Below are 57671 nucleotides of genomic sequence, written 5' to 3'. Positions count from 1 at the left end.
TCGCCTTTCTGAGCCGCCTGCATCGCATTTGCGAGTGACGCCTCGCCGGACGATGGCGTCGATCGGGCGGGCATGGACGCGATGCTTCCGGGGGCTTCGGACCGAGCCGGTAGGACGGGGAAGCGGCTCGAATATGCCGCCTGCGCCAGGCTCATCGCCAAGACTCTAAGTCGCTGCCGGAGACTTGGCCACACGTCCTCCGCCATCGAAATCGTGGCAACGGCATTCCGCCGCGATGGCTGGGGCGAAGACAAGCGTGCTCATGTGGAACGGTCCCCTTATCGCAACTCAGGTTCGACGGCGGCTCTGAGACGGATTTCGGCGATCACGCGCTCCCGGTTACGTCAGGGGCAGCAATAGTCGCGGGCCGGGGACACACAGGCTCGCTCCGTGACGACGCGACCCCCGTTGGAACGCGGGACTTTCCGCCTCTTGCCTCCGCGTGCCCACACCAAAAACTCTCCAGCGATGAGTGAATAGGGCGCGTTGTTCCTCGGTTTCTTTTTAGGTCGAATCTTTATTTGTAAATTGATTTGTCTCGATGTTCAGAGCGTAACTTCTCAAGGTAAAGAACGGGTCCTGTTTCATCAGATAATGAATATTTAAGTTCGCCAATCGTCATCATGAATGGGCGCAACGAAATCAAGAGGGCTGAGTTCAGCGAGATATACCAGTGTTTCGACGCTTTACCCTGGAACTGCTTACGCATGCATCTGTTGAAGGCGGGGCTGTGGCCCGGATCGGGGAGCGGTGGGAGCGACGGTGACACTTGGCGTCGACAGGTACGAACTCCGGCAGATCATCGCCGGCCTCAGCGAGGGGGTGATCCTGGTCGAGCCGGACCAGACCATCGCCTATGCCAACGAGGCTGCCCTGGCGATGCATGGCGTGGAATCCATGGATGTACTCGGGGAAACGGTCGATGCCTATCGCGAGCGTTTCGCCCTGCGCTACCGCAACAATCGCACCCCCAATCAATATCCGATCGAGCGCGTCGTATCCGGCGAGACGTTCCACGACGTGATCGTCGAGGTGACCCGGACCGACAAGCCGGACGTGACCTTCGTCCATTCCCTCCGCAGTCTCGTGGCCACGGATCGGGAGGGCAATCCGAGTTGCCTCGCCCTCATCCTGAAGGACGTCTCGGACCAGTTCGAGGCCGAGGATCGCTTCGAGAAGACCTTCAACGCGAATCCGGCCCCTGCCGTGATCTGCCGGCTCTCCGACCTGCGCCACGTGAAGGTCAATCTCGGGTTCCTCGAGATGACGGGCTACACCCGGGATGCCGTCATCGGCCGCAGCGTCTACGAGGTCGATGTGCTGGCGGGCGCCCGCAACCGGGACCTGGCCATCTCGCGCCTGAACGAGGGTGGCACCATCCCGCAGATGGAGGCCTGTCTCGATCTGCCCGACGGGGGTGAGCGTCACGTCATCGTCGCCGGCCAGCCCATGGAACTCGGCGAAGAAGCCTGCATGCTCTTCACCTTCGCCGACCTCGAATTGCGCCGGAAGGCCGAGATGGCTTTGCGCCAGAGCGAGGAGCGTTTCGCCAAGGCATTCCGCCTGACCCCCGTGCCAACCGTGCTGGCACGGGCGGACGGTTTCACGATCACGGGGGTGAACGAGGCCTTCAGCCGGGTCTTCGGCCATGCCAGCGATACGGTCGCCGGGCGTTCGCCCGCGGAACTCGGGCTCTGGGTTCACGAGGCGGCCCGCGAGAAATTCGAGAGCGCGGTGGCTCTGACCGGCTACGTCATCGGCCTTGAAGTCTGCCTCTGCCACCAGGACGGAACCAGCCTCGATTGCCTCGTCTCGGCCGAACGGGTCGAGATCGCGGACGATGTCTACGCACTGCTCGTCCTGCAGGACATCACGGCGCGCAAGCGCGGTGAGCGCGACCTGTTCGAGGCCATCGAGACCGTCATGGCCGATACGTCCTGGTTCAGTCGCGGGCTCATCGACAAACTCGCCAACCTGCGCGGGCCGGGAGGCGATCACATGGATGCGATCGCACCGAACATGACGGTGCGCGAGCGGCAGATCCTCGATCTCATCTGCTCCGGGCTCGGTGACGATGCTATCGCCAAGCGCCTGACCCTGTCCCGAAACACCGTACGCAACCACGCCGCCGCCCTCTACCGCAAGCTCGGCGTGCACAAGCGTTCCGAAGCCATCGTCTGGGGTCGCAACAATGGGTTTCCGGCCGGATCAACCGGTTAAATAAAATCCCTCTACCAGTACAAATGAACCATTGATTGGTGGGTGATGCGTGCCAGTTAAGATGTCGAACTGCAAGGCATGCAGGTGCGCGCGCCAAGAACATCCAATGGATATCTGAACGAGACTAAATCTGCAGCAGATGCGCATACTACAAAGGCATCGATCAAATACGTCGTCATCGAAATGTTCGGTGACGTAAAGATCGCCGACTAATGAAAATCAGCGGAAACTTCTCTGAACTGGACGGTTGTCCGAAGCAAAATCGTCGGTCTGGCGTATTCTGGGTAATACCAGCGCGATCCTATCGAATGAGTACGTAAACAGGGGGAATACCATGGTCGATACCAATCGGATCACTGGAGCCGCCGAGGAACTCGGTGGGAAGATCCAGGGGGCTGTCGGCGATCTGACCGGTTCGAACCGAAATTCCGTCGAGGGCCGTGCACGCGAAGTCCAAGGCGAGGCCGAGAACCTTTACGGCCAAGCCAAAGACGCGATCGTCGAGGATGCCAGTACCACCCGCAACGCCATCGACGACGTTGCCGGTCAAGACGGGCGTGAGATCAAGGCCCGTGTGCGTGAGGCTCAGGACGCCGCCGGCGAAACCTATGAGCGTGCCGAACGCTCCGTGCGCAATGCCGCACGCGAGGCCTACGATGACGCCGAAGATGCCTACCACAACCTTGGCAACAACCTGCGCCGGGGTGGTCGGGAGATGACCCATCAGGTTGCCGAACATCCCGTCGCCGCCCTGCTGGCCGCCGGCCTCCTCGGCTACGGAATCGGCCTCCTCGTCCACGGGCGCAACTAAGTTCCCGCCATCCCTAGACTTTCCCCTTTGTCCTTCCCCGCTCGGACGACCGAATCCTTCGGTTTGCCGACGACCTTGGAGCCTTGTCACGTGTCTTCTTCCTCCAACATTCCGGCATCGCCGATGGCCGCCGCCGACACCCGCACCGTCCTGCTGAACCAGGTGTCGTGGGGCGCGATCTTCGCCGGCGCTGTCACCGCCCTGGTGACCCAGGTCATCCTCAACATGGTCGGCGTCGGCATCGGCCTGTCCAGCGTCGGACCGGTGGCCGCCGACAACCCGGCCGCCTCGACCCTGTCTCTCAGCGCCGGCATCTGGTTCATCGTCTCGGGCATCGTGGCCGCCCTGGCGGGCGGCTTCATCGCCGGGCGTCTATCGGGCAAGCCCGTCACGGGCGCCGCCGGCCTGCACGGCCTCGTCTCCTGGGCGGTAACCACCCTCGTGGTGCTCTACCTCCTCACGTCGGCGGCCGGTGGCCTCATCGGCGGGGCCTTCTCCGGCGTGACCAGCACGCTGGGCGGAGCCGGCTCGCTGGTCGGCGGCACCGTGCAGACCGCGGCCCAGGCCGCTGCTCCGTCGCTGTCGAAGATCACCAACCCGCTCGACGGCATCGAGCAGAGCGTCCGCAACCAGGCCGCCGGCCAGGACCCGCAGGCCGCCAAGGACGCCGCCGTCGCCGCGATCCGCGCCCTGTTCACGGGTGATCCGAGCCAGAAGGCCCAGGCCGAGAACCGTGCCGCCGACGCGCTGGCCAAGGCCCAGGGCATCCCGGTCGACCAGGCCAAGACGCAGATCCAGGACTACCGCAAGCAGTACGAAGAGACCGTCGCCACCGCCAAGCAGAAGGCCGAGGCTGCCGCCGTCGCCACCAAGTCCGCCGCCACCCAGGGCGCCTTCTACGGCGCGCTCGCCCTGATCCTCGGCGCGCTCGCCGGCTTCTTCGGCGGCCGCCTCGGCGCCCCGAAGCTCCACACCCTCGCCGACAGCTACGGCGCCCGCCGCGCCTGAGCCGATCCCCGGCCGGTCACCCGCGACCGGCCGGACCTCCCCCTGCGATCTCATTCTCGAACCGAAGGAGCATCCCCATGAGCAGCACCACGGACAAGCTGAAGGGCCTCGCCAACGAAGCCGCCGGCAACGTCAAGCAGGCCGCCGGCAAGGTCACGGGCAACGACACGCTGGTCGCCGAGGGCAAGGCCCAGGAACTCAAGGGCGAGGCCCAGCGCACCGTCGGCGAGGCCAAGGACGGCGTCGCCTCGGTGGTCGACACGGTTACCGGCAAGCGCTGAACCGGCAAGCGAGGCAGAGCACCGCTCTGCCTCCACGCGCATGCGGATATTTCGGCGGAGCCGATTGGGTTCGCGCCGCCCGCCGCACTGTCAAAGAACGTGTCTCGTCGGTCCTCCGTGCAGGCAGCGGTCACCAGCCCCTCGGTCTCACACCAGGCTTGATGCCGGCCTCGAGCGCCGATCCCCCTCATTCCGGAAAGTCTCGATGCTCCGTAAACTCCTGACCGTTTTCGTGCTTCCGAAGATCATCGCCTATATCACCCGCCGTCTCAGCGGCCGGGCCACCACACAGCCGCGTCGGCCCCGCTGACATCGCTCCACCTCGGTCTCGTGTGATCGCGCCGGCACGATCCCCGCGCCCTGCCCTCCGGCGTAGCATGATGAAGCGTGCCGTCCGGCAAAGCGGCGAGCGGAGTGCCGAGACATGAAATTCGCCGGCCGCATCATTCGCCGTGAATTCGTCTTCCTCCTCCTGGCCGTGCTGCTCGGCCTGGGAGCCGCCACGGCCTACTGGATCTCTCGGGCGACCGTCCTCACCATCGCGGTCGCGCCGAAGGACGGGACCGAGCCGGCGCTGATCCAGGCTTATGCCGATGCTCTTGCCCGGCGGCACAAGGAGATCCGCCTCAAGGTCATCGCCCTCGACGACGTCAGGGACAGTGCCGCCGCCCTACAGGAGGGGCGCGCCGACCTCGCCGTGGTCCGCCCCGATGTCGACTTGCCGGATAATGCTCTGACCCTGGCGATCCTCCGCGATCAGGCCATGATTATCGCGTCTCCCGAGCCATCCGGATTGACGAGTTTCCCCGAACTCGACCGGAAGCGTCTCGCGATCCTCGCGCATCGCGACGCCGACCAAGCACTGATCAAGGCGATGGTGGGGCATTACGGCCTGACGCTGCTCGACAAGGACCCGGACGGACCGCTGCCGCCGCGCCACGTTGCCCTCGTGGAGATGACCGAAGCCGAGCTTCCGGCGGCATTCGCCAAAAAGCGGGTCGATGCCGTGGTTTCGGTCATTTCCCCGACCGCGCCCACGGCACAGCGGATCGTCGGCATCGTTCAGGCGGCCAGCAAGACGCGAAAGGTCGCTTTCGTGACCGTCGAGAACGCCGACGCCATCGTCGCGCGGATGCCGCGTCTGCAATCGGTCACCATGCCGGCCGAGACGTTCGGCGGCAGCCCCAAAGTTCCGGACGAGGATGTCCACACGGTGGGAGCGTCCTATCGCCTGATGGCGCGGGCCGGCCTGTCCCGCCCTGTCGCGGCAGACGTGACCCAGCATTTGTTCGAGCTGCGCAGCGGCATGGCCAACGTCACCGCCGCCGCCGACTACATGCAGGCGCCGAGCTACGACAGCACGGCCGGCGCGACGAGCGCGCGGCTACCGATCCACCCGGGTGCCGTCGATTTCTACGAGCGCGAACAGCAAGGCTTCATCGAACGCTACGAGACCTGGATCTATCTCGTCGCCTTCCTCGGTGGCGGTATCGGCTCGGCATTGGCCTGGATCGGACAGCGTCTGTCGCGGTTGCGCCGGGAACGGATCGAGGAGGCCACCGACCGCCTCCTGCAGATCCGCCAGGAGGCGCAAGGTATCGCCGACCCGACGGGCCTCGAAGGCCTCGCCCGTGAGATCGACGATCTCGCCGGGGATATCGCCAAGCACGCCCTGGAGCGTCCGACGGAGGCGAAGACCCTCTCGGCCGCCGCCATCGCCATCGATGCCGCGCGGTCCACGGTCAAACGCACGATCGCAGCCGGACATTACGCCCCCGACTCCCCCGGATTGGCCGGGCGCACAACAAACTCGGAATCGGTCGCGGCGGATTGAAGGCAAGCGGTCCGGCCCGCCTGCTGGACCGGCCCGAGGCGTTGCTTATTCATGCTGGTCGAGGAGGAAGAGGGGCGCCGCACCGGGGGCGTCACCTGCATGTTCACCGAGAGGGAAGGACGGCCTCACCCGGCAACGTCGTTCGCATCGGTTGGGGAAAAAAGTGGAGCGGGTACCGGGAATCGAACCCGGGTATTCAGCTTGGAAGGCTGCTGCTCTACCATTGAGCTACACCCGCATATGGCGCCCGATAGCATGGCGACGCGGTCTTGAGAAGGTGATCCCTTCATCGGCCGTGCTGCCAGCGTGTCGGTATGGATTGGTGGGGGAAGTAGGACTCGAACCTACGAAGCTTACGCAGCGGATTTACAGTCCGCCCCCTTTGCCGCTCGGGACATTCCCCCAAACCACCGCCTTTCGGCAGCGCGCGGGCCCTTATGGTGAGGGCTTGCGCGGGTGTCAACACATCCTGCGCATGCGGGCGCGCAAAGTTCAGGGTGTGGCGAGATCACCGATGCGCAATTGCACCCGCTCGCCGCCGCGCCAGGTATCGATGGCGAGGGTGCCGGCCACGTGGAATTCCTGCCCGATCCCGCCGAGGAGCGCCTGCCCCAACGGCCCCTGCGCGGAACGAAAGGCAATGGCGCCGATGGCCTGGCCATCCCGGCTCCTGAAGCGCGCGCGCACATGGCCGTTGCCGACGATGCCCGCATCGACGAGCCGGTGATGCGACAGGGCGAAGACGGGCTCCGGCGCCCCGGCACCGAACGGCCCGGCGCGCTGGACGAGGCGAACCACCTCCGCCGTTGCACCGCCCGCGCTCACCGTACCGTCGATGAGGAGCGCTTCCACCGCCCTCGCCTCCGCCACCGCTGCTGCGAGGGCGGTGGCGAGAAACTCGCCGAAGAGCCTGGGATCGTGGCCCGGCAGCGTCGCGCCAGCCGCCATGGCGTGCCCGCCGCCCTTGACGAGAAGGCCCGCATTCACCGCCTCCCGCACCGCAAATCCGAGATCGACACCGGCTACGGAGCGGCCCGACCCCGTCGCCGTCCCGTCCGGCCGTAGGGCGAACGCGAAAGCCGGTCGGCCGAACCGTTCCTTCAGGCGGGCCGCTACGAGGCCGACCACGCCAGGATGCCAAGTGGCGGAGGCGGTCACCAGGACCGGCTTGTCCGGATCCAGGGTCAGGGCGCGATCCATCTCGGCCTCGGCTTCGAGAACGGCCTGCGCCTCGATGCCCTGGCGTTCGCGGTTGAGGAGATCGAGTTCGGAGGCGATGCGGTTCGCCTCGACCGGATCTGTGCTGGTGAGAAGGGCTGCACCGAGCCCCGCATGGCCGATGCGCCCGCCGGCATTGATGCGCGGACCGAGGAGATAGCCGAGATGCCAGGATTCCGGCGGCTCGCTCAAGGATGCCGCATCGAACAGGGCGGCGAGGCCGATCCGGCCCCGGCCGCGCATCACTTTCAGTCCCTGGACGACGAAGGCGCGGTTGAGGCCGGTCAGTGGCACCACGTCGGCCACCGTCGCCAGCGCCACCAGATCCAGGGATTCGGCGAGATCGGGCAGATCTTCCCTCCCTCCCCGCCTCAGGCGGCGGTTGAGCGCTACGAGGGTGAGGAAGACGACACCTGCCGCGCAGAGGTGGCCGAAGCCCGAAATGTCGTCGAGCCGGTTCGGGTTCACCAAGGCGCGCACCGAGGGCAGGACCTCCGGTGCGCCGTGATGATCGAGGACGATCACATCGAGGCCGAGCTCGGCCGCGGCTGCGAGGGGCTCGTGGCCGCTCGTGCCGCAATCGACGCAGACGAGGAGCTTTGCCCCGCCCTCCGCCAGCGACGTGACCGCCGCCACGTTGGGGCCGTACCCTTCCGTGATCCGGTCCGGAATGTGGATGTCCACCGTCAGGCCGAAAGAACGTAGGTAGCCGGCGATCAGCGCCGCGCTCGCCGCGCCATCGACGTCGTAATCGCCGAACACCGCCACATGCTCGTGGCTCTCGACCGCACGGGCGAGCCGTTCGGCCGCGCCCTCCATGTCCACCAGGCGGGACGGGTCCGGCATCAGGTCGCGTAGTCGCGGCTGGAGATAGGCCTCCGCTTCGTCAGGCCGGACGCCACGGGAGGCGAGGACACGGGCGAGAAGGTCGGGCAGGCCATGGGCCTGAACCATCGTCGCGGCATAGGCCTGGGCGGCCGCCTCGCCGCAGCGGTCACGCCAGGGCCGCCCCATGATGGAGCGGGTGACGCCGAGGAAGGCGCGGGTTGGGGCGAGGGCTGAGGCGGCTGACACGCAATCAGTCTACCCGGCCGGGGCTACCCGGCGCTACTGCGCTGCCGGCTTCGCGGTGACGCGTGGGGCAAGACCGGAACTCGCTCTTACCCAGACGAGAAAAGGGCTGGCGCATGGCGCCGACCCTTCGCAGTCGAGACTGACGGGGCGGAAGGCCGCCCCGCGTCGCTCAGAGGTTCTTGACGATCGAGTCCACGACCTTCTTGGCATCGCCGAAGAGCATCATGGTGTTGTCGCGGAAGAAGACCTCGTTCTCCACGCCGGCATAGCCAGAGCCCATTCCGCGCTTGATGAAGAGGACCGTCTTGGCCTTCTCCACGTCGAGGATCGGCATGCCGTAGATCGGCGAGGTCTTGTCGGTCTTGGCGGCCGGGTTGGTGACGTCGTTGGCGCCGATGACGAAGGCCACGTCCGCCTGCGGGAAGTCGCCGTTGATGTCCTCGAGCTCGTGGACCTCGTCGTAGGGCACATTGGCTTCCGCCAGCAGCACGTTCATGTGCCCGGGCATGCGGCCGGCGACGGGGTGGATGGCGTATTTCACGTCGACGCCTTCCTTCTTAAGCAGGTCCACCATCTCGCGGAGCGAGTGTTGGGCCTGCGCCACCGCCATGCCGTAGCCGGGGACGATGATGACGCGCTCGGCATTCTTCATGATGTAGGCTGCATCGTCGGCCGATCCCTGCTTCACGGGGCGCGTCTCGACAGCCCCACCCGCACCGGCCGCAGCGGCGTCGCCGCCGAAGCCACCGAGGATCACGGAGATGAACGAGCGGTTCATCGCCTTGCACATGATGTAGGACAGGATCGCACCGGAGGAGCCGACGAGGGCGCCGGTGATGATGAGCGCGAGGTTGCCCAGGGTGAAGCCGATGCCGGCCGCCGCCCAACCCGAATAGGAATTGAGCATCGACACGACGACGGGCATGTCCGCGCCGCCGATCGGGATGATCAGCAGTCCGCCGAGCACGAAGGACAGCACCACGATCAGCCAGAAGATCGCCTTGCTCTCGGTGCCGATGAACACGGCGATCAGGCCGACCAGGGCGATGCCCAGGGCGATGTTGATCGCGTGCCGCTGCGGCAGCATGATCGGCTTGCCGGACATGCGTCCGTCGAGCTTGGCGAAGGCGATGACCGAACCGGTGAAGGTGATCGCCCCGATGGCGACGCCGAGCGCCATCTCGAACAGCGATTCCTTATGGATATGGCCGTTCTCGAGGATGCCCACCGCCTGCGGGGCATAGAGCGTGCCGGCCGCACCCGCCACGGCGGCGAGACCGACGAGGGAGTGGAACGCGGCCACGAGCTGCGGCATGGCGGTCATCGGCACCCGCTTGGCGATCACCGCGCCCGCGCCGCCGCCGATGGCGAGGCCGAGGAGGACGATGATCCAGGCGCCGAATCCGGCTGGCGGATGGCCGACCAGGGTGGTCAGGACCGCGAGGCCCATACCGACCATGCCGTACAGGTTACCCTGCCGCGACGTAGTCGGGTGCGAGAGCCCCCGCAGCGCCATGATGAACAGGACGCCGGAGACGATGTAGAGAAGGGCGGAGACGTTCTGGGACATCGTCTCAAGCCTTCTTCTTGTACATGGCGAGCATGCGCTGTGTGACGAGGAACCCGCCGAAGATGTTGACGCTGGCGAGCACGATGCCCACGAAGCCGAAGAAGCGAGCCCAGCCGGTTCCCTTCTCGATCAACGGTACGCCCGCCGCCAGCAGCGCGCCGACGATGATGACCGAGGAGATCGCGTTGGTGACCGACATCAGGGGGGTGTGGAGCGCCGGGGTCACCGACCACACCACGTAGTAGCCGACGAAGATCGCGAGCACGAAGATCGCGAGCTGGAAGACGGTGGGATCGACCGCGCCATGGGTGACGACGGAGATGCCATGGCTGAGGCCTTGGCTGAGGCTGTCGGCGATGCTCTGCGCCTGGTCGGCGGAGGCGCGGGCGGCGGCAGCGGCGGCGCGTGCCTGCTCGGCGGCCTGTTCGGGGGGAAGGGTGGCCATCTGTCTCTCCGCCGGGATCAGGCTGCTTTGGGCTGGAAGGCGGGGTGGACTACCTGTCCGTCCCGGGTGAGGTTCGTCGCCTTCACGAGCTCGTCATCCCATTTGATGGCGAGGGCCTTAGCTTCCTTGTCGATCAGTGTCTCGACGAACGCGAACAGGTTTCTGGCGTAGAGGCTGGACGCCGTGGCCGCGAGGCGGCCGGCGACGTTCACGTGGCCCACGATCTTGACGCCGTTCTCGGTGGTGACGATCTCGCCCGCCTCGGCACCGGCGACGTTGCCGCCGCGCTCGACGGCGAGGTCGATGAGCACCGAACCCGGCTTCATGGACGCGACCATGGATTCCGACACGAGCTTCGGGGCCGGCCGACCGGGGATCAGCGCCGTCGTGATGACGATGTCCTGCTTGGCGATATGCGTCGCCACGAGCTCGGCCTGCTTCTTCTGGTATTCGGCAGACATTTCCTTGGCATAGCCACCGGACGTCTCAGCCTGCTTGAACTCGTCGTCCTCCACGGCCACGAACTTGGCCCCGAGGGATTCGACCTGTTCCTTGGTGGCGGGCCGCACATCCGTGGCCGTCACCACGGCTCCCATGCGCCTCGCGGTGGCGATGGCCTGAAGACCGGCGACACCGACGCCCATGACGAAGACGCGGGCGGCCGGCACGGTGCCGGCGGCGGTCATCATCATCGGCATGGCGCGCCCGTATTCGGCGGCGCCATCGACCACGGCGCGGTAGCCCGCGAGATTGGCTTGGGAGGACAGGACGTCCATCACCTGGGCGCGGGTGATGCGGGGCATCAGCTCCATCGAGAAAGCGCTGATGCCGGCATCCGCCATGGCCTGCAGCGCGGTCTCGTTCCCGTAGGGATCCATGATGGCGACGACGGTGGCGCCGCTCTTCAGAAGCTTCAGCTCGTCCTCGTTGGGACGCCTGACCTTGAGGACGAGATCGGCGTCCTTCGCCGTCTCCTCGGCCGTGGCGGCGATGCTGGCGCCCACCGCTTCGTATTCCGCGTCCGGAACACCGGCCTTCAGGCCAGCGCCGGACTGGACCGTGACGTCGACGCCGAGTCCTCTAAATTTTTTGATCGTATCGGGCACCGCCGCCACCCGCGGCTCAGCGGGATCCGACTCTGTCAGGACAGCGATGCGCATTCAAAGACCTCCTTCGGCAATCATGCTCGATTGCCGCGGCTTAGCAGGAATATAGAGCCGCGGATCGCTGGTATACCAGCGATCCTGGGCTACGTCACGCGAAGAAGAGGTACAGCGCCAGCAGGAGCGCCACCGCGAACGGTGCCTTCCAGCCGATGCTGGGTACGAATGCACCCACGGCGCCGGCGGCTCCCGACAGGAGAACACCGAAGATGGCGGTGAGCCAGGCCTCGTGAATACCGCCCACGGCCAGGGCGAGCACCCAGCAGATCACCACGCCCGTGCCGATTTCCACAAACCGGACAAAGCCGCGATAGGTCTGTTCGTGGGTCTTCTCGTCCATCGCCGGGCTGTAATGCACGCCGGTCACGCTCTTCGCATCAGCCATCTTGCGCTCGTCCCCTTGGTCATCATCTTGATTGGTTCCAAGCGGATTTAGCGCAAGCCTCGATCGCTCGCAATCGAGATACCGACTGGCGAAAATATGGGAAGCGGGATTTATCCAATGGAATGACAGTTCATCCCCGCCTGTCATGGGCGAGCTTACCCGCAGGCGGTCGTGCCCGCCCCACGGTGCTTTCCGGTGGCGAACAAGACTCGTGGGAACGGGCCGAAGCGGACCCGCCCGGTCTTCGACGGATCGCTCGTGTTCGGAGGCGGGTTCGCTGAAAGCCGCTTCGCGATCTACCTAGACCGGAAGCGGAAGGCCTGCCGCCATCAGGGCTGTGCCCTGCCGCTCGGTCAGGGTCTCGAGAGAGAAGCGCTCGATCTCGGCCTCGAACAGCCGATGGTAATTCAGCTCCGAACGCAGGTGCAGGAACACCGCGCCGAGCCCCACCGCTGCCCGGTCCATGAAGACGAATTCCTGTGGCACCGTCACGGGGCCGCGCTGCTTCAGGGCTTGGTGCACCTCGAAGGCCTGCCGCCGCCCGTATTCTCCGGGCTTGACCCCATCGGCCACGGTCCTCGTGCGGTCCTCCAGGATTGGGCCATAGATGAACCGCGCCCATATGTTGAGGATCTCGATCAGCTCCTTGGTGAGGTTCTTGAACCCCCAGACCTCGTAGGCGTGGACGATCCGGGCATTGTCGTCTTCGAGGAGGCCGCGATAGAGATCGACCACCCCGCCGACGAAGCGGGGGTGGAAGATGCGAACGCAGCCGTAATCCAGAAGATTGATGCCGCGCGCCTCACCGTCCTCCGAGAACACGGTATAATTGCCGAGATGCGGGTCGCCATGGATGACGGCGGCTCGGCTGAAAGGGTGCCACCACGCCTTGAACATCGCCTGCGCGAGGCGGTTGCGGATCTCGATCGGCTCCTCGGTGAAGTCGAGGATCCTGTCCCCCTCGAGCCAGCCCAGGGTGAGGAGGCGCTTCGTCGAGAGATCCGTGTGGATCGCCGGCACCCTCACATCCGCGATGTCCTGCAATACCGCCCCGTAGAGGGCGGCATGTTTCGCCTCGCGCTCGTAATCGAGTTCCTCCCTGACTCGGGCGCCGATCTCCTTGGCGATCTCGCGGGTATCGAGCCACGAGCTGAGGCGGCGATGGAGGGCAAAGGCGATTTCCAACTGCTTCAGATCGGCCTCCACGGCCGATTGCATGTCGGGATACTGAAGCTTGCAGGCGAAGGGTGTCCCATCCAGGCCGGTCGCGCGATGGACCTGGCCGAGGGAGGCGGCGGCGGCGGGCCTGAGATCGAAGGAGCCGAACCTTTTCTGCCAATCGGGTCCGAGCTCGGCCATCATCCGGCGCTTGACGAAGGCCGCTCCCATGGGCGGCGCGTCGGATTGCAGTTTCTGTAGCTCGGTCGCGTATTCCGGTGGCAGCAGATCCGGCACGGTGGCGAGCAGCTGCGCCACCTTCATGATCGGGCCCTTCAGCCCGCCGAGGGCCTGTGCCAATGCCGCCGCGTTGGTCGGGGTCTCGCCCTTGCCGAAGAACTTGGCGCCGGCCATGCGCGCGGCGACGCCGCCCACATTCGCACCCACCCGGGCATAGCGGCTGGCGCGCGCCGAGAAGCGGTTGGCTTCGTTGTCGTGATCGGCCATCGAATCCATTCTGCGCGACGAAGGAGTGTCACCACGAGATAGGCTCCTTCCCCAAGGGTACCAGGGCCATGGGCCCATGGGTCGCGGAACTTGCGTCGCGGAAGGGGCTACGCCGTTGGCCAGTTGTCGCGGATCCAGCGCGTGAGGCCGTCCTCGTCGATCTCGCTCGCGGCGAGACCGAAAATCATTCGAGTCGCCTCGGCCTGATCCGGGCGGAAAGCAACGTGGTTGAGCCGTAGGAACAATGTCATCGCCACGAAGGCGATGCGCTTGTTGCCATCGATGAAGGCATGATTGCGCGCGAGACCGAATGCATAGGCGGCAGCCAGTAACGCTAAATCGCCGTCTTCGTACCGCCAGCGATTCACAGGCCGCGCCAATGCGGATTCGAGTGCGTTCTCGTCCCTGAGACCAGGAGGACCACCAAACCGGACGAGCTGGCGCTCGTGGGCGACTTTGACCTCTTCAGAGGTCAACCAACGGGGCTCGGTCACTGCGCCAGCGCCCGCAAGGTATCCTTATACTCCTCCATGATGTCGTCGACGATCGCCATCGCCTTGTCGAAATCAGGATCGTAGGGGGTCAGCCGCACTCCACCATCGGGCATCTCGGTGATGTGGAGCCACTGGCCCTGCCGCAGATTGAGCTTGGTGATCAATTCCCGTGGCAGGATGAGCCCAGTGGAATTTCCGATCTTTTTTACTTCGAGCTTCATGGCAATTCATCTTTCCGTTGTACGTTCTGTATAACGGAAAGACCGCAGCGCAAAGGCCCCTATCCCTCCATCGCTTCCAACTCGACGATCATCCCCTCGATCATGTTGAGGCCGATCTGCCAGAAGGCGGGGTCGCTGGCGTTGAGGCCGAAGGGGGCCAGGAGCTCGCCGTAGGGCTTCGACCCACCGGCAGAGAGCAGCGCGAAGTAGCGGTCGACGAAGCCTTCCTCCGCCTTGGCGTAGACGCCATAGAGCGAGTTCACGAGGCAATCGCCGAATGCGTAGGCGTAGACGTAGAACGGCGAGTGGATGAAGTGCGGAATATACGCCCAGAACGGCTCGTAGCCCGCATCGAGTGAGATCGCTGGGCCGAAGCTCTCGGCCTGCACCGACATCCAGAGGCCGTTGATCTGCTCGGCCGTGAGTTCTCCCTCGGCGCGGGCGAGATGGACCTTCCGCTCGAAGAGATAGAACGCGATCTGGCGCACGACCGTGTTGATCATGTCCTCGACCTTGGCCGCCAGCATGGCCCTGCGCTGGACCGTGTCGGTCGTGGAGGCGAGCAGGCGCCGGAACGTCAGCATCTCGCCGAACACGCTCGCGGTCTCGGCCAGCGTCAGCGGCGTCGGTGCCATCAGCGCCCCGTTGCGCGAGGCCAGAACCTGATGCACCCCGTGGCCGAGTTCGTGCGCGAGGGTCATCACGTCCCGCGGCTTGCCCTGGTAATTCACCAGCACATAGGGATGCGCCGAGGGCACTGTGGGATGAGCGAACGCGCCCGGTGCCTTGCCCGGACGTGTCGGCGCATCGATCCAGCGGCGGTCGAAGAAGGTCTTGGCGATGTCCGCCATGCGCGGTGAGAAGACCCCGTAGGCGTCGAGCACCATGTCGCGCGCTTCGGCCCAGGGAATCGTGCGCTGCTCCACTCGCGGCAGCGGTGCGTTGCGGTCCCAATAGGGCAGGACGTCGACGCCGAACCACTTCGCCTTCAGCTTGTAATAGCGGTGCGAGAGGCGTGGATAGGCCGCCTGCACGGCGTCTACCATGGCCGCCACCACCTCGGGTTCGACCCGGTTCGACAAGTGGCGGTCGTCGGCCACATCCTTGAACCCGCGCCAGCGGTCGGAAATCTCCTTGTCCTTGGCCAGGGTGTTGATGATGAGGGCGAAGGTCCGCAGATTGGCGCGGAACACGTCGCCCAGGGCCCCGGCCGCTTCCTTCCGCACCGCCCCGTCCGGGTCCTGCAGCTTGTTGAGCGTCGGCTCCAGGGTGAGCATCTCGCCCTGGAGGGGGAAGCGCAGTGAGGCGATCGTGCCATCGAACAGCCGGTTCCAGGCGGAACGTCCGGTCACCGACTTCTCGAGAAACAGTTTCTCGGTGCGGTCGTCGAGTTGAAACGGCTTCTCGCGGCGCAGATCCTCGACCCAGGGGCGGTAATGCGCCAGGGGGCCTTCCGCCATGGCGGCGTCCATCAGGGCGTCGTCGACCCGGTTGATCTCCAGGGCGAAGAACAGGAGGTGACCGGAGGCCGTGGTCAGGCGTTCTTGGGTGTCACCGTAGAACTTCTGGCGCCGCTCGTCCGTGGTGTCGCCCGAATAGACGAGGCCGGCGAATGACATCAGGCGGCCGAGGCGGTCCTCGATCGCCTCATAGGCGGCTACCGCCTCGGCGAGTCGCGAGGACGCATCGGGCCCCTCAGCGATCTCGGCGATGACGCCGCTCCAGCGCTCCGAGAAGTCGCTGCATTCGCGCTCCGCCCGCGCGATGTCGCTACGGAAGTCCGGCGAATCGATTCCGGAATAGAGGTCGCTCAGATCCCATTCGGGAAGCGAGCCGAGGTCGAGAGCAAGAGCGGCAGCCCTCGCGACGTTGGTCCCTTCCGATCGTTGGCCGGCCGGCATCCGGGCGGCGCTGGGCAGGCTGGCATGAACGACGGCTCGGCTCGACATGGTGACTTTGATCCTCAAGCGGCGTTCCCGCGCCGTCGGGGTTGATATCGAGCGCCAGGGCCGCGTGATCAACCGAGTCGGTGCATTCCGCCGCAACGAATCTCCGGCAGAGCCTCCGCCGGCCCAACCCGCCCGGGGAGTGGACCATCAGGAAAGAAAGTGGGATCGTCGTTAAGCACAGCTTTACGCTCTTCGCTCACCCTACGGATCGAAACGAAACACCGGTGGCTGGTTCGCAGGGCGATATCCTGGGGGCGATCACCTTTCACAGCACACGGTCGAGGCTTTCCGCATGTCGACAACGGTCCTCATCGTCGACGACGATCCCGTCCAGCGCCGGCTCGCCGAAGCGATGGTGCGTCGCCTCGGTTTCGAAGTGAAGGTCGCCGAGAGCGGTGAGGACGGGCTGTCCGTGTTGCGGTCCGGCGAGCCTATCGACGTCGTGCTCCTCGATCTGGTGATGCCAGGCGGGCTCGACGGTCTCGCCGTCATGGCCCAGATGCGCCAATCGGGCCTCGACACGCCCGTCATCGTCCAGACGTCCAACGGCTCCATCGACGCCGTCGTCAACGCCATGCGGGCCGGCGCCACCGATTTCGTGGTGAAGCCGGCCGGTGCCGAGCGGCTTCAGGTGTCGATCAAGAACGCGCTCAAGGTCGATCAGCTGGAAGAAGAGGTGCGTCGCATGCGGCGGCGCGCCTCCGGCTCGCTCACCTTCAAGGACCTGTCCTCGCGCAGTCCCGACATGGAGCGTGTGATCCGGCTGGCCGAGCGTTCGGCTAAGTCCAACATCCCGGTCCTCATCGAGGGCGAGTCCGGCGTCGGCAAGGAAGTTCTGGCCCGTGCGATCCAGGGGTCGGGCGATCGGCGCGGCAAGGCTTTCGTCACGGTCAATTGCGGGGCGATCCCCGACAATCTCGTGGAATCGACCTTGTTCGGGCATGAGAAGGGCGCGTTCACGGGCGCGACCGAGCGTCATATGGGCAAGTTCGTCGAAGCCTCGGGCGGAACGCTGTTCCTCGACGAGATCGGCGAGTTGCCGCTCGATGCCCAGGTGAAGCTCCTGCGCGCGCTGCAGGAGGGCGAAGTCGATCCGGTGGGCGCCAAGCGCAGCGTTCGGATCGACATCCGGCTGATCTCGGCCACGAACCGTTCGCTCCTCGACCTCGTCAAGCAGGGTCGCTTCCGCGAGGACCTGTATTACCGCCTCAACGTTTTCCCGATGACCCTGCCCCCGCTCCGGGCGCGCCGCGAGGACATCCCGGACTTGGTGCGCTCGTTCTGTGCGCGCTTCGCGGCCGAGGAAGGAAAGCGCGTCCGTGCGATCACGCCGGAGGCCATGTCGCTGCTCTGCCGCTACGGGTGGCCCGGCAATGTCCGCCAGCTCGAGAACGCCCTGTTCCGCGCCGTGGTGCTCGCCGATAGCGACGAGCTCACCGTGTCCGAGTTCCCGCAGATCGCCGCGCAGGTGGAAGGGTTCGACGTGCGCATTCCGGCCGCCCCGGTCCAGCCCATGGTTCAGGCCGGCATGCCCGAGCCGGTGCGCGAAATCGTCCGCGTCGAAGTCCGCGACCCCCATGCGATGACCCTCGTCACCGAGGAGACCGGCGAGATGAAGCCGATGGACGAGCTGGAGGCGGAGATCATCCGCTACGCCCTGCAATATTACCGGGGCCGCATGTCGGAAGTGTCGAGGCGCCTCGGCATCGGCCGGTCGACGCTCTATCGCAAGCTGAAGGATCTCGGTCTCGACGACGACGAGAAGAGCGACGAAGCCGCCGCCTGAGACTGGGGCAGCGTTTCCGTCGCGGCCCGTCTGGCCGGGATGTGCGTCAAGGCACTGCGTTTCGGGCCGGGAGATCCCGGCAAGCCTCCACTGTTGCCCGCGCGCCGTTGCAAGCGGTTGCGCAAGCAGCGATTGTTTGACCGCAAACACGGCCGATACGGCCGGTCCCGGGAGTTTCATCATGGGCGCTTCGCGCTCCGCCTCCGTCGCACTGGCCGCCCTCATGGTCGGTTGTGTCGGCTACGCGGCAAGGGCCGAGCCTCGGCTCGACCAGACTCCGTCCGTGGTGCAGAGCGCCGCCACGCCCTCGGTCTCATCCGATCAGGGACAGGGCGATACGGCGGCGACCGGGGCGATCTCCTCGCCCGTATCCCCCTCCCCCAACCCGGCAGAGCCCGCCGTGGCGGGGGATTCCGCGCAGGTCCCATCCGATGCCCCCCGGGGAGGCGCGTCGGAAACCAGAAGCGTCGAGGATTCACCCTCGAAGGCTGAAACGGGCTCCGAGCCCGCCGCCGCGGTGGCCGCCGCTCCGGTGCCGACCGATCCGATGGGGGCGGCCCTGGCCGCTCGTCTCGCCGATCCGGCCCCCCTTCTCGCCCGCCTGAGCACGAAGGATCGGGAGGCGATGCAGGCCTTCTACGGGCTCGGCGCCTTCAAGCCGGTCTGGGTGGTCGATGGAGCCTTCACGGCTGCCGCCAAGGCCGCCGCGTCGCGGCTCGCCCTCGCGGCCGAGGATGGTCTCAACGTTCAGGCCTATCCGGTACCGGTCATCGGCACGCAGGGATTGACCGAGGCCCAGACCGCCGAGATCGAGCTGAAACTCTCGGCCGCCATCGTGCTCTACGCCAAGGATGCGCGCGGCGCGCGCGTCAACCTGGCCGCCGTCTCGCGCCTGATCACGCCCACCCTCGACATTCCCGGAACGGATGCGGTTCTGGCGCGCGTCGCCAGCGCTGGTCCGCAGGCCGGCGCCGCGCTGCAGGGCTACAACCCGGCGCAGGCCGGCTACCTCGCCTTGAAAGCCCGGCTCGCCAGCCTGCGCAATCTTCACGGCGCGCCCATGGCGACGTCGCCCGTGTCGATTCCCGCTGGACCGGTCCTGAAGGTTGGGATGCACGATCCCCGTGTCCCTGCCCTGCGCAAACATTTCGGTCTGCCGACCCGCACCGCCGGTACCCTCGACGCCGCGTCGGGCGAGCCGGATGCGTTCGACGGGGCCGTGTCCGCCGCGGTGGCGAAGTTTCAGCGGGGCCGTGGCCTGCCGGCCACCGGTACGCTCACGCCACAGACCGTCGCCGCCCTCGGCCGGTCCGAGCCGTCTGCACGCGCGAGCGACGAGGAATCGACGGTCCTCGTCAACATGGAGCGCTGGCGCTGGCTGCCGAGCGATCTCGGACGCGACTACGTTCTGGTCAACATTCCCGAATTTCGCCTGCGCGTGATCCGCAATGGGTCGGTGCGCGACGAGACCCGCGTCATCGTCGGTAAGACCGAGACGCCGACGCCGGTCTTTTCGGGGATGATGGAATACGCCGTCGTCAACCCATCCTGGAACGTGCCGCCCTCGATCCTGAAGAACGAGTTCCTGCCCGCCCTGGCCCGCGACCCGAATTACGCGGCTCGTCGCGGCTACGAGGTCGTCTATCGCAACGGCAACATCTCGGTGCGCCAGCCGCCGGGCGAGCGGAATGCGCTCGGCTTCATCAAGTTCCTGTTTCCCAACAACCATGCCGTCTACCTGCACGACACCCCCAACCGCTCGCTGTTCTCCGCCTCTCAGCGGGCGATGAGCCATGGCTGCGTGCGCGTGGACGATCCCTTCCGTTTCGCCGATTCGGTGCTTCCCGAAGCCTGGTCGAGCGAGCGCTTGAAGAAGCTCATCGGCAAGGGCGAGCGCACCATCCGCCTGCCGGAGAAGCTGCCGGTCCATCTCGCGTATTTCACCCTCGCGGCGGACGATCACGGGGCTTTGCGCACCTATTCCGATCTCTACGGCCACGACGCGCGTATGAAGATCGCGCTCGGCCTCGCGCCGGGAAGCCTGCTCGTCGCCAAAGCTCCGACCAAGGCACCCGCAAAGCCTCCGGCCAAGGTCGCGGTGCGACCGGCGCCATCGGCACCGGGTGCGAATGCTCCGTCGACAGAGGCTCGTCGTACGGTGTCGCGCCCTGCCGTGTCAGCCGGAGCCGCTCCCGTCCGCGCCTCCCGGTCCGCCGAAGCCGCAGGCGTCGATCCATGGGGAGCCCCCCCAGCCCCCGCCCCGGCCCCGGTCTCCCGCGGCTGGTGGTAGCGCGCCTCCTCTTGTTGCGTGAATGTCACGCGACCCAGAATGTGTGATGCCGCTCTTGCGGCGTCTTGATCGTGCCGGCGCGCCGGCACGATTTCGCCACGGTTCAAACCTAGCCGTTTTGTAGACCGGCGAATGGCTGAGGACCCGATAACCGTCCATTTACGGTTTTCGGCAACCTTGCGTTCACCATGATCCGCGCGACAACGCGCGGTCTGGCAGAGGTGAGGACGATCGTGGGCAGTTCGCTACGAGAAGAGGCCCAGCCGGCCGATCGATCCACCCAGCCTGCCTCGCGCCTGCTCGTCTATCTCCGCAACGCCTGTTCCCATCCTCGCCTACGCCGCGCGATCATCGTGGCGTCGGGCATCGCCCTGGCGCTCGGCGCGGGCACGCGGGGGACGCAGGATGCGGTCGCCAATGGCGATACCCGCACCCTCTCGATCTATCATACCCATACGAAAGAGAGCGCCACGATCACGTTCAAACGTGACGGACGCTACGACCGGGCGGCGCTGGAACAGCTCAACTGGATGCTGCGCGACTGGCGCATGGACGAGCCCACCAAGATGGACCCGCGCCTGTTCGACACGGTGTGGGAGGCCTACCGGTCGGTGGGCTCGCAGGAGCCGATCACCGTGGTCTCGGCCTATCGGTCACCGGGCACCAACGCCATGCTGCGCCGCCGGTCGCGCGCCGTGGCCGAGTTCAGCCAGCACATGCTCGGCAAGGCGATGGATTTCTACCTGCCGGATGTCTCCATCGACCAGCTTCGTGCGGTGGGTATGCGGATGCAGCGCGGCGGTGTCGGCTGGTATCCCCATGCCGGCTCGCCCTTCGTCCATCTCGATGTCGGGTCGGTCCGTTCCTGGCCGCGCATGAGCCATGACCAGCTGGCGCGCCTGTTCCCCGACGGCAAGACCGTGCACCTGCCCGCCGACAACCGGCCCCTGCCGGGTTACGAGCTTGCCCGTGCCGAGGTGCTCGCCCGTGGCGGCACCGTGCTCGGCGTGACCCAGGTCGCGACGGTGGAGGAGGATGACGGCCCGAGCATCAAGGGCTTCTTCGCCAGCCTCTTCGGTGGCGGCTCCAAGACCCCTGCGCCGCCGCCCGAAGCTCCGGCGCGGGCTCGGGCAAAGCCCACCGTTCTCGTAGCTAGTGCCGATCCTGACGACCAGTCCGGCACCCGCGAGGCCCTGGCTTACGCCGCCCCGGCCGCGTCCGATGCCCTCAAAGGTGCTCTTCTGCGCCGTGACGAACGCGATGCGCAGAGCCTCCTCACCCAGGAGGTCGCCAAACCGACCGCTGCCGCCGATGCAGAATCGAGCCTGATCGACGTGCCGCTGCCGCCACGCCGGCCCTCGGAACTCGCCGCCGTCACCGCTGCGCTCACCATGCCTCTGCCGCCGCCGCGGCCTTCCATCCAGGTGGCGAGCCTCGGCCCCACCGGGATGGCCGCGACGCCGACCGTTCCTGCCGCACCCGCCCGCCTGGCCCGGCCCGTGCCGGCCGATGCCGACGCGAAGACGCAATTGCGCGCCCTGTTCGAGGTGGCCGCAGCTTCGACCGCGCCGGCTAGCCGCGCCTCGCCTGTTCATGTCGCCCCGTCGCGTGCTCGCACCGATGCCGCGCCGGCCGGCTTCGTCGCTCAGGCGGAAAGCGGCGTGCGCAGCCGTTTCTCGGGACGTAGCCCCGGCGACGACCTCACCGCCGCGCGCTTCACCGGATCGTCCACCCGCGCTGTGGCTGCCGGTCGCTGAACGTCGCGACGGCGAGGGTCGCCCACTAGCGTCGATGCCGAAACCGGGGCGGCGGTGATGGGCTGCGCATCGTTGGGTACGGGGAGCCGCCCCGGCTTGACGCGCTGCCGGCCACGGGACACGAAGGCCCTGGCAATGGATTCTGCCGGGCGTAAGCCGAACCGCCATAAGGGCTGATGATTCCTACCCTTTTGCCATTCAGCAAGACGGTGGAGCCATGCTCGCCTTCCTCAAAAATCGGTTTGCCGGGCTCAAGCGCGCCACGAGGCGATGCGCGGCTTGGGTGGTGGCGTTCGCGCGCTGGGCGGTGATCCTCGTGCCGCTGGCGGCCGTCGTCGGCACGCTTTGCGCAGCGTTTCTCTGGAGTCTCGACGTCGCGACGAAAGCCCGGTTCTCGCATCCGTGGCTGCTGTTCCTGCTGCCTGTCGGGGGCTTCGCCATCGGCCTGCTCTACCACCGTGTCGGGCGCAGCGTGGAGGGCGGCAACAACCTCATCGTCGATCAGATTCATGAGCCCGGGGGCGGCGTTCCCCTGCGCATGGCACCGCTGATCTTTCTCGGCACCGTGGTCACACATCTCTTCGGCGGCTCGGCCGGGCGGGAAGGTACGGCGGTGCAACTCGGCGGCAGCCTCGCCAGCGGCATCGGGCGGCTGGCGAAGCTCGATCCGGCGGCTACCCGCATCGTGCTGATGGCAGGCGTGGCCGCAGGGTTCGGGGCGGTGTTCGGCACCCCTATCGCCGGAGCCGTCTTCGCTCTCGAAGTCCTGGCGATCGGCCGGGTGGAATATGGCGCGCTCATTCCCTGCCTACTGGCGTCTGTCATCGGCGATTGGGCCTGCCAGGCCTGGGGCATCCATCATTCGCTCTTTCGAATCGCCTATCTGGCGGACGTGACCGGCCCGATCGCCCTCGATCCAAGCCTGCTGGCCAAAGCGGCGGTCGCCGGCATCGCCTTCGGGCTCGTGGCGCTCGTCTTCGCGGAAGCCAACCACCTCCTCGGCGGCTGGCTGAAGCGCTTGATTCCCTACGGACCCCTGCGCCCCGTCCTGGGTGGAATGGCCGTGATCGGCCTCGTCTATGCGCTGGGCACCCGTGACTATCTCGGCCTCGGCGTCACGGCGCCGGATGCGGGAGGCCTGAGCATCGTGAGCTTCTTCGGGCCGGAGGTCCACCCCTGGTCCTGGGCTTGGAAGATCCTCTTCACCGTCGTCACTCTGGCCTCGGGCTTCAAGGGTGGGGAAGTCACACCACTCTTCTTCACCGGCGCAGCCCTCGGCAACGCGCTGGGTGGCCTGATGGGGGCCCCCCTCGACCTGATGGCGGCTCTCGGTTTCGTGGCGGTTTTCGCGGGCGCCGCCAACACGCCCCTCGCCTGTACGCTGATGGGGATCGAACTGTTCGGGGCGACGCACGGCGTCGCCATCGCGGTCGCGTGCTTCACCGCCTATGCCTGTTCGGGCCATCGCGGCATCTACCTGTCGCAGCGCATCGCCGTCTCGAAGGGTGGGGCCGTCGAGGCCGGGGCCACCCTGCGCGGCGAACGGACCCGGCTCTGAAGCGGCGGGAGGCACCGAGCACCTCCCGCCCGGTCCTCATTTCTTGTCGTGAGGAAGGAGGTCTGCCGTGTCGCATGCCTGTCCGTGCCGCCGCGCGGAGGCGAGCCCGCCGGGCCCAGTGCGACGTGGCGTGAGCACGGTCAGCATCAGCTCGACCCGTCTTCCGCCCAGTCGGTCAGGGGAAGACGGCCGCCTTCGGCATTGATGGAGCGCCGCGCGATGTCGGGCTACACCATGCCGAGGGCCTGCATGTAGAGCTCCAGGATGGCTTCTTCCTCCTGCCGCTCGGCATGGTCCTTCTTGCGCAGGGAGATGATCTTGCGCAGGGCCTTCACGTCGAAGCCGGTGCCCTTCGCCTCGGCATAGACGTCCTTGATGTCGCCGGCGAGGCCGGCCTTTTCCTCCTCCAGGCGCTCGATGCGCTCGATGAAGCTCTTGAGCTGGTCGGCGGCAACCGAGGAGGCATCGACAGCGGGTGCGGCGGAAGCGGCCATGAGCGTCTCAATTCCTGATCTGAGGCGCATCGGGTGGGATGCGCCGGAGGAGGCTGGTTAAGCGATCACGCTTACCGGAAGCTTAGTGCGGCTCGGCTTGCGCCTTCGAGAAGGCCGACTGTTGCTCGGGCGTGGCCTCGGCCTGGTTCAGCCGCTTCCATTCCTCGTAGGGCATTCCGTAGACGCGCTCGCGAGTCTCGTCCTTGGTGAGGCCCAGGCCGCGCTCGTCGGCGGCGTCCTTCATCCAGTTCGACAGGCAGTTGCGGCAGAAGCCGGCCATGTTCATGAGGTCGATATTCTGGACGTCGCTGCGCGTCTGCAGATGCGCCACGAGGCGGCGGAACACCGCGGCTTCCAATTCGGTCTGCGTGGCGGTGTCGATCTCGGTCATGGCAGTTTCCTCATCCTTCGGCTCGCGGGCGGTCACCGCTTTCGCGCGAGGATATACCATCGCTGACGCGCGGTCCCGTTTTAGGGCGCATGGCTTTCGGACGCATGGCTTTCCCGGCGTTCCTGCGCGCGCATGACCTCCCGCGAGAATGCGGGAGGCGCCGGACATTTCTCTTCGCTCCCTTGCGCCTGACGCATCGCAAGGCCTCAAATTACCGCTCGCACGGCGTCTCGCGCATGAAGGTGCCAAACCGCACGACGTTGCGGCGGGGTTCGTCCTACATCGGGGCTACACAAAAACTCACGGCCCACCGCCCTCTGACGGAGACCGCGACATTCAATAGGATCTAGTCATGAACACTCGTCTCGCTTCCGCCGTCGCCGCTGTTGCTTTGAGCCTCGGCGTCGTTGCTTCGCCTGCTCTTGCTCAGAGCTATAGTGCGCCCGCCGGTATCTCGGCCTATGCGGCTCCCGGCAGTGCAGGCCGTCAGGTCGTCGCCGATGACGACTTGACCACCGGGTCGGTCGTCAGCCGCCGCAGCGTCGATTCCGCCCAGGAAGGCAATGCCGAGCAGAACAGCTTCCCGGTCTGGCAGTACGGCCGCACCTCGGGCGGCCCCCGCTAAACAGAGGCCGACGGAATGACGAAAGCGGCGGGGCCTGAGCCCCGCCGCTTTCGTATGTGCTCTCTGTTTTATCACTGAATGACGGTCAGCCGGCTTTCGGCATCAGCGGTCGGAGGAGCTTGGCGAAACGCGCCGCCCATTCGATCTGGCCCGGCTCCAGGGCGATGAGATCCTGTCGGATCTCCACAAGGGCGTTGGGAAGGCCGCGTGCGATGGCGTGTCGATCGATCGTGTCGCCCGGCAGGCCGCCGCCATAAGGCTCGTTGTCGCCCACCGTCAGCCCGGCCGGGTCGGCGCGGAGCCCGGCGATGAGGGGCGCGCTCATACGGTCGTCCCTGTCCCACAGGATGCCCACATGCCAGGGCCGCATGGTGCCGCGCCATGAGGCCGTGAAACTGTGCATCGTGACGATGGAGGGCGGCACGCCTACCTCCGTGGCCTGCGCGACGGCCGTATCCACTGCTTCGTCGAAGGGCACATAGAAGCGGCGGATGCGCTCCTCCTTTCCGGCTTCGTCGATCCTGGCATTGCCCGGCACCACGGCGCCGTCCGACAGACGCATGACCAGCGTCGGGTCCTCGCGCCCCCGGTTGGGATCGATGACCAGGCGTGAGAACCGCGTGAGGATGGCCGGCACGCCGAGATGGGCCGCAAGCCGCCGGGTGACCTCGGCCGCGCCGATATCGTAGGCGATGTGGCGCGCGAATTCCCGCTCGGGCACCCCGAGCTGCGCCAGATCCTCCGGAACGTGATTCGAGGCATGCTCGCAGATAAGGAGGAGACCCGAAGCGGGATCCCCGGGAATCGTCTCGACGGGATGCGGCGGAAACATGAGGCGGGCACGGTCCTTCGGGGCCGATCGGGAGGAAATCCCCCTCTTCAGGCATGAAACACGCCGCCGGTCGGGTCATCGCACGCTTGCCGAGGCGGCAGGGCTCGGGCACAGCACGTATAGGCGATCGCGCCGCCACGGCAATAATCCGGCGGACAAGCAATCCGGCCCGCGCGATCGGACCTTGATGAGACACGGACACGCCATGACCGCGCCTTCACACGCTTCGCCCGCTCCCTCCCCTTCGTCCCACGACGCCGCTCGCGGCCTGCTTCTCGGCTTCCTCGACGAGGCGATCGCCGCCGCGCATCCCTCCCGCTGCCTGGTGCCGCATCTGCCCGCCCCCGGCACGGGTCGGCTGATCATCCTCGGTGCCGGCAAGGCCGGCGGAAGCATGGCCGCGGTTGCGAGCCGGTTCTACCGGGAGCAGCACGGCGTCGACGAGAGCCGCATCGTCGGTCTGGCGGTAGCGCGCCACGGCTACGGCGAAGAAGCCCCGATGATCCGCATGGTCGAGGCCGGACACCCGGTACCGGACCAGGCCGGCATCGATGCCACCATCGACGCCCTGAAGATCGCCGCCGATGCCGGGCCGGAGGACGATGTGCTCGTGCTGCTTTCGGGCGGCGGATCGGCGAATTGGATCGCGCCGGCCGGCGACCTCACTCTCGGCGAGAAACAGGCGATCACCAAGGCGTTGCTGCGCTCCGGCGCGCCGATCAACGAGATCAACGCGGTGCGCAAGCACCTGTCCCGGATCAAGGGCGGCCGGCTGGCCATGATGGCCCGCAATGCGCGCTCGATCCTGACGCTGGCGATTTCCGACGTGCCGCATGACGATCCGGCGGTGATCGCCTCGGGCCCGACCGTACCTGACCCCTCGACGCTCGCAGACGCGCGCGAGATCTGCGAGCGCCGCAACATTCCCTTGCCGGAGACCGCCAAGGCGCTCCTCAACGACCCGGCCAACGAGACGCCGAAGGCGGGCGACCCCTCCTTCGCCCGCGCCGAATACCGCATCATCGCCCGTCCCATCGACGCCCTGGATGCGGCGGCGGAGGCCGCGAAGCGCGCCGGCTACGAGGTCGTGATGCTCGGCCCCGATGTGGAGGGGGAAGCCCGTGAGGTCGCGGCGGAACACGCCGCCCTCGCCAAGGAGATGAAGGCGGCCGGCCGCAAGGTGGCGATCATCTCCGGTGGCGAACTCACCGTGACCATCGTCGGCGAGGGCCATGGCGGCCCGAACCAGGAATACGCCCTCGCCCTCGCGATCGGCCTCGATGGCGAATCCGGCATCCTCGGCATCGCCGCCGATACCGACGGGACCGATGGCGGACGTGGCGCGGCCACCGATCCAGCCGGCGGGCTTGTCGACCCGACCACGCTGGAGCGCGCCCGCGCCGCCGGCCTCGACCCGGCTGCCATGCTGGCGGACAATGATTCGACGAAGTTCTTCGCCACGATCGGCGACCTCGTCCAACCGGGTCCCACACGCACCAATGTCAATGATTGCCGTATCATTCTCGTCGGTTGACGACGTGAGCTGTCGCCGCCCCTCCCCCATTGGCGGGCGAGGGGCGGTCTTTGCCGGCCTCGTTCTTGCCAGCCTCGTCGCCCGGCCCTTGCCGGCCCAGGCGGACCTCCGTATGTGCAACCAAACCGGGAGCAAGGTCGGCATCGCGCTGGGATATCGCGACGGCCAGGGGTGGGTGACGGAAGGCTGGTGGGACGTGGCCCCCAAGGGCTGCGAAACCCTGCTGCGCGGGGCGCTCGCTTCGAGATTCTATTACGTGTTCGCCGTGGACTATACTCGCGGCGGAGAATGGAACGGTCGCTCGTTGATGTGCACCAAGGACGCCGAGTTCACGATCCACGGCGTCGAGGATTGCCTTGCCCGCGGGTTCGATCGCAACGGCTTCTATGAGGTCGATACAGGCGAGCAGAAGAGCTGGACGATCCAGCTCACGGATCCGAGCCAGCCGGCGGCGCCTTGATCGGATAATATCCTTGCTTGTCGGGAAGGCCCCTTCGACGGGCCAGGGCCGAATTGCAGCGAAATGACAGGCTTCACCTATCGTGACGCGTCATTCGGCCTTGTGCAGTGCCGAATCGAGGAAAGGTACGAAGGAATCGAGGTCGATCGTCCATTCATTGACGAGAATCTGCTGTTCTTCCAACCAAGCGCGGTAATCGTGCCCCTTGGTGATCGACAGGCGCGCGTAGTTGAAACGAAGTGCATATGAGCCGTCCTTGATGGGCAGCAACTCGAGTATCATCGTTCCTGGTCGCGAGAATACGATATGGGACAAGCCCGCACCGTGGGGCGCCATAATCACCGAGGCATGCCGGGCGAGGGCAATTTGGTGCCAGAGCGGAATGCTTGAAAATTCTTGGATCTCAAAGCCACGTTCGCGGGCAAGGGCTTCGATCTCGGCTTCGTTGGTCAGCACGCGACGGTCGGCATCGCGCCGCGTGATGTAGAGGCGTTCCGTAAGCTCGACGCCGTGCTCGGCCGCTAATCGGCTGGCCTCCTCCCCCAGCGTCTCGTAGACCGGATCGAGGTGTTTCCAGCCCACCATCCCCTTGAAGGTGACGGGTGCAAGAAGCAGCCGTTCGACGAAAACCGGTTCCGTCAGCTTCTTCGCCGCTGCGCCGAAGCCGAGGATATCCAGCGTCACCTGCTCGAATCCGGGGTTCTTCCCATTCAACAGGATTTTGAAGCCTTCATCTTCGAGAATATCGCTATCGGGGATCCAGGCGAGACGGGGTAGATAATCCGCGATCCAATGGTAAATCCCACGGCTTCCGCGGTTTCCAGCAAAGCCGATCGAGACCGTCTCGACGGAGGCTCGGTCCAAGGTCGCCATGGGTATCCCACGGGGGACGATGAGTTCACCCTTTTCCGTCCAGATCTGGCCCGATGGTTCCGTGAAGACATTCCGATACTCGATGACTTTCGGTTGTCTCCCCGCTTCCGCCGACTCACGGAATTTCGCAGCATCGCTGGTGAGCATCTCGGCGTGATGAGAGGACGTCTTCGGCGATGCCGTCAGCGCAACCGTACCCCAGACTTCGTTTTTGGGCTGCTTCCGGAAAGAAAAGCTCGTCTTATCACTTTTGATCAGGTCGCCGCCACCGCGGAAGTTGCTCACGCAGTCTTTGAGTTCATTCTTGAGGATAGGATCCTGCAAATGCTTGAAGACGTGTCTTGCGGCTTTGCCGAAGCGCGGCGAGGCCTGGGCCTCGGAATCGGTGATCAGGATACGGGCGCCTTTCTCGGGGTGCTTGCGCAAGGCGAGTTCCTTAACCGCCGCGAGCTTCACACCCACGGAGATGTCCGGTTCGAGGACGCGCTCGGTCACCTGAGTCACTAGCACCTCGTCATTCAACATCAGCGCCGCATAAAGCCGTTGCATGACTAGTTGAGGCTGCAAGATCTGGAGGGCGCGATCCTCCGTCTTATCAATTACGGCGGCCCATTCGTTTGCCACCGCGTGCTTGCGACAGGCATGGAGCACGGCATTCGCATGACTGGGCGATGCTTCGGTCTTCCCAGCGCTCACTATCGTCCAACTCCGTCGTTTCGGCCCAAGGCTGCTAACCCGCGATGACCAGTCTCAATGAGCGGGAGCCGGCGTACAATACGGGGGAGCAGTATTCCCCGTCCGTTCGATCACTCAGTTGTCGCTGGTTGAATCCGAGGCCTTGTCGGGACGGGCCCCGATACGAGCCTTGCGGCGTGCCGCCTTACGAGCGGCGATACGCTCCTGACGCCGCTTCTCGGCCGATTCCGAACGCAGAGGAGTAGCTTGCTCGTCCATCGATTTCTCTTGCTTCTACGGGAAACCAGACTGGGTACAACTCCGGTCTTGCACCGCGGGACTACCTTAATGCGTGCAGCGCTGTCAAAGCGAAGCGCTCGACGCTCGCGCTGAATTTTGCTTCTTTTCGATCAGTCGTCTCGGTCTCGTGCCATGAACGGCGAGCCGCCGTATTTCTCAACCGCGGTCACTCCCTGAGCAAACGCGATCCCGGACCGACGCGGCAGCGGATCAAGCAGACCGCTTCGCACACCCATATGAGCGCGAAACCTTGACGCGCGGCCCGCCTCGGTGGTTGTGGCCCCTCGACCCCAATCGGCCGTTCGAACCCGACGGGGATCCTCAAAAAACTCCGAGAACCGGAGTGAAACGCTCAGGCCGCACGAAAATCATTGCCACCCTCGGTCCGGCTTCCGACACTCCGGAGATGATCGAGAAACTGTTCCGCGCCGGTGCGGACGGGTTCCGGCTCACTATGAGGCACTTTCAACGAACTCAACCTCGGCGGACCTGAAAGGATGGTCCGCCAGCACGCTCGACTTGGAATTAAGCCTGCTAGGCGGCGCATGAATGGAGGAATGCCTAACGAACCGGTTGGCCTGCCTCGAACTGCAAATGACGCAGAGATAACAACGTAAGGTTCGATGCGTGCAGCTCACTTCATCGGAGCGCGTGTCTCGCTCAAGTTCCGCACCGGGAAGGGAAAGGCTGAGCGGAGCGCCACCGTATCGATGCGCGACGGGGGCAGGACGCAGCGGCGCGCGTCCAGCCAATCCACATCGGTGAACTCGCGCTGCGCTTGGAGGGCCGGATCCGTAAGTCCCACCGATAGCTTGTAATCTTCCACCTTGAAGGAGTTGGTGTCTCCATTAAGGTTCATGTATTGGGCAGGAACACCATAAGCATGAGACACGATGAGACCATGCAATGAGGTCGTGACAATCTCTTCGCAGCTCAAAATATCTCTGATGACACGTTCGATATCGTCGAAGGACACCGAGTGGAGGGATATCACTTTGATGTGATCAAGTCCAAGCTTGCGGATCGCAGTCCGAATCTCCGCATCCTGCAGGACGTGGGAAATGATGCCGATCTTGTGGGTCTTGGCAACGTCGGGAGCGTAGATTTCGGGCAGAAGCACTGCGGCGTCGCCATAGATCTCGGGACATTCTGCGCCTGCCGCCAGTACGGCACCGCGGGAGAGCGGGCCGCGAACCGCTGCATAGATCGCCGTGGGACAGAGCGGATCGGTAGCGCGTGGCATGCCCGTCCCCCACAGGCGCATACCAGGTCTGGCGAATTTCGCGATACTGCCGATGCAGAGGCCATCGGCCTCCTTACTGGAAACCCAGCGTGGCATCACGCCGAAAGCGTGCCACAATACGTAAGGGGTGAGGATATCGCCAAAATTGCCCGGATAAGGGCTGCGCATCCACCAGATCTTCGGACGATACTGCTCCTCGAGGCCGGCCTGCGCCGCCATGTCCTCGAAGTCGAGAAGCGCGCGGTTGGAATTGAGCATCGGCCTCCATTCCTCGGCCGATTCGGCGAGAAGATCCGCTGCGAGCTTCTCAAATCCTTTCCTGTCGCCTTCCCTGATCAGCGTTGCCAACTTCCGAGAGACCAGCTTGCCCTTGTCGGCCTTTTCCTTCTCCGTCACGCTCCGTCTCCCCAGGCAGCCCGTCGACCCTAATGGCGTGAGCTTATCGTCCCTGCGAAGGCCTGTGTCGAGGGGCCCCATCCGGGCGATCGGCGGGGGCAATCATTTCCAGCCGGCGCCCCTCACCTTGACGCCTGACCCGCCCCGGTGCTTGTGACCGCTCGCCCTCCATTCGTCCGGTCGGTCACGACAGGCGGAATCATAAGAAAACGGGAGACCGGAGTGAAACGCTCGCGCCGCACAAAGATCATCGCCACCCTCGGTCCGGCTTCCGATACGCCGGAGATGATCGAGAAACTGTTCCGCGCCGGTGCGGATGTGTTCCGGCTCAACATGAGCCACCTTCCGCGCGAGAAATTGCCCGAGAAGATCGAGGTGATCCGCACCATCGAGCGTGAGTTGCGCCGGCCCATCGCCGTCCTGGTGGATCTCCAGGGCCCGAAGCTGCGGGTCGCCGCCTTCGCCGAGGGCAGCGCGATCCTCGAGAACGGGGCCTCCTTCGTGCTCGATTCGGATACGACGCCGGGCGACATCCATCGCGTCTACCTTCCTCACCCCGAGATTCTGTCCGCGCTCGAGCCCGGCCACGTCGTCATCATCGATGACGGCAAGCTGCGCCTCGTCGTGACCGAAGTCTCGGAGGGACGCGCGGTGACCGAGGTCGTCATCGGCGGCAGGATTTCCAACCGCAAGGGCGTGTCCTTGCCCGACACGGTGATCCCGGTCGCGGCGATGACCGAAAAGGATCGCGGCGATCTGGAGGCCGGCCTCAATGCCGGCGCGGACTGGATCGCGGTCTCCTTCGTCCAGCGCCCCGAGGACGTGGCCGAGGTGAAGAAGGTCGCCGCCGGCCGCGCGCTGGTCATGGCGAAGATCGAGAAGCCGCAGGCGCTGACCCGTCTCGACGAGATCATCGAGATCTCCGACGGCATCATGGTGGCGCGCGGCGATCTCGGCGTGGAGATGCCGCTCGAGCAGGTGCCCGGCGTGCAGAAGCGGATCACGCGTGGTGCGCGGCGTCTGGGCAAGCCCGTCGTGGTCGCGACCCAGATGCTGGAATCGATGATCACCGCGCCGGTCCCCACCCGCGCCGAGGTCTCGGACGTGGCGACGGCAGTCTACGAGGGCGCGGATGCGGTGATGCTGTCGGCGGAGAGCGCCTCCGGCGCTTTCCCGATCGAGGCGATCTCGATGATGAACCGTATCGCCGAGCAGGTGGAGCGCGACGCGCTCTACTGGACGATCCTGACGGCGCAGCGCTCCGAGCCCGATGCCACCGCGTCGGACGCCATCGCGGCGGCCGCGCATCAGATGGTCGGTGCTCTCGGCCTCACCGCCATCATGGCCTGGACGCATTCGGGATCGACGGCCCTGCGTCTCGCCCGCTCGCGGCCCAACGCCACGATCATCGCCCTCACGCCGAAGCGCGAGACCGCCCGGCGGCTGGCCATGTGCTGGGGCACGCACCCGATCGTCACCAACGATGCGAGCGACGTGGACGACATGGCCTTCCGCGCGGCGAAATTCGCCGTTCGCGAACGCTTCGCCGAGATCGGCGACCGGGTCATCGTCGTGGCGGGCGTGCCGTTCGGGACGCCGGGCGCTACCAACCTGGTGCGGATCGCCTTCGTCACCCGCGATCACGCCGCGAGGGCTTGATCAACAGTCAGGGCGCGACGGGTTCAGTTTCCGTCGCGCCGATCTCGGCGGCGAGGCGCTCAATGGCATCCACGAGCGCATTCGTCGCCATATAGGGCACCATGTGGCCGATGCCCGGCAGCAGAACGAGGCGCGCGCCGGGGATAGTCCTGGCCAAAGGCTCCGCATGGCGCGTCGCCGGAACTGCGGCATCCGCATCGCCGGAGACGATCACCGTCGGCACGGCGATCTTACCGTATCGCGGAGCCTGGGCCGCCAAGGCTGCGGGTAGGCCGATCAGGTCTTCGAGATTCGCCAACATCGTCGCGGGGCGCAATACCAGGGCTGAGCGGCTACGGTCGAGATAATCTCCGGGAAGTTCCTGCGGCCGGAAGGCCGCACGCCCCGCGCGTTCGAGATAATAGAGGCCGAGCGGTGTCGTGACGGTGCGGCTGAGCAGCCAAGCGACCGGGGGCTTCAACGCGAGGCGGTAATACCATGGCAGAGGCGCCATGGCGGGAAACGGCATCGCCACCGGCGCCACCAGCACGAGGCCGGACACGACCTCCGGATGGTCGAGGGCAATGGCGGTGGCCAGCGCACCGGCCCAGGAATGCCCCATCAGGATCACGCGGCCGGTCCCGATACCTTCGATAGCCTGCGCGATGGCGTGTCCCTGTGCCGCCGGACTAGCCATATCGCGGTCGCCGAGGCGGTCGCTCCAGCCGTATCCCGGCCTGTCGAAAGCGATGACGCGAAAACCGCTCTCCGCGAGCCTGCGGCCGACACCTTCCATCGGATCGGCCGCATTGGCCGAAGCCCCGTGCAGGAGCACGATGGTTCCCCTGGAGGAAGGATTCGGACCGGCCTGGATCGTCGCGAGCCGTCCGCCCGCCACTTCCACGGAGGGGCCGAGCGGCGGGAACTTGGTGCCGACCCGCAGGGTGACGATCAAGGTCACGAGAGCGCCGGCCGCGAGCACGCTGACGATCAATCCGAGCATCGCGCCCGCGATCAGGCCGAGCCAGTGCAGAAGAACCATGTCCGGTTACAGATCCCGCCCGTCGATCTCGGGGACAAGCCGGTCGATGGCGCTCTGGAGCGTCTCCATGCGCGGATAGATGGCGGAGGCGCGCCTGAAAGCGTCGAGGGCGCGGCGCTTGTCATCCATGGACAGATAGATCCGCCCCAGTGCCGCCCAGGCCTCGTAATGTCGTGGTTCCAGCACCAGCGTCCGCTGCAGATCGGCCACGGCATTGGTCTGGTCGGTGAGCAGCCAGAACACCGTCGCCCGGCGGTTCCAGCCCTCCGCCCATTGCGGCTCCAGGGTGGTGGCGCGGTCCATCAACTCGACGGCGAGGGCATAATCGCGGCCCGACATCGCCTGGCGGGCACGTTCGGTGAGGAGATCCGCCGTGGCGCTGCCGGAGCGCCCGAGACGCTGCTCGATCAGACGGGAGATACCCTTGGCCTCGGCATCGTCCTCGGACGCCTTCAGCCTCGCATAGAGATCTTCGAGGCTCGGCGCCTGCACCTTCCTGGGTGCATCCTTCTCGGTTTCCTTGACCTGTGCGGTCTCCCGGCCCTGACTCGCTTGAGGCAGAGCGTCGGCGGACGATGCCCCGAACGAAAAAAACGCGGCGCTCAGGAGCGCAGCGTTGAAAAGAATGCCGAGGTGCCGGGACAGCGTCATGAGAGCGAGCTTCCTCGCCCTTCACGCCGCCGTCAACAGGCAGGCTTGACGCGGCTGCCCCGAATTGCCGGGCAGCCCGCAGCCTCAGCCCTGGCGGGCCTTGAAGCGCTTCTGCGTCTTGTTGATGACGTAGACGCGGCCCTTACGGCGCACGAGCTGGTTGTCGCGGTGACGGCCACGGAGGGACTTGAGGGAGTTGCGAATCTTCATCGGTCTCACGTCGGCCGGGTTTGAGCCCGCCGCCTGTCCATAGGGTCTCGGGAACGAGGCACCTCGGTAAGGCGTCCTCGGCGATGGCAGTTCACGCATCGCGGAAAGGCGGTTGCCATATCAGGCTTGAGCGCCTGAAGGCAAGATGCAACCGACCTGCCCATGTTGCGGATTCTTCAAACTCTTGCCCCGACGCATGGTCGGGGTCTCCATTCTTCGCCTCTCGGAGCCGTCAACGCTCGCGCCAAGCCTTGGCGATCTGGTCCGTCAGAGGCTTCGTCAGGTAGGAGATGACCGAGCGGTCCCCGAGTTGCATGAACGCTTCCACAGGCATGCCGGGCACGAGCTGGACCTTGCCGAGGCGCTCCACCTGATCCTCCGTCATGCGGATGCGCGCGGTGTAGTAGGTCATGCCGCTCTTCGGGTCCTGCGAGACGTCGGCCGAAACCCGGCTCACGATCCCGTCGATCTCGGGCGTCACCCGCTGGTTGAAGGCCGGGAAGCGCAGGACCGCCCGCTGGTCCACGCGGACGTTGTCGATGTCCTGCGGCTGAATCTTTACTTCGACGATGAGCTTGTCGGCGTCGGGCACGATCAGCATCGCCGGCTCGCTGGGAACCACGAGGCCGCCGATCGTGTGCACGGTCAACTGGTGGACCGTGCCGTTCTGAGGCGAGCGCATGTCGATGCGCTTGAGCTGATCCTCCGCGGCGATGCGCTTTTCCACATATTCCGACCAGCGGCCGCGAATCTCCGCGAGTTCCTTTCCGGTCTCGGTGCGCATGTCCTGATCGATCTGGAAGATCTGCAGTTCGATCTCGGTGATCTTTCCCTTGGCCGATGCGGTGGAGGCGATGAGCTGCCCGCGCTCGCCCTGCAGCCGGGCGCCGTCGCGTTCGAGCGCCGTGACGCGCGAGAGCGGCACGAGGTTCTTGCCGTAGAGCTCGCGCACGCCCTTCAGCTCGGTCCCGATCAGCGCCGTTTCCCGCTCCTTGGCGGCGGCCTGTTCGGTGAGGCCCTTGATCTCTTCGCCGAGCTGGGAGACGCGCTCGCGCAACTGCGCCTTCTGGCCCTCGCGGCCGGCGACCCTGGCGTGGAACAGGCGGGTTTCGCTGTCCACCAGATGCGCGACGGACGGATCCTTGGCCTTGCGGGCCAGGAGATCCGCCGGGAAGGTGATCTCGGATGCGCCGTCACGCTCCGCCTCGTCGCGGGCGCGGCGGGCCGCGAATTCGTCGAGCGCCTTCAGGATGATGTCGAGATTGGCGCGGGTCTGGGTCTCGTCGAGGCGGATCAGGATGTCGCCGGCCTTGACCCGTGCGCCCTCCTTCACCCGCAACTCGCCGACGACGCCGCCGGTGGGATGCTGGACCTTCTTCACATCCGATTCGACCATGAGCTGGCCCGGAGCGATCACCGCTCCCGAGATCATCGTGAAGGTGGCCCAGCCGCCGATGCCGACGACCAGGACGGCGCCGACACCGATGGCGACGGCAAGGTGGCGGCGGATGGACCCGTTGGCCGTGGGGCGGACCTGGGCGGCGGGAAGTCCGACGGGCGACAGTGCGATGGCCATCACGCGCTCTCCTGCAGGGCGGCGACGTTCGCGCCGGTTCGTTGTGCGGCGACCGGCTCGGCGGCGGGAGCCGGGGTCGACCGGAGGACGCGCTTGAGCACCTCGTCCTTGGGGCCGAAGGCCTGGGCCCGCCCGTCGGCCATCATCAGGATCATGTCGACGGCCGCCAGGGCGCTGGGGCGGTGCGCCACGACGATGCAGATGCCGCCGCGCTGCCGCACACCGACGATGGCCTGGGTCAGGGCGTTCTCGCCCTCCCCGTCGAGATTCGAGTTGGGTTCATCCAGCACCACGAGGAAGGGGTCGCCATAAAGCGCCCTCGCCAGGCCGACACGCTGGCGCTGACCCGCCGACAGGCCGGCGCCGCCCTCCCCGATCCGCGTGTCGTAGCCTTCCGAGAGGCGCAGGATCATCTCGTGGATGCCCGCCGATTTGGCCGCCGCGATGACGGCGCCCGATTGGGCGTTGGGATCGAACCGGGCGATGTTCTCGGCGATGGTGCCCGCGAACAGCTCCACTTCCTGCGGCAGGAAGCCGATATGCGGTCCGAGATCGGCGCTGGACCATTGGTCGATGGCCGCGCCGTCGATCCTGACTTTGCCGCGAACGGGAGGCCAGACGCCGACGATGGCGCGGACGAGGCTGGACTTGCCCGACGCGCTCGGGCCGATGATTCCGAGCCCCTGTCCGCGCTGCAGCGAAAGGCTGACATCCTGGACGACGATGCGCTGGGTTCCGGGCGGTGCGAGGGTGACGTTCTCGGCGACGAGACTCTGCGACGGAGCGGGCAGCGCGTGGGGCTGTTCGGCGGCGGGCAGGCGCGCGAACAGCTCCGAGAGCCGCGCCCAGCTCTGGCGCGCCTGAACGAATCCCTTCCAATTGGCAATGGCGAGTTCCGCCGGAGCCAGGGCACGGGCGACGAGGATCGACGAGGCGATGATGACGCCGGCCGAAGCCAGATTGTTGATGACGAGCCATGCGCCGAGGGCGAGCACACCCGATTGCAGCGCCATTCGGAACACTTTCGAGCCCGCACCGAAACCGCTGGCGACGTCCGAGACGTTCATCTGCGACTGCATGTAGTCGCGGTTGGCACCACCCCAGCGATCGGCGAAACGTCCCTGCATTCCCATGGCGGCGAGCACCTCGGCATTGCGGCGACCGGCTTCCGCCAATCCGTTGCGGCGCATGCCGTGGGCGGTGGCGGTCTGCGAGGGCCCACGCGTCGAGCGATCCGTGGTCAAGGCGAGGACGGCCAGGACCGCCGCGCCCACGAGCGCGGCGACGCCGATGAGGGGGTGGAAGAGGAAGCAGATGAAGACGTAGATCGGCATCCACGGCAGATCGAAGAAGGCCGAGGGGCCCGTGCCGCCGAGGAAGGCACGCAACTGGTCGAGATCGCGCAGGGGCAGCAGCCCGTCGCCCGGGGTGGCACCCTTCAGGGGAGCCCGTACGACGATGTCGAACACCCGCGCGCTGAGGGCTTCGTCCAGAGACGCGCCGACGCGTGCAAGGATACGCGAGCGGATCGTCTCCAGAATGCCCTGAAATCCATAGAGGACGAGGGCGAGGATCACCAGGCCGACCAGTGTCGGCACGCTGCGGCTCGGAATGACGCGGTCGTAGACTTCGAGCATGAAGAACGATCCGGTCAGATATAAAATGTTGACCAAACCGCTCATCACCGCGACGCCGATGAACGCTGTCCGGCAACTTGCCAACGCCGAAATGATCTCGGCCGATTCCCGCCCCTTAGCCACTGCCGCCCCCGCCGTCACGTTCGATTGTCAAGCTTAGTTCGTAGGAAAGTCTGCGATACCGTTTGCGAACGGCGGTCGGACACTCTCTTCCTCTTAGAAGAAAAGTGTGAATTCGAGAACTCGAAAACATGCCCGTGCGGTTGGATTATGACCGCCTGCTTCCGGCGGGCGCTTCTCCAGCAGCGCCTCTGATGGTCCAATCCAGCCTTTGTGGGGGTGATCAGGTGCATCTTTTGACTGGCGAAGTCCCCTCGCATCTGGGCCGATCCGGCGACGATGAAGTCCGCGATGCCTTATGCTTCGGATCGCGCGACCTCGTGTATCGGCCGCCAAGCACCGCGAGAAATTCCGATTGCCAGTAGATGTCCGTAAACGTTCTCGGCTTATGCCGATGTGAGTAATGGCGAAACGCCGGAGCGTCTTCAGTGCGGTCGGACAAAGAGACGGGCGAGTCGCAGGATCCGGTGCCGCGGCGCGAGGACCGGAACTCAACCAACTGGATCGCGAATATCCGCCTTCCGGACGGTAGCGAAATCCCTTGCACCGTGAAGGACGTCTCCAAATCCGGTGCCAAGCTCGGCATCCCGTCCTACCAAGCTTTGCCGCCTTCCTTTCTGCTCCGCATCATCGGCCGTGACTTCGTCTGCATGGTGAAGCTCGCCTGGAGGCGGGGCGACTATGTCGGCGTCCGGATCGAGCGCGTCGGGAAGGTGGCGCCGTCTCGCGCCAAACAGGTCGCGCAGCTGCCCCCGGCCGTGGAGATCGCCGTAGAGGCGCCCCCAAACACCGACGAACCGGGCGGCGTCGGCATCCCTTCGCGCAGACGGACCCCCTCCATCTTTTGACGAGGGTCGATGGCGTAGCCTCTGCGCCTCGCGCAGGTCAGGCCCGAAGCAGATCCCTCATACCGGGGGCCTTCTCGCTGCCGGGGAAGATCTTTTCCGACAGGACCTTCTCCTCGAACCCGAACTGATCGATCAGCAGGCCCTTCATCACGGCGCGCAGATCCGTCGTCGGCGCGAGGTCGCGACCTTCGAACAGGGCGCTTTCCTTCAGGCTCGGCCAATCGGCGATTACCCGTCCCCCTGCCACCGCGCCTCCGACGAGGAAGGCCACCGTCGCCGTTCCGTGATCGGTGCCGGAGGAGCCGTTCACATGCACGGTGCGGCCGAATTCCGTGACGATCAGAACGGAGGTCTGTGCCCATGAGGCGCCGAGTCCCTCCTTGATCGCCGCTATGCCGGCATCGAGGGAGGCCAGGTTCCTGGCGAGACGCCCCTCATAGGGACCCTGGGACGAGTGTGTGTCCCAACCGTCGAAGTTCATCACGGCGATGCGGGGGCCGGTGACGGGCGCCATGAGCGAGGCCGCAGCGCGGGCGGCCGAGGCGAAGCTGTTGGGGCCCCTCAACGGCTGCTTGCCCATCGCCGCCATGCTCGGATCCGAGGCGATGAAATCGTCGACCTGCACACCCTCGCGCAGGGCATTTGCCAGGGCCTGGTCCTTGTCGTCGTAGAGCGCTTGAAGCCGCATCAGCGTATCGGCCGAGGCGTAGGGAAGAGTCTGCGGCTGCCATGTCTCGACCTGGGCCGGACCACGCAGGATCAGCGGTGTCGTCGCGCTGACGGAGAGAGCCTTGGCCGGCCGCAACTCGATGCCCTTGGCCTTCGGAATGAGGGACAGCGCGCGATTGAGCCAGCCGGTATCGACGCCGGAACTGGAGCGCGTCATCCCGTTCTCGAGGACCTCCTGCGCGTCGAAATGCGAGCGGGCGCGGTAGGGGGTAGCGACGGCATGGAACAGCGTGGCCTCGCGCTTGGCATAGAGATCGGCCAGGTTCGGCATGGCCGGATTGAGCGAGAACAGCGGATCGAGCCGGAAGGGCGTGTGCGTCGGGGACAGCTTGAAGCCGGAGCGGATCGAAGCGAATTGCGGATCGCCCACCGGCATCACCGCCGACAGGCCGTCGAGCCCACCGCGCAGCACCACCACGAGGAAGCGCGGGTCACGGCCGGACGCGGCCCAGACCTTCGGCACATAGGGCCAGGCGAAGAGGGCGCCGGCGCCGAGCAGCAGGTTGCGGCGCGTCGGCAGGTGGGCATGTTCCTGAGGATTCATGGGGTCATCGCCTCTCGACCGGCTAGCGCCGCTGGAATTCCGGACTGAGCATCAGCAGGGCCAATGCCTGTTCGGGGCTTTCGCCCTGCCTGATCACGCGCCGGGTCTCGTCCGAGAAATAGCCGCCGATCCGGTCGTCCACGAGTTTGCGGATATCGACATGGTTCGCGTTGAATGTCGCGCATTGCTGCGCCCAGTCGATCCGGCTCTTGATGCCATCCGAGGTCGCCCAGGCATCGTCTTCCTCGGCCCATCCCTTCGGTGACGGGGCGGCCAGGAACGGCTGGCCCATCGCGAGAAGCGAGGCTTTCGGCGATGGCCTAACCGGCGCTTGTCCGAGGAGGCGACCGGTTGCGGCGAGGAACTCGATCGGCGAGCGGAGCTTCACGGGAGCGGCGGTCCAGGCCTCGTCGTTTTGGATCAGCGCGGCGGTCACGGCCTTCAGGTCGCCGTCGCTGTCCTGAAAGACCTTGGCGAGATCCTTCTGAAGAGAGTCCGACGCCTTTTCCGATACGAACGCACGCGCCATCCGTCGCGTCACGTAGCGTGCCGTGGATGGGTGGCGGACGAGGTCGGTCAGGACCGCGGGAAACTCCTCTGCTCCCGCTTCCGCGTAACGCTTACCGAGGATGGTCTTCGGCCCTGGTTGATGCAGCCGTTCACGGAACACCACCTCGCCGAAAGTCTCGGATTTTGGGTTGAGATCCACGGTCCAGCCCGTGAGGACGGAGGCCAATGCCGTGACGTCGGCCTGACTGTAGCCCCCGTCGACGCCGAGTGTGTGGAGTTCGAGCACCTCGCGTCCGAGATTCTCGTTGAGGCCGGATTTCTTGATGCGCCCGACTTTAGAATCGGGGCCGATCGAGGATGCGTTGTCGAGATAATAGAGCATGGAGGCGTGCAGGATCGCCGCCTTGGCCATGTCGTGAAAGCGGCCGAGAATGAATGGCCGAATGGCTTCGCGCTGGAACGAACCCGCCGTAAGGCTGGATTTCCCCTTCCCAGCCCCGATTGTGAAGTGATTGGTCCAGTACAAAAACAGCCGCTCGTGCAGTGGTGCCTCGGTCGCCGCCGCCAGTCTGAGCCATGTGATCAGCTCATCGGCGCTCTTCGTGATCGACCCCTGAGTGGCCTTGGCCTCGGAGTCGTTCTCCATCATGCCGCCACCCATTGATGGCTCTGCGCCGGGTGCCATCGCCATGGCACCATCTTGCATATTGCTGCCTAGCTTGACCTTGGCACCGTCCGCATCCGTCATCGCTTCGCGGCGCTGCTTCGCGAGCTGACGACGATGCATCATTGCCTGCAGCTGATCGGTCGTTGACATCAGTTTGGCTTCGGGCGCCGTCACCGACATGTCGAGCTGAGCGCGAACGTAGCCGCGCGGATCGTCGAGGGCGCGCAGATCGATGGCGCTGCATCCGAGGCCGAACCGTCCGACCGCATTCGAGAATGCCAAGTTTCGGCTCATCATTATCTCCGGCATCCGGCACGGTGGCCGAGATGCCTGGCACCGAATGAAAGCGCTCGCCTTACACTCCTTGTCTGAGGCGGTTCTGTGACCGGGACGGCGGCTCACGCAAGCGTGACAGTGGCTGGCATGAGACAACTGCCATTCGCTGCCTGGGGCGCGATGGACGCGGAAGCCTCGACGTACGAGCAAGTCGTGCGTTCACGACGGAGGGGCTGCCAGAACGAGAAAAAGCCCCGTTTCCGGGGCTTTTGTTCTCTCGTCCATCTCGCCCGAAGGGAAATGGTGGGCGCGACAGGGATCGAACCTGTGACCCCTACCATGTCAAGGTAGTGCTCTCCCGCTGAGCTACGCGCCCCGGCTGAAGCGTTTCCGCTGCAGCGAGGAGCGGCGTATAGCTTTCGGCTGGAACGGGCGTCAAGGGCCTTTTCGCGGAAAGCAGGCGTTCCTTCGATCCGGGCCGCGTTTTCTTCGATGGGACTACCCTATCCCATCGAACTCTAGGTGAGGCATTTATGCTGCAGCGCAGCATAGAGATGCTTGAAGGAATATCGTGACGGAGCGTAAGTGGATTTTTATTCCAGGCATTATCAATAAGAGGAATGGAAAAATCGACACCTTCATGACAATCGAAAAATATGCTATAAATCACCTTTTACTATACTATCACAATTATGACAGGCGCATTAGCATTGGGGATTTCCTGATGCATAGATTGTTGAGTTATGTAAATTAAGTCACGTTTGTTACTAAGTGTCGATTTTTTATTGTAGTAATACAATAATAATTTTGGAAACCGATAGCGCGGTGCGTTAATAATGTTTGATATTATGCCAATGCGGGATAGGTTTGTACAGTTTCAGACGTGCCGTTGAAGTAGCGGCCTATATTGAATGCTGCCGTAATCATGACTGTGTGATTTTTATCATCCCGTGAAACTATCCGTATCTCGAAATCCCTCCGGCCTCTCTGCTGCAGCAAAGCTGCCATGGGTTGGACACGGTTCCGGCTGCATATTATGCATCCTCACGTCGGTTGTCCGCTGCAGGTGCGAGACGGCGATGTCCTCGATCAAGAGCGTGTGCGAACCGAACGTGATCAAGCGTACAGACATAGCGATCGTCGGCCGTTCGTGCCGGTTGCCCGGCGCTGCAAGCGTCGATGGCCTGTGGCAGCTTCTGAGCGAGGGCCGCTGCGCCGTCGGGCGTATCCCTGACGATCGCTGGTCACTGGAGCGGTTCGGCCATCCACGCGCGCAGGAGCGCGGCAAGAGCTACACATGGTCGGCGGGCGTCTTGGACGACATCTGGTCGTTCGATCCCGGCGTCTTCGGCATTTCGCCCCGCGAAGCCGAGCAGATGGACCCGCAGCAGCGGCTCCTCCTCGAACTGACCTGGGAGGCCCTGGAGGATGCGGGTCTGCGTCCCTCCGCCGTGGCGGGGTCGCAGATCGGTGTGTTCGTCGGCGCCTCGTCCCTCGACTACGGAAACCTGCGCGTCCTCGATACCTCTTCGGGTGATGCCTATGCGGCGACCGGCAACACACTCTCGATCCTGTCCAACCGGATTTCCTACATCTACGACCTGAAGGGGCCGAGCTTCACCGTCGATACCGCTTGCTCCTCTTCGCTCGTAGCGCTCGATGCCGCCGTCGCGGCGATCGCCAGTGGCCGGATCGACACCGCGGTCGTGGCGGGCGTGAACCTGCTCGCCAGCCCCTTCAACTTCATCTGCTTTTCCAACGCGCAGATGCTGTCGCGGACCGGGCTGTGCCAAGCCTTCTCGGCCAATGCCGACGGCTATGTCCGGTCCGAGGGCGGCGTCGTTCTCGTCCTGAAATCGGCGCGGGCCGCTTCGCGCGACGGCGATACCGTGCGTGGCGTCATTGCGGCGAGCGGCGTGAATTCCGACGGCCGGACCACCGGCATCTCCCTGCCTTCCGGCTACGCACAGGGTGCGCTGCTCGAACAGGTCTATCGCGAGGCCGAGATCGATTTCGATGCGGTCGCCTTCGTGGAAGCGCACGGCACCGGCACGGCGGTGGGCGACCCGATCGAGGCCGGCGCCATCGGTGGGAAGATCGGCCGGCCCCGCAAGGAGCCGCTGCCGATCGGCTCGATCAAGAGCAATATCGGACATACCGAGCCGGTCTCGGGCCTCGCCGGTCTTCTGAAGGCAAGTCTCGCCCTCGAGCACGATCTGCTGCCGCCCTCGCTGCATGCGACCGTTCTCAATCCCGACATTCCCTTCACCAAGCTCAATCTCTCGGTGGTCACCGCGCCGCTGGCGATCCCGCGTGGCCGGGGTGAGCGTTTCGCCGGCGTCAACTCCTTCGGCTTCGGCGGCACCAACGCCCACATCGTCCTCACCGACGGCGCTCCGGCCTCCGCCTCGAGCGATGCCGGGCGCGGGCCAGAATTGCTACTTCTCTCTGCCCAAAGCCGCGCCGCGCTGAACGAACTCGCTCTCGACTACGCCGATCGGTTCGAACGCGCAGATTCCGCCGAGACCGTGCGGATCGCCGCCGCCGCCGCTCATCGCCGCGAGCGACTGTCGACCCGCCTCGCCATGCCCATGGACGCAGACCTGCCCGCCACGTTGCGCGCGGTCGCCGATGCCGAGGAGACCGACATCGCCCGGGTCGGCACTGCCGTCGACCGTAGCGCCGAGATCGCGTTCGTCTATTCCGGCAATGGCAGCCAATGGGTCGGGATGGGCCGGGAGGCCTATGACCGCAACGCCATCTACCGGTCGGCCTTCGACCGGATCGACGTCCTGTTCGCCGAGATCTCGGGCTGGTCGCTGAAGGAAGCCCTGTTCGCCGAGGATCTGGCCGAGCGCATGGTCCTCACGCGGGTCTCGCAGCCGCTGATCTTCGCCATTTCCAGCGCTTCGACCACGGCCCTGAAGGCCGCCGGTCTCGTCCCGTCCTACGTGCTCGGCCACAGCGTGGGTGAGATCGCGGCGGCCGAGGGAGCCGGCATCCTGAGCCTGGAACAGGCGGTGAAGGTCATCTTCTACCGCAGCCAGCATCAGGAGACGACGCGCGGCCTCGGCACCATGGCGGTGCTGCTGGCACCCGTGGAGGAGATCGAGATCTTCCTCGAGGATTATCCGAGCCTCGACATCGCCGCCTATAACAGCCCGAAGGCCGTCACCGTGGCGGGCCCGGTCGCCGATATCGACGCGGCCATGAAGGCGCTGGCGCGCAAGCGCCGCCGTGGTCGCAAGCTCGACCTCGCCTACCCCTTCCACGGCCGGCTGATGAACCCGACCGAGAAGCCGCTGCTGCGCGATCTCGCAGGATTGAAGCCGCATCCCGGCACGATCCCCATGGTCTCCACCGTGACCGGGGCCGTGCTGCAGGGCGGGGAGTTCGACGCCGGCTATTGGTGGCGCAACATCCGCGAGCCGGTGCGCTTCTGCGAGGCTGTCCAGGAAGCGACCCGCAAGGGCGCCCGCATCTTCGTCGAGGTCGGCCCAAGGGCGACCCTGCTTCCGCATATCGGCGATTGCATCGAGCCCCTCGGCATCGAGAATGCCACGGTCGGCGTCCTCACCAACAAACCCGTTGGCAGTGACCCCTTCGCCCGCGCCCTGGCCTCGGCCCTCGTCCACGGTGCCGCCGTCGACGAGGCGGCGGTCTTCGGCGAGAACCCGAAGGGCGATGTCGCGCTTCCGACCTATCCCTGGCAGCGTCGGCCGTTCCGGCTGTCGGAGACCTCGGAAGGCGTGGGCGCCGCGACGGCCCGCGCCTATCATCCGCTCTACGGATCGCGCCTTTCGGCCGACGGGCTCGAGTGGAACGGCCATCTCGACATCGCTACGGTGCCGGAACTCGATGACCACCGTATCGACGGCCAAGCGATCCTGCCCGGTGCGGCCTTCATCGAGATGGCTTTGGGTGTCGCCCGCGAGGCGATGCGCAGCGACGACGTCGTCCTCGCCGAGTTCGAAATCCAGTCGCCGATGGTCTTCGGTGAGGACGCCCTCCGCGAAGTCGCCGTGCGGCTCTCGGGCAGCGGCAACCAGATCCAGATCCTCAGCCGGCCTCGGCTGACCCAGGCGGGCTGGCAGTTGCACGCCTCCGCCAAGATCGTGGACGGCACCTTCGCGGCGCGTCCCCGGCAGGACATCATCATCCCGGCCGAGAACGCCGTCGAGGGAGAGGGGCTGTATCGTCTCGCCGCCGCCTCAGGTCTCGATTTCGGGCCGAGCTTCCGCCAAGTGGCCCTCAGCGCCCGTGTGGACGAGACCGTGATCGTCTCCGAACTCAAGCCGGCGGAGCCGGATACGCGCTTCGGCCTCGTGCCGGCGCGGCTCGATGCCTGTTTCCACGGCCTGATCCTGCTCTTCGCCGACCTGTTGGGCGAGGGATCGACCAAGGCCTATGTGCCGGTGCGTTTCGGCGAGATTCGGCTGATTCGGCCCGGTGCCGTCATCGCCCGGGCCATGATCCGTACGCGGCGTTGCAACGAGCGCAGCATTCTCGCTGACTTCACCCTCGTGGATGAGGCCGGCGACGTCATCGCAACCCTGCGGGAAGGCCGGTTCCAGGCCTTGCGCGCCAAGCCCGGCCAGGATCTCGCCGCCTACGCCATCGCGCAGAGGTCGGAACTCGCCACGGAGCCGACCGCGATCCCCCTCGATCGCCGCGCCCGCATCGCCGATGCGGTCCGTCCGGGCATCAAGGCGGCTCTCGCGCCCGCCGATGCTGCACTCTCGCCGGGCCATCTTCTCCTCGAAGGCTGGGCCACCTCCCTCGCCTACCGCATGGCCGAAGGGCTGCAGCGCTCAGGCGCCGTCGCCATCGACGATCGTGTGCCGGAATCGATGCGGCCCTGGCTCCTGAACGCCCTCTACGCCCTCGAGAGCAGCGGGCTCGCCACCCTCGACGGAACGCGCTGGACCCTGCGCAAGGACGTGACCCTGCCCGCCCCCGACGAGATCATGCGTTGGATCGCGGCTGACCATCCCGAACTGTCCGCCGAACTGGTGCTCACGGCGGATCTCGGCGCCGTCGTCTCCCGCCTCCTCGACGGTGATCTCGCGAGCCAGCCCACCCTGTCGCAGAACGCTCTCGACGCCTTCGTCCTGCGCAGCGCCAGCGCACGCGCATCCTCGGATGTGATCGCCGGTATTCTCGACGGCGCCCGCACCGACCTTCCGACGGACCGGTCCCTGCGCCTGCTTCAGCTCGGGTTCGGGCCGCTCTCGGCCCAGGCGGCCGCCATCGCCGATGGAATCGCCGCGCATCTTACCGTGTTCGAGACCGATCGCCGCCTCGCCGAGCGCGCCCGCCTCGCCCTGCCGCGCGGCGTCACCGTGATCGAGGACGAAGCCGACCTGACGGAAGGCGGCTTCGACGCGATCCTGGCAAGCAACGTCCTGCACCGGACCGAGCGCGGCCTTCTCGGCAAGATCGCCGACGCCCTCGCCACGGGTGGGTTCCTGCTGGCGGTGGAGCCGGGTGCTTCGCTCTTCCGCGACCTCGTTTTCGGTCTCCTGCCGGATTGGTTCGAGAGTCTGGACGGGATGCCCCTGGGGCGCCTCGACGACATCACCGGCTGGCAGCGTTCGCTCAGCGATACCGGTCTCGTCCGCGTCGCCGTCGACCGGGCGGTCTCGGCCAATGGCGACGATCTTCTCTTCCTCGCCGAGGCACCGGTGCGGGCAAAGGCCTCCACAGGCCAGACCTTCACCTTCATCATCGGATCACAGGATTCCTTCGCGGCGGAAACCGCCTCGTCGCTGGCAACGCTCCTCGTCGCCGCCGGTGTCCATGTCTCGATCATCCTCGATTCCGAGCAATCGCTGCTCGAACTCGAACGCGAGACCCCCGATACGGTGGTGTTCCTCGCCGGAGCCTTCGACACCAAGGGCGACGCCGCCGACCGGCTGCGCGAGCGCTGCCTCGGTCTCAAACGCTGCGTCGAACATCTCGGGACCCGTCAGACCCGCCTCTGGGTCATTTGTCCGGGCGCGACGCGCCATGATGGAGACGCCGACGGAGCGGTGGAAGCGGGCCTCTGGGCCTTCACCCGCACCCTCGCCAACGAGGTCGCCACCCTCGACATTCGCCGCATCGATCTCACCGCGGCGATGCCGAGCAAGCAGGCATCCGAGCGCCTGCGTGACGTGATCCTGTCCGGCACCACCGAGACGGAGATCATCCTCGACGCGGACGCCACCCGCGTGATCCGGTTCGCGCCGGGGCAGCTTTCACGCCGTCCCGCCTCCGATGCCGTAGCGGCTCCAGCCGCGCAGCTCGAGCGCAGCGTCACCGGCGGACTCAACGACATGCGTTGGGGACCGGCCGAGCGGCGCACGCCCGGACGCGGCGAGGTCGAGATCGCCGTGGAGGCCACGGGCCTCAACTTCCGCGACGTGCTCTGGGCCCTGTCGATGCTCCCGGAGGAGATCCTGGAGGATGGCTTCGCCGGTCCGCGTCTTGGCCTCGAAGTCGCCGGTCGCGTCGTCTCGGTCGGCAAGGGCGTCGCTGCCTTCAAGGTGGGCGACCCTGTCGTCGCCTTCGCGCAATCGGGCTTCTCGACCCATATCGTGGTGCCCGAACTCGTGGTGGCACCGAGCCCGCCCGGCCTCGACCCGCAGGCGGCGGCCACCGTGCCGGTCGCCTTCCTCACCGCTTATTACAGTCTCGTCAGCTGCGCCCGGCTGCGACGCGGCGAATGGGTGCTGGTCCATGGTGGTGCCGGTGGCGTCGGCCTCGCCGCCCTGCAGATCGCCAAGCTGAAGGGAGCCCGCGTCATCGCCACCGCCGGGTCGCGCGAGAAGCGTGCGCTGGTAAAGGCTCTCGGGGCCGAGCACGTCCTCGATTCCCGCTCCCTCGCCTTCGTCGACGAGGTCCGCCGGATCACGGGCGACGGGGTCGGCATCGTGGTGAACAGCCTGTTCGGCGAAGCGATGGAACGCAGCCTGAACTGCCTGAAGCCGTTCGGTCGCTTCATTGAGCTGGGCAAGCGCGACTATGTCGCCAACACCCATATCGGTCTGCGCCCGTTCCGCCGGAACCTCTCCTATTTCGGCGTCGATCTCGATCAGGTGCTCCAGCATCAGGGCGAGGACGGGGCGCGTCTGTTCCGGGAGGTGATGGCCCTGTTCACGGAAGGCGGTCTCAAGCCCCTGCCGTTCCAGCCGTTCACCGCCGACGAGGTCTCGGACGCGTTCCGGCTGATGCAGCAATCCGGGCATGTGGGGAAAATCGTCATCGCCCCGCCGAAGCCTGGCAGCATCGTGGTCGAGCGCAAGTCCGATTTCCAGGTCTCGTCGGAGGGCGTCCATCTCATCACCGGAGGGCTCGGCGGCTTCGGCATCGAGGCGGCCCGGTGGCTTGCCGACCGGGGGGCCCGTCACCTGGTCCTCGTCGGCCGAAAGGGCGCCTCGAGCCCTGAGGCCAAGCAGGTGGTGGCCGATCTGGCGGTCCGTGGCGTCAGCGTCGCTGCGATGGCCTGCGACATCACCAGTCGCGAGGCGGTGGACGATCTCCTCGCAGAGGTCGAGGGCGACGGCCGCAGGCTCGCGGGCGTGATCCATGGGGCGATGGTGCTGCAGGATGGCCTCATCGCCAATCTCGACGCGGCTGCCCTCGACGCGGTCATCCGCCCGAAGGTCGTCGGCGCCGAGCATCTGGATGCCGCCAACCGCGAGCGGCAGCTCGACTACTTCGTGCTGTTCTCCTCGGCCACGACCTTCATCGGCAATCCGGGACAGGGCGCCTACGTCGCCGCCAACGGTTTCATGGAAGGGCTCGCCCGCCGTCGCAAGGCGCTGGGATTGCCCGCCCTCGCGGTCGCCTGGGGCGCGATCGGCGATGTCGGCGTGCTGGCGCGCAACCGCGCGGTGATGGAGACCCTGGCCGGCCGCGTCGGCGTGACGCCGATGGATGCCCGCCGCTCCCTCGACCTCATGGCCGAGGCCCTGGAAGGGCAAGGCTCGTCACCCGACGATGCCGTCCTGGCCATTGCCTCGATGCATTGGGGCAAGGCGCGCGAGCGTCTCGCGACCATGCGCTCGCCGAGCTACGGCGATCTCGGTTCCGACCAGCAGGCGGAATCCGGCACCGTGACCGCCATCGATATCGGTGGTTTGCTCAAGAGCCTGGACCTCGATGCGGTGCGCAAGACCGTGTCCGATGCCATCGTTGAGGACATTGCCCGCATCCTGCGTCTGCCCAAGGACGATATCAGCCGTGTCCGCCACCTCTCCGAGATCGGCCTCGACTCGCTGATGGGCGTGGAACTGGGCGCTAGCCTGCAGGAGCGCTTCGCCCTCGATGCGCCGCCTTCGGGCATCTCCTCGGGCCTGACCGTCGTCGAACTGGCCGAAACGCTGATCCAATCGGTGGCGGCACCGGTCGACGAGGCCTCGGCGGCGGTGATGAGCCTCGCCCAGCGCCATGCCAGCGAAGGCGTGGATGTCCGCACACTCGAGCCGTTCCACGAGCTCGTCGAGCAGAACAGTCTCCAGATCAAAGAAATTCTGCCATGATCCGCGCGGCCGGCCGAAAGGCCGGTCGCGTTCGGCGGCATCGGTCAATCGGAAGATTCAACACGCATGAGTAATCCAGCCCGCCCCGACGGCGGCCGCGCGGCGCTCGCGGGCTTCGTCACCAATCGGCTCGGCCGCAATGCCAACCGGCAGGCCGCGCCCCGCCCCGAGGCGAAGGCCACGGACGCATCGGTACAGAAATTCGAGACCCTGCCGGGCTACCGCGAGTTGCGGCTGCAGCGCTCGGCCGCCGACCTGATCGGCCTCGGCAACCCGTTCTTCCGGGTCCACGAGACCAGGGCGGGCGCCACGACGCGTATCGCCGGCAAGGGCTTCGTCAATTTCTCGTCCTACGATTATCTCGGGCTCAACGGACATCCCGACGTCAGCGAGGCGGCGCGCAGGGCCATCGACGAGTTCGGCACCTCGGCCTCCGCGAGCCGGATCGTCGCCGGCGAGCGCCCAGGCCATATCCGCCTCGAACAGGCGCTGGCCGACCATTACGAGACCGAAGCCTGCGTCGTGATGGTGAGCGGCCACGCCACCAACGTCACCACGATCGGCGCCTTGCTGGAACCCGGCGACGTGATCTTCCACGATGCGCTGAGCCATAACAGCATCGTCACCGGGGCCCAGCTTTCGGGAGCCCAGCGTCGCTCCTTCGCCCATAACGATCTCAACGCCCTGGAGACCCTGCTCGGCGCCACGCGCCACGAGCATCGCCGCGCACTAATCGTGGTCGAAGGCCTCTACAGCATGGACGGGGATGCGCCGGACCTCGCCGGCCTCGTCGCCCTGAAACAGCGCTACGATGCCTGGCTGATGGTGGACGATGCCCACGGGCTCGGCGTCCTCGGCCGTACGGGAACCGGGCTCGCTGAGCATTGCGACGTCGATTCGCACCTCGTCGATATCTGGATGGGCACGCTCTCGAAGACCCTGTCGTCCTGCGGCGGCTACATCGCCGGCCCGGCGGCCCTGATCGAGTACCTCAAATGCACCGCCGGGGGCTTCATCTACAGCGTCGGCCTGTCCCCGCCGCTGGCCGCCGCCGCCGAGGCGTCCCTTGCCCTGATGCAGGCCGAGCCGCACCGGGTCGAGCGACTGCGCCAGAACGGCCACCTGTTCCTGTCATGCGCCAAGAAGCATGGGCTCGATACCGGAACGAGCCTCGGCCTCGCCGTGATTCCCGTCATCGTCGGCGATTCGCTGAAATCGGTCACCTTGTCGGACCGCCTGTACAAGCGCGGCATCAACGTGCAGCCGATCATCCATCCGGCGGTGCCCGAGCGCTCTTCGCGCCTGCGCTTCTTCATCACCTCCGAACACACGCCGGAGCAGATCCGCGAGACCGTGACGGCAGTGGCCGAGGAACTCGCGGAGATCGAGAAGGGCGGCTCCCTCATCGAGCAGCTGATGGCCAAGCGCGGCAAGCCCTGAGGTCATTCGACCGGCTCGGCCGACACGTGTCACGGCATCATCCGATGGGATGCCGTGACGATGAGATGACGCTGATGGCCATGCGGCCCTGAGCCCAAGCCGTCCGTCCGAAGCTCACGCCGGACGCCCCGTCTCCTGTCGGTATGGGCGTACGGGATTGCCGGAGCCCTTGCGCTCCTTCTCAGAACGCTCCGCCCACGCGTGCGCCGGTCGTGATCGGCTGGGCCGCCGCGGCGAAGACGGAGAGGATCTTCTTGATCTCGGTGAACGGCGCGTTCGAGACGTAGACCATATCGCGGTTGCGCATGCGGAAGGCCTGGGTGAGGAACAGGCTGTTCGGGTCGCGCATGTCGAACCGATAGACCACAGGGACGAGCGGCGTACCGAGAAGGGGGCTTCCGGGCTTCAGGCGACGCACCACCGGCGCCGGCTCGAAGCGGAACAGGAACGTGCCGGTCGGGTCGGCATCGGTATCGCTCTGGCCGCGCGCCTTGGCCAGCGCCTGCGCCAAAGTGATGCCCTCGGCCTGGAACGGGATTTCATTCGACGAGCCCAGGGCCCCGATGGCCAGGAAGGTCTGGGGATCGCGCACCAGGGTGAGGTTGTCGTTGGGGCGCAGGTAGATGTTTTCCTTGGGGTTCGAGACCACGGTCGTCAGCGGCACCGTTGCCGTCCTGCCGTTGCGCGACAGGCGCACGAAGGTTTCGCTGACCGGGGCTCTCACGCCACCGGCGGTGGCGATGACGTCGAGGATGCGATCGCCCTGGGTGCCGAGCGGAACGCGGGCACCGCCCACCGCCTCGCCGCCTACCGTGACGGATTGCGAGACCGGGCGGCTCACGGTGACGATCACCTGAGGCTGGATCGCCTTGCCGGCGAGCTCGGTCTCGATCAGCGACTGGACGTCCTGGGCGCGGCGCCCCGCGACCTTGATCCGGCCGGCATAGGGGACCGAGATCGCGCCATCGCGCGAGACGACCTGCTCGGGCAATTGCGCCGCCTTCGAGCCGGCGGACATCGAGTTGACCGTGAGCGGTCCGGAATAGAGGCCACCCGATCCGGCTTCGAACACCGAGACGGCCACGGCGTCGCCAATGCCGATCACCGCTTCCGAGGGCATGCGTCCATCCCCGAACGAGGAGAGCAGGCTGTCGAGGGGGCGTCCGCGCAAGGCCTCCACCACCGCGGCGTTCACGTCGATGAACTCGTAGCGGGCGAAGGTCCCCTCGCTCGTCGTCTGATCCGCGCCGTCCACCACGGCCGAGGTCGACGGACCGGCGGCGGGCAGGAAGGCGTTGCAGCCGGACACCGTGACGGCGATGGCAATGGCCAGGGTGGCTTTGGGAAACATCGAACTCTCCTAGACCCGCCCCCGCGACGAGTGCCTTGTCGGATCACGTGTCGGGTCGGCGGATACGCACCGTCCGTCATCTCCAGTCTCGCTGGCTGGCCACGTGGGCCTGTGCGAGAGCGGACCTTCCGAACGGTCCACCATTCATAGCGTCAAAACTCTTCGATCGTTTAACGATCGCTCTACTATCGCATGGTCGAACCGATGCGCGGTCTCGCGTCGGTCACGTTCGTGTCAGTACGATGGTGAGGCGATAGCCGATCCGGCCTCGTCTGCCGAGCGCTCCCCGATGCGGAACCGGAGGAAACGACCGAGTCCGTCGGCGCTCATATCGATGCGCTGCGGCGTTTCCCTGAACGCTCCGAAGCCGAAGATCGCGTAATCGGTAGCTGTATCGCCGAAGCCGGGTCTGCAGGTCGGCAGCGATGGGGCATGATCGCCATAGACGCACAGGATCGCATCGCGCCCTTCCAGACCTTCGATCAAGGTCTCGACGGCCCGGCCGGTATGGGCCACGTGGTGGAGATACTGGTCCAGCGGCTCGGTGATGCCGTCTAGCCGCCCGCGTTTCCACGGCCCATGGTTCTCCATGGTCACGGCGAAAACGAAGACGGGCTCTTGCACCGCATCGACCTCCGCCAGAATGCGGGCCGCGACGGCCTCATCGGCGATATAGGGCCCGATTCTCGCGGCCCCGATGAAATCATCCTCCATCACCAGCCGGGTGAAACCGAACCGCCGCATCACCTCGGCGCGCTGGAAGAAGTCGCGGTGGAAGGGATGCACGAACACGGTGGCGTACCCTGCCCCCGATGCAAGCCGGGCAAAGCTCGTCGGTTCGTCGCCACCGCCGCTGAGATAGGGATCGTAGCGCCCGAACCCGAGGCTTTCCGGTTCTCGTCCGGTGAGGAGGGCGTGCTCCGTCCGCATCGTGTAGGCACCGTGGGCCGGGACCGTCAGCCGGCCATAGCGCGAGGCACGGTGGCGGATCGTCTCCATCAATGGCAGATCCGGACCGCCGAGCCGGGCTGGATCGACGAAGGATTCGAGCTGGACGACGACAACGACCGGTGCCGGAGCGGCCGGTCCGGGCACAGCGGTATCGTCCGGTTCGGGAGCCGGCACGTCGCTGGTCCAGCGCAGGGTATAGGCGATGACCGTCGCCGGCAGCCCGTAGCGGGCGCAATCCGCGTCGAGATCGGGTCGGGGAAACCGGGTCGCGAGCCATGGCGCCGCCATTCCAGTGGCGAGGCCGGAGGCCAATCCGACCAGGAGGCAAGGCAGACCGATAAGCGAGACGACGGCGACGCTCGGCTCTTCAGGCAGCGCGCTAGGCTCGATCCAGTACCACAGGGCGACGACGGCGAGGCTTGCCCCGAGGGGTACAGCCATGCGCGGGTCGGTGATCGGTCTTGTATAATAGAGGTCCGGATGGCGAGGCACCTGGCGCAACAGGGCGAAATCGCTGAAGACCAGCGGCTCGCCGATCACCGCCTGCTTCAACCGGCTGACCACGACCAGGATCGCGACGGTGAGCAGGCAGGAAAAGGACGCGAGCCAGGGGCGCCAGGAGAAGCAGAACCAGAATATCGTCAGGAGCGCATAGCCGCCAAGTCGTACGGCCAGCTCGCTGGGGCGTCTGCCGATTGGCCGCCGACCCGCACCTTCCCACGCCTCGATGGCGAGGGAGCCGATCAACGCCAAGCTGAGAGCTGCGAGCAGAGTCATCACTTGTCGCCGCCTCGCCCGATCCCCCGCCGCGCCCGGATCAGGCGGACGATGGGGTTCAGAACGGCGTAGCGTAGGCGCATGACGGTCTGTGCCCTGCGACTGAGGGCGAGCTTCGAGGGGGCAGCGGCCTCTCGGCTCTGGCTCAGCCGCTCGAGGAGTTGCTCGGGCGTGCACGGCTTCATCGCCACGGGATCGAGATAGAGCGGGTAGACGAGAAGCGCTCCTGCGACGAGTTCGTCGAGGGCGAGCCGCCGCCCCCTGTCGGCGCCCGGTGCGAGATCCTCGGTAAGCCCCCAGCCGGCATAGAAGGGCCGGCCATGGACAGCCACGCTCAAGCCTCGGATCAGCGCCTCGAATCCGGCAAGCGAGGTCATCGTCTCCACATGGTGCGCCCGGTCGAGGAGGTCGACGATGGAGAGCCCCGCCACGATCCTGTCGGCCAGGGCCAGAACCTCGGCCTCCGGGATCGCGCCCGGCCGGAAGCCGGCCTCCACGTCGGGATGCGGTTTATAGAGTAGAAATGCTCCCGGATTCCGGCTGCGGGCCGAGCGCAGGAGTTCGAGATTCGAGCGGACATGCGGTGAGCCGTGGCGCACCGAGGCATCGTCCTCGACCTGCCCCGGCACCAGCACGATGCGCCGATCCTCGGGCCACCCCGATGCATTTCCGGCGAGCCCGACATTGTATTTCGTCAGGCGCCGTTCCACCACGAGCCGGCGCAGGAGCGAGGCCCTGGCCACGAGCTCGGGCGAGAAATCCTCGTTCTTCAGGATGCGAGCGAGGCGGCTTTCGGTGCGGGGGTCGTAATAGATGCCGCTGTCATCCACGACGATAGAAGCGCCCGGCTGTAGGCTCGCTCCAAGCCCCACCGACCGCAGGAATCCGTCCTCGATCCGGGCCAGGGGAATACCGTGCTCCGCGCAGAGCGACGGCAAATGTGCCGGCATCCGCGTCGCCCAGGCGAGGATGCGGGCCTTTCCGGCTTGTCCCCTGCTCCTCGCCTTCGCCACCGCCTCCTCGGCATTCATGGCGTAAACGGGCTTACCCGCCGGTCCGCCGACGAAGACATCGAGGGCCGGCCGCTTCCAGCGCGAGATGCCGACGAGGACGGTGAGGCTATCGTTGTCGCGGAACCGGCGCTCCAGCCAGGCCACCCGATCGCGGCATTCGTCGAGGGTGATCGGCTGCCGAGTCCAAGGGTCGAACGCGTGGATCCCGGCCTCGCCACCGAACGGAACTCCGTCGAGGGTGAGGCGCAGGCTGGACAGACCCCTTTCGGGAGAATCGTAGGGGCTGAGCAGAGGCCCCGGTTCGACGGTGAGGAGCCGGCGACCCGCCATTTGCAGGCACCGCCCGGCAAGCCCGCGCCGTCCCCAGATCACCCCGATGGCGCCCGGAGCCCAGGCTCGAGCGAAGGCGAGACCGGTCACGGATTCGATCTCGGCTCGCAGAGCCCGAATCGGCCGGCTCGTGGCAAGCAGCGGCCGGGGCACCGACGAGGCGGCCGGGGGGAAAGGTGGCGAAAGCTCGGGCAATGGTTATGGCGGATCCGGTTATGCGGGGCCGCAGGCATACGACGATCCGCGCCGTCACGCGATGCGATCTCGTGGGAGAACGGGCAATCGGAGCGTTCGAGTTCGGGATCTCAAAGGCGTCGCCAGCGCGTCATGTTGCAGACACATCACGCGGCCAGGAATTCCGTTAAGGACCCCGTGCTACCCAATTGCCGCAATGCACCATCCGTGCGATCAGGGCTCTCACGTGCCCATTCGACACGCCCTCGCCGGGCGCAGGAGCAAGCACTTCCGCATGTTGCCGACACGCGTAGACACGACACGCGAGAGGCCAGCGACCTTCCTGTTTCTGCAGGGGATCGCTTCGCCCTTCTTTGCGGATCTCGGCCAAGCGCTCCTCAAGCGCGGCCATCGGGTTCGACGTATCAACTTTTCATCGGGCGACTGGCTGTTCTGGCGCCTCGGCTCCGACAATTATCGCGGCCCTCGCGACGGCTGGGATGCCTATATCGCCGGCTATATCGTCGAGCACGGCGTGACCGATATCGTCCTGTTCGGCGATTGCCGGCCCTATCACGTCGCGGCGCGAGAGGCCGCAAGCCCCCTCGGCGTCCGTATCCACGTGTTCGAGGAAGGCTATCTGCGGCCGAACTGGGTCACGTGCGAACTCGGCGGTGTGAACGGCCATTCCTCGCTGCCTCGCTGTCCCGACGAGATCCACGCCATCGCCCGCCGCCTGCCGCTGGCCGGCCGCGCTATGCCGGCGAGCGGTGACATGGCCCGGCGCAGCCTGTGGGATGTGGCCTACAACGTCGCCAATATCGGCTTTCCCTATTTCTTCCCGCATTTCCGCAGCCACCGGCCGATTCATATCGCGGCGGAATATGTCGGTTGGATCAAGAAGTTCGCTGGCCGGGCCAGTACACGCCGCCAGGCGCGGGAACTCAATGAAATCTATCTGGCGCGCAAGCACGAGTATTTCCTGCTGCCATTGCAGCTCGACAGCGATTACCAGATTCGCATCCACTCGCCCTTTCTGGGGGTCGAAGGGTTCATGGACCGGGCCATCGCGTCCTTTGCCGCCCATGCCAGCACCGCCGCGCGCCTACT

Annotated in this window: 43 protein-coding genes, 3 tRNA genes and 1 riboswitch (2 of these 47 cut by a window edge); of the genes, 17 read left to right on the top strand and 29 right to left on the bottom strand. The window is 66.1% G+C overall.

Annotated features, from left to right (window positions below):
- Window positions 1–74, bottom strand: partial view of an RNA polymerase sigma factor gene (locus ACYQML_RS13805; RefSeq protein ID WP_461233119.1) — the beginning only. Its footprint begins 517 nt before the window's first position; the window shows 74 of its 591 coding nt (coding positions 1–74); its start codon is at window positions 72–74; the stop codon falls past the left edge of the window.
- A gap of 688 nt (window positions 75–762) precedes the next feature.
- Between ACYQML_RS13805 and ACYQML_RS13800 the strand changes: the two genes are divergently transcribed.
- The 5 genes from ACYQML_RS13800 (at window position 763) to ACYQML_RS13780 (ending at window position 6154) form a co-directional block, all read left to right on the top strand.
- A complete protein-coding gene (locus ACYQML_RS13800; RefSeq protein ID WP_461233118.1) occupies window positions 763–2220 on the top strand; it encodes a PAS domain S-box protein in 1458 nt (485 codons plus the stop codon).
- A 334-nt stretch (window positions 2221–2554) separates the two neighbouring features.
- On the top strand, window positions 2555–3031 hold the full coding sequence (locus ACYQML_RS13795; RefSeq protein ID WP_461233117.1) for a CsbD family protein: 477 nt from the start codon (window positions 2555–2557) through the stop codon (window positions 3029–3031).
- Window positions 3032–3154: 123 nt separating this feature from the next.
- Entirely contained in the window at window positions 3155–4039 is an 885-nt protein-coding gene (locus tag ACYQML_RS13790; RefSeq protein WP_461235729.1) for a PhnA-like protein, read from the top strand.
- A 77-nt stretch (window positions 4040–4116) separates the two neighbouring features.
- Window positions 4117–4320, top strand: coding sequence for a CsbD family protein (locus ACYQML_RS13785; protein WP_056429224.1), 204 nt, complete (start codon window positions 4117–4119; stop codon window positions 4318–4320).
- 424 nt (window positions 4321–4744) lie between these two features.
- Entirely contained in the window at window positions 4745–6154 is a 1410-nt protein-coding gene (locus ACYQML_RS13780) for a TAXI family TRAP transporter solute-binding subunit (protein ID WP_461233116.1), read from the top strand.
- Window positions 6155–6318: 164 nt separating this feature from the next.
- Here the strand turns inward: ACYQML_RS13780 and ACYQML_RS13775 are convergent.
- The 11 genes from ACYQML_RS13775 to ACYQML_RS13725 form a co-directional block, all read right to left on the bottom strand.
- A tRNA-Gly gene (locus ACYQML_RS13775) sits at window positions 6319–6392 on the bottom strand.
- 82 nt (window positions 6393–6474) lie between these two features.
- Window positions 6475–6558, bottom strand: a tRNA-Tyr gene (locus ACYQML_RS13770).
- Between the two features lie 88 nt (window positions 6559–6646).
- Window positions 6647–8386: a single-stranded-DNA-specific exonuclease RecJ gene (gene recJ / locus ACYQML_RS13765; RefSeq protein WP_461235728.1), complete on the bottom strand. Its 1740-nt coding sequence runs from the start codon at window positions 8384–8386 to the stop codon at window positions 6647–6649.
- 229 nt (window positions 8387–8615) lie between these two features.
- Entirely contained in the window at window positions 8616–10016 is a 1401-nt protein-coding gene (locus ACYQML_RS13760; RefSeq protein ID WP_056429217.1) for an NAD(P)(+) transhydrogenase (Re/Si-specific) subunit beta, read from the bottom strand.
- 4 nt (window positions 10017–10020) lie between these two features.
- Entirely contained in the window at window positions 10021–10461 is a 441-nt protein-coding gene (locus ACYQML_RS13755) for a proton-translocating transhydrogenase family protein (RefSeq protein WP_056429213.1), read from the bottom strand.
- 17 nt (window positions 10462–10478) lie between these two features.
- Entirely contained in the window at window positions 10479–11621 is a 1143-nt protein-coding gene (locus ACYQML_RS13750; RefSeq protein WP_056429212.1) for a Re/Si-specific NAD(P)(+) transhydrogenase subunit alpha, read from the bottom strand.
- A 94-nt stretch (window positions 11622–11715) separates the two neighbouring features.
- On the bottom strand, window positions 11716–12009 hold the full coding sequence (locus tag ACYQML_RS13745; RefSeq protein WP_056429210.1) for an aa3-type cytochrome c oxidase subunit IV: 294 nt from the start codon (window positions 12007–12009) through the stop codon (window positions 11716–11718).
- 300 nt (window positions 12010–12309) lie between these two features.
- Window positions 12310–13674, bottom strand: a complete 1365-nt coding sequence (locus tag ACYQML_RS13740) for an ABC1 kinase family protein (protein WP_207412113.1) — start codon at window positions 13672–13674, stop codon at window positions 12310–12312.
- 107 nt (window positions 13675–13781) lie between these two features.
- Complete coding sequence (locus ACYQML_RS13735) at window positions 13782–14168, bottom strand: type II toxin-antitoxin system death-on-curing family toxin (RefSeq protein WP_207412114.1); 387 nt, start codon at window positions 14166–14168, stop codon at window positions 13782–13784.
- Window positions 14165–14389, bottom strand: a complete 225-nt coding sequence (locus ACYQML_RS13730) for an AbrB/MazE/SpoVT family DNA-binding domain-containing protein (protein ID WP_056429206.1) — start codon at window positions 14387–14389, stop codon at window positions 14165–14167. The genes ACYQML_RS13735 and ACYQML_RS13730 overlap by 4 nt, the downstream gene beginning before the upstream one ends.
- Window positions 14390–14448: 59 nt before the next feature.
- Window positions 14449–16290, bottom strand: coding sequence for a M3 family oligoendopeptidase (locus ACYQML_RS13725; RefSeq protein WP_461235727.1), 1842 nt, complete (start codon window positions 16288–16290; stop codon window positions 14449–14451).
- A gap of 340 nt (window positions 16291–16630) precedes the next feature.
- Here ACYQML_RS13725 and ACYQML_RS13720 point away from each other — a divergent pair, with 340 nt between their 5' ends.
- The 4 genes from ACYQML_RS13720 (at window position 16631) to ACYQML_RS13705 (ending at window position 23729) form a co-directional block, all read left to right on the top strand.
- Window positions 16631–18124 (top strand): sigma-54-dependent transcriptional regulator, encoded by a 1494-nt coding sequence (locus tag ACYQML_RS13720; RefSeq protein WP_056429202.1) that lies wholly within the window; start codon window positions 16631–16633, stop codon window positions 18122–18124.
- Window positions 18125–18305: 181 nt separating this feature from the next.
- Window positions 18306–20414 carry a L,D-transpeptidase family protein gene (locus tag ACYQML_RS13715; protein WP_461233115.1) on the top strand — a complete coding sequence of 703 codons (2109 nt, stop codon included), beginning with the start codon at window positions 18306–18308 and terminating at the stop codon, window positions 20412–20414.
- A gap of 188 nt (window positions 20415–20602) precedes the next feature.
- Window positions 20603–22171: a DUF882 domain-containing protein gene (locus ACYQML_RS13710; RefSeq protein ID WP_461224408.1), complete on the top strand. Its 1569-nt coding sequence runs from the start codon at window positions 20603–20605 to the stop codon at window positions 22169–22171.
- Window positions 22172–22293: 122 nt separating this feature from the next.
- Window positions 22294–22364: riboswitch (Fluoride riboswitch) on the top strand.
- A 24-nt stretch (window positions 22365–22388) separates the two neighbouring features.
- Window positions 22389–23729, top strand: coding sequence for a voltage-gated chloride channel family protein (locus ACYQML_RS13705; protein ID WP_461233114.1), 1341 nt, complete (start codon window positions 22389–22391; stop codon window positions 23727–23729).
- A 227-nt stretch (window positions 23730–23956) separates the two neighbouring features.
- Here the strand turns inward: ACYQML_RS13705 and ACYQML_RS13700 are convergent, their stop codons facing one another.
- Both ACYQML_RS13700 and ACYQML_RS13695 read right to left on the bottom strand, forming a co-directional pair.
- Window positions 23957–24223 (bottom strand): DUF2312 domain-containing protein, encoded by a 267-nt coding sequence (locus ACYQML_RS13700; RefSeq protein WP_018044356.1) that lies wholly within the window; start codon window positions 24221–24223, stop codon window positions 23957–23959.
- An 82-nt stretch (window positions 24224–24305) separates the two neighbouring features.
- Window positions 24306–24614 (bottom strand): DUF1244 domain-containing protein, encoded by a 309-nt coding sequence (locus tag ACYQML_RS13695; RefSeq protein WP_461233113.1) that lies wholly within the window; start codon window positions 24612–24614, stop codon window positions 24306–24308.
- A 352-nt stretch (window positions 24615–24966) separates the two neighbouring features.
- Between ACYQML_RS13695 and ACYQML_RS13690 the strand changes: the two genes are divergently transcribed.
- Window positions 24967–25239, top strand: a complete 273-nt coding sequence (locus ACYQML_RS13690) for a hypothetical protein (protein ID WP_461233112.1) — start codon at window positions 24967–24969, stop codon at window positions 25237–25239.
- A gap of 85 nt (window positions 25240–25324) precedes the next feature.
- Here ACYQML_RS13690 and ACYQML_RS13685 read toward each other — a convergent pair whose 3' ends face one another.
- A complete protein-coding gene (locus tag ACYQML_RS13685; RefSeq protein WP_461224413.1) occupies window positions 25325–26071 on the bottom strand; it encodes an N-formylglutamate amidohydrolase in 747 nt (248 codons plus the stop codon).
- Between the two features lie 205 nt (window positions 26072–26276).
- Here ACYQML_RS13685 and ACYQML_RS13680 point away from each other — a divergent pair, with 205 nt between their 5' ends.
- Window positions 26277–27605 carry a glycerate kinase type-2 family protein gene (locus ACYQML_RS13680; RefSeq protein WP_207412119.1) on the top strand — a complete coding sequence of 443 codons (1329 nt, stop codon included), beginning with the start codon at window positions 26277–26279 and terminating at the stop codon, window positions 27603–27605.
- Window positions 27606–27693: 88 nt separating this feature from the next.
- Entirely contained in the window at window positions 27694–28065 is a 372-nt protein-coding gene (locus tag ACYQML_RS13675; protein ID WP_207412145.1) for a DUF1036 domain-containing protein, read from the top strand.
- 90 nt (window positions 28066–28155) lie between these two features.
- On the opposite strand, the gene ACYQML_RS13670 is transcribed toward ACYQML_RS13675, so the two are convergent.
- The 3 genes from ACYQML_RS13670 to ACYQML_RS13660 form a co-directional block, all read right to left on the bottom strand.
- A complete protein-coding gene (locus ACYQML_RS13670) occupies window positions 28156–29634 on the bottom strand; it encodes a glycosyltransferase family 61 protein (protein WP_461233111.1) in 1479 nt (492 codons plus the stop codon).
- Between the two features lie 114 nt (window positions 29635–29748).
- Window positions 29749–29892: a hypothetical protein gene (locus ACYQML_RS13665; protein WP_461233110.1), complete on the bottom strand. Its 144-nt coding sequence runs from the start codon at window positions 29890–29892 to the stop codon at window positions 29749–29751.
- 655 nt (window positions 29893–30547) lie between these two features.
- Complete coding sequence (locus tag ACYQML_RS13660) at window positions 30548–31552, bottom strand: polysaccharide pyruvyl transferase family protein (protein WP_461226590.1); 1005 nt, start codon at window positions 31550–31552, stop codon at window positions 30548–30550.
- Window positions 31553–31774: 222 nt separating this feature from the next.
- Between ACYQML_RS13660 and pyk the strand changes: the two genes are divergently transcribed.
- A complete protein-coding gene (pyk, locus tag ACYQML_RS13655) occupies window positions 31775–33211 on the top strand; it encodes a pyruvate kinase (protein ID WP_461233109.1) in 1437 nt (478 codons plus the stop codon).
- Between the two features lie 7 nt (window positions 33212–33218).
- On the opposite strand, the gene ACYQML_RS13650 is transcribed toward pyk, so the two are convergent.
- The 5 genes from ACYQML_RS13650 to ACYQML_RS13630 all read right to left on the bottom strand — a co-directional run bounded on the left by ACYQML_RS13650 (window position 33219) and on the right by ACYQML_RS13630 (window position 38429).
- Window positions 33219–34232, bottom strand: coding sequence for an alpha/beta fold hydrolase (locus ACYQML_RS13650; RefSeq protein WP_461233108.1), 1014 nt, complete (start codon window positions 34230–34232; stop codon window positions 33219–33221).
- A 6-nt stretch (window positions 34233–34238) separates the two neighbouring features.
- The gene (locus tag ACYQML_RS13645) at window positions 34239–34883 is read right to left on the bottom strand and encodes a tetratricopeptide repeat protein (RefSeq protein WP_461233107.1); all 645 of its coding nucleotides are present in this window, start codon (window positions 34881–34883) and stop codon (window positions 34239–34241) included.
- An 84-nt stretch (window positions 34884–34967) separates the two neighbouring features.
- On the bottom strand, window positions 34968–35093 hold the full coding sequence (gene ykgO, locus ACYQML_RS13640) for a type B 50S ribosomal protein L36 (protein ID WP_003601867.1): 126 nt from the start codon (window positions 35091–35093) through the stop codon (window positions 34968–34970).
- Between the two features lie 232 nt (window positions 35094–35325).
- Entirely contained in the window at window positions 35326–36669 is a 1344-nt protein-coding gene (locus ACYQML_RS13635; RefSeq protein WP_461224437.1) for an HlyD family type I secretion periplasmic adaptor subunit, read from the bottom strand.
- Complete coding sequence (locus tag ACYQML_RS13630; protein WP_461233106.1) at window positions 36669–38429, bottom strand: type I secretion system permease/ATPase; 1761 nt, start codon at window positions 38427–38429, stop codon at window positions 36669–36671. The genes ACYQML_RS13635 and ACYQML_RS13630 overlap by 1 nt, the downstream gene beginning before the upstream one ends.
- A gap of 425 nt (window positions 38430–38854) precedes the next feature.
- Between ACYQML_RS13630 and ACYQML_RS13625 the strand changes: the two genes are divergently transcribed.
- Entirely contained in the window at window positions 38855–39274 is a 420-nt protein-coding gene (locus tag ACYQML_RS13625; RefSeq protein WP_311274661.1) for a PilZ domain-containing protein, read from the top strand.
- Window positions 39275–39311: 37 nt separating this feature from the next.
- Here the strand turns inward: ACYQML_RS13625 and ACYQML_RS13620 are convergent, their stop codons facing one another.
- From ACYQML_RS13620 to ACYQML_RS13610, 3 genes are all read right to left on the bottom strand, one after another.
- Window positions 39312–40547: a DUF1501 domain-containing protein gene (locus ACYQML_RS13620; protein WP_311274662.1), complete on the bottom strand. Its 1236-nt coding sequence runs from the start codon at window positions 40545–40547 to the stop codon at window positions 39312–39314.
- 22 nt (window positions 40548–40569) lie between these two features.
- The gene (locus ACYQML_RS13615; RefSeq protein ID WP_461233105.1) at window positions 40570–42018 is read right to left on the bottom strand and encodes a DUF1800 domain-containing protein; all 1449 of its coding nucleotides are present in this window, start codon (window positions 42016–42018) and stop codon (window positions 40570–40572) included.
- 283 nt (window positions 42019–42301) lie between these two features.
- Window positions 42302–42376, bottom strand: a tRNA-Val gene (locus ACYQML_RS13610).
- 736 nt (window positions 42377–43112) lie between these two features.
- Between ACYQML_RS13610 and ACYQML_RS13605 the strand changes: the two genes are divergently transcribed.
- The gene (locus ACYQML_RS13605; protein ID WP_461233104.1) at window positions 43113–50525 is read left to right on the top strand and encodes an SDR family NAD(P)-dependent oxidoreductase; all 7413 of its coding nucleotides are present in this window, start codon (window positions 43113–43115) and stop codon (window positions 50523–50525) included.
- A 66-nt stretch (window positions 50526–50591) separates the two neighbouring features.
- Entirely contained in the window at window positions 50592–51965 is a 1374-nt protein-coding gene (locus ACYQML_RS13600) for an aminotransferase class I/II-fold pyridoxal phosphate-dependent enzyme (RefSeq protein ID WP_461233103.1), read from the top strand.
- Window positions 51966–52146: 181 nt separating this feature from the next.
- Here ACYQML_RS13600 and ACYQML_RS13595 read toward each other — a convergent pair whose 3' ends face one another.
- The 3 genes from ACYQML_RS13595 to ACYQML_RS13585 form a co-directional block, all read right to left on the bottom strand.
- Window positions 52147–53316, bottom strand: a complete 1170-nt coding sequence (locus ACYQML_RS13595) for a polysaccharide biosynthesis/export family protein (RefSeq protein ID WP_461233102.1) — start codon at window positions 53314–53316, stop codon at window positions 52147–52149.
- Between the two features lie 234 nt (window positions 53317–53550).
- A complete protein-coding gene (locus tag ACYQML_RS13590) occupies window positions 53551–55044 on the bottom strand; it encodes an LTA synthase family protein (protein WP_461233101.1) in 1494 nt (497 codons plus the stop codon).
- The gene (locus ACYQML_RS13585; RefSeq protein ID WP_461233100.1) at window positions 55044–56582 is read right to left on the bottom strand and encodes a capsular polysaccharide export protein, LipB/KpsS family; all 1539 of its coding nucleotides are present in this window, start codon (window positions 56580–56582) and stop codon (window positions 55044–55046) included. Before ACYQML_RS13585 ends, ACYQML_RS13590 begins: the two co-directional genes overlap by 1 nt.
- A 274-nt stretch (window positions 56583–56856) precedes the next feature.
- On the opposite strand from ACYQML_RS13585, the gene ACYQML_RS13580 reads away from it, so the two are divergent.
- A protein-coding gene (locus ACYQML_RS13580) for a capsule biosynthesis protein (protein WP_311274669.1) crosses the window boundary here: on the top strand, window positions 56857–57671 show its 5' portion. The gene runs 493 nt beyond the window's last position; 815 of the gene's 1308 nt are visible here — the first part of the coding sequence; its start codon is at window positions 56857–56859; its stop codon lies off the right edge, out of view.

The sequence above is a fragment of the Methylobacterium sp. CM6244 genome (genome assembly GCF_054817885.1).
Note: the sequence above shows the minus strand (reverse complement) of the source record. Positions and strands in the feature narration are given on the sequence as shown.

Bases quoted from the DNA above. Each gene is read 5' to 3' on its own strand.
- ACYQML_RS13795 (WP_461233117.1), top strand. From the start codon at position 2,555: ATGGTCGATACCAATCGGATCACTGGAGCCGCCGAGGAACTCGGTGGG.
- ACYQML_RS13790 (WP_461235729.1), top strand. From the start codon at position 3,155: ATGGCCGCCGCCGACACCCGCACCGTCCTGCTGAACCAGGTGTCGTGG.
- ACYQML_RS13785 (WP_056429224.1), top strand. From the start codon at position 4,117: ATGAGCAGCACCACGGACAAGCTGAAGGGCCTCGCCAACGAAGCCGCC.
- ACYQML_RS13780 (WP_461233116.1), top strand. From the start codon at position 4,745: ATGAAATTCGCCGGCCGCATCATTCGCCGTGAATTCGTCTTCCTCCTC.
- recJ (WP_461235728.1), bottom strand. From the start codon at position 8,386: ATGGGGCGGCCCTGGCGTGACCGCTGCGGCGAGGCGGCCGCCCAGGCC.
- ACYQML_RS13760 (WP_056429217.1), bottom strand. From the start codon at position 10,016: ATGTCCCAGAACGTCTCCGCCCTTCTCTACATCGTCTCCGGCGTCCTG.
- ACYQML_RS13755 (WP_056429213.1), bottom strand. From the start codon at position 10,461: ATGGCCACCCTTCCCCCCGAACAGGCCGCCGAGCAGGCACGCGCCGCC.
- ACYQML_RS13750 (WP_056429212.1), bottom strand. From the start codon at position 11,621: ATGCGCATCGCTGTCCTGACAGAGTCGGATCCCGCTGAGCCGCGGGTG.
- ACYQML_RS13745 (WP_056429210.1), bottom strand. From the start codon at position 12,009: ATGGCTGATGCGAAGAGCGTGACCGGCGTGCATTACAGCCCGGCGATG.
- ACYQML_RS13740 (WP_207412113.1), bottom strand. From the start codon at position 13,674: ATGGCCGATCACGACAACGAAGCCAACCGCTTCTCGGCGCGCGCCAGC.
- ACYQML_RS13730 (WP_056429206.1), bottom strand. From the start codon at position 14,389: ATGAAGCTCGAAGTAAAAAAGATCGGAAATTCCACTGGGCTCATCCTG.
- ACYQML_RS13725 (WP_461235727.1), bottom strand. From the start codon at position 16,290: ATGCCGGCCGGCCAACGATCGGAAGGGACCAACGTCGCGAGGGCTGCC.
- ACYQML_RS13720 (WP_056429202.1), top strand. From the start codon at position 16,631: ATGTCGACAACGGTCCTCATCGTCGACGACGATCCCGTCCAGCGCCGG.
- ACYQML_RS13715 (WP_461233115.1), top strand. From the start codon at position 18,306: ATGGGCGCTTCGCGCTCCGCCTCCGTCGCACTGGCCGCCCTCATGGTC.
- ACYQML_RS13710 (WP_461224408.1), top strand. From the start codon at position 20,603: ATGATCCGCGCGACAACGCGCGGTCTGGCAGAGGTGAGGACGATCGTG.
- ACYQML_RS13705 (WP_461233114.1), top strand. From the start codon at position 22,389: ATGCTCGCCTTCCTCAAAAATCGGTTTGCCGGGCTCAAGCGCGCCACG.
- ACYQML_RS13700 (WP_018044356.1), bottom strand. From the start codon at position 24,223: ATGGCCGCTTCCGCCGCACCCGCTGTCGATGCCTCCTCGGTTGCCGCC.
- ACYQML_RS13695 (WP_461233113.1), bottom strand. From the start codon at position 24,614: ATGACCGAGATCGACACCGCCACGCAGACCGAATTGGAAGCCGCGGTG.
- ACYQML_RS13690 (WP_461233112.1), top strand. From the start codon at position 24,967: ATGAACACTCGTCTCGCTTCCGCCGTCGCCGCTGTTGCTTTGAGCCTC.
- ACYQML_RS13685 (WP_461224413.1), bottom strand. From the start codon at position 26,071: ATGTTTCCGCCGCATCCCGTCGAGACGATTCCCGGGGATCCCGCTTCG.
- ACYQML_RS13680 (WP_207412119.1), top strand. From the start codon at position 26,277: ATGACCGCGCCTTCACACGCTTCGCCCGCTCCCTCCCCTTCGTCCCAC.
- ACYQML_RS13665 (WP_461233110.1), bottom strand. From the start codon at position 29,892: ATGGACGAGCAAGCTACTCCTCTGCGTTCGGAATCGGCCGAGAAGCGG.
- ACYQML_RS13650 (WP_461233108.1), bottom strand. From the start codon at position 34,232: ATGGTTCTTCTGCACTGGCTCGGCCTGATCGCGGGCGCGATGCTCGGA.
- ACYQML_RS13645 (WP_461233107.1), bottom strand. From the start codon at position 34,883: ATGACGCTGTCCCGGCACCTCGGCATTCTTTTCAACGCTGCGCTCCTG.
- ykgO (WP_003601867.1), bottom strand. From the start codon at position 35,093: ATGAAGATTCGCAACTCCCTCAAGTCCCTCCGTGGCCGTCACCGCGAC.
- ACYQML_RS13635 (WP_461224437.1), bottom strand. From the start codon at position 36,669: ATGGCCATCGCACTGTCGCCCGTCGGACTTCCCGCCGCCCAGGTCCGC.
- ACYQML_RS13620 (WP_311274662.1), bottom strand. From the start codon at position 40,547: ATGAATCCTCAGGAACATGCCCACCTGCCGACGCGCCGCAACCTGCTG.
- ACYQML_RS13615 (WP_461233105.1), bottom strand. From the start codon at position 42,018: ATGAGCCGAAACTTGGCATTCTCGAATGCGGTCGGACGGTTCGGCCTC.
- ACYQML_RS13600 (WP_461233103.1), top strand. From the start codon at position 50,592: ATGAGTAATCCAGCCCGCCCCGACGGCGGCCGCGCGGCGCTCGCGGGC.
- ACYQML_RS13595 (WP_461233102.1), bottom strand. From the start codon at position 53,316: ATGTTTCCCAAAGCCACCCTGGCCATTGCCATCGCCGTCACGGTGTCC.
- ACYQML_RS13590 (WP_461233101.1), bottom strand. From the start codon at position 55,044: ATGACTCTGCTCGCAGCTCTCAGCTTGGCGTTGATCGGCTCCCTCGCC.